This window comes from Acinetobacter sp., assembly GCF_045628685.1.
Taxonomy (GTDB): Bacteria; Pseudomonadota; Gammaproteobacteria; order Pseudomonadales; family Moraxellaceae; genus Acinetobacter.
Map to the genome: position 1 here is coordinate 1 of NZ_JAZQPV010000096.1, position 57,671 is coordinate 57,671.

The following is a 57,671-nucleotide window of genomic DNA, read 5'->3' on the forward strand; positions in this document are numbered from 1 at the left end:
CCAGTGCGGCGCTTCCTGTGATTTTTCATCTGAAAGCAGGAAGAAGGTTTTGTCTTCAGTCACCGGCACATTTAACGGCGCACCCTGTTCTTTCCAGTCCGGGAACAGCTCGTTCATGGCACGCGGTTCAAGCACCGCACCCGACAGAATATGTGCACCGACTTCGGAGCCTTTTTCCACGACACAAACGGACAGATCATTCAGGTTGTTTTCAATTGCAAGTTGACGGATCTTGATCGCTGCAGACAGACCGGCCGGTCCTGCGCCAACGATGACGACGTCAAACTCCATCGATTCACGTTCGATGTGTTCCATGTAGGACTCCTCATGTGATTTGAAGGTGGCAACCGTAGTGATTTCACCCGGTGCTGCCATAAGTGCTCTTAATGCCCAGACACAATTTTATTATCATGTCTTTTATATTGTGGGCTAGTATAGTTTTAAACCTTGATCTAGCCAATTGGCTGAATCATATTATTTTTCCGTCAACAGGGGTATTCGGTATGGCTAATCAAAATAATGCACCAAATCAGACGAAAAATGTCGCGATTCCTGATGATAAAAATTTAATGGGTATTACACAATACTTAAAAGATGCACAGGTTGGTCACAAAAGGTCAATCCCCCCATTGGAGCAATTTCATCCAAAGCATTGCGGTACAATGGATTTGAAGGTAAAAGCCAATGGAGAGTGGTGGCATGAAGGTCAATTGATTAAACGGCAAGCTATGATTGACCTGTTCTCAACCGTACTCTGGAAAGAAGATGGCAAGTTCTATTTAAAGACGCCGGTTGAGCAAATTGAAATAGAAGTTGAAGATGAACCTTTATTGGTCAATCAGGTGGATCAGGTCGAAATTGGGGGTAATAAATATATCCAATTCACCACTACCACACAGGATGTGGTGATTGTGGACCGGGAACATCCAATTTTTATGCGTGAATATTCAGGTGAATTACGCCCTTATGTTCATATCCGTTTTGGCATCAACGCCTTAATTCAACGTTCTGCTTTTTTTCATTTAATTGAAATGGGAGAGCTGCTTGAAAATGACAAAAATGAAACCATTTTAAACTTACAAAGTGGTGATTTTCACTTGCAATTAGGCACCTGAGGTTTAAGCTTTGTGCTTCCAATTTCCTGAACTGCTGAAAGTGAAACTATGACAGCCATTCATCCTATTTATCCTTTAACAAATCCCATGCCCAAGGCGCAACCTGATGCCCCGATTGGGATTTTTGACTCTGGAATAGGTGGATTGTCGATTGCACAGGACATTGCAAATTATTTACCCAAAGAACACATCCTTTATTATGCAGATACTGCAAACGTACCTTATGGTCCACGTGATGATCAAAATATTCGTGAGCTCACCGCTGATGCAATTGAATGGCTGTATCGTCAGGGCTGTAAAGTGGCAGTGGTGGCGTGCAATACCGCTTCTGCTTTTAGTCTGGATTATTTGCGTGATCATTATGGCGCAGACTTTCCGATTATCGGTTTAGTGCCTGCGTTAAAACCTGCTGTACTACAGACAAAATCTAAAACCGTGGCGGTTCTTGCAACCCCCGCAACTTTTCGGGGCAAGCTGATTCAAGATGTGATGCAGCGTTTTGCCCTGCCTGCCCATGTAACTGTCATTCCTGTGACCTGTCTGGATTTGGTGCCCTTTGTGGAAAGGGGTGCACAGATGAGCGTGGAATGTTTAGCGACCTTAAAAGAAATATTACAACCTGTGGTTGACCAAGGAGCCGATTATTTGGTTTTGGGTTGTACGCATTATCCCTTCTTAAAACCTGCGATTGAGTCTATTTTTGGTCAGAAACTGACATTAATTGACTCTGGTGTACCAGTTGCGCGACAAACAGCCCGAATTTTGATTAAAAATGAGTTATTATTTGAACAAGATCAAAAAGACAGCTTAAGAATCGAATGTCATGTCAGTGGCAATAATGCAGAAAATTTAAAAACTGTGTTGCAGTGCCTGATTCAGGAGAATTTAACTTGGGATATTCGCAACATTACTGTTGAATAAGCCAACAAACGCAGCTAGTCTTTTGAAATATAGTAAAAAAAATTAAATTTTAGATTGGGGTAGCCGATTACAGCCGAACTGATCAGCATAGCTACAGTTGGGAATGTAATGTGCAATTGGAAGAGGATAACCAATGCTCGATAAGCGTTATCAGGTTTTTATTTCTACGTCTGGCAGTGAGATGCAGCCCGAACGTATCGTTTTAGCTCAGACTCTGGTGGGAATGGGGTTCTTTTCTTGGGGATTAGAACAACGCACCCCCTTGAGTACGGCATTTGCACGTCGTCAAATTGATGACTGCGACTATGTGGTCATTCTTTTGGGCAGCCAATACGGTGAACAATCTGTGTCAGGTGTCGGGTATATGCACCTCGAATACATTTATGCGGTCACCAAACAGAAACCGATTATTGTTTTTATGCATGAAGACCCGGCATCTAGGGGCTCTGCTTTACAGGATCAAAAACCGGAACTTCGGGAAAAATTCTTGGAATTTCGTAAATTATTACAACAAGAAGCGGATCAGATTTTTACTTACCGTAGTATTCGTGATTTGGAATTGGCAGTACGTTTTAATATGCCACAAATGCTTGAACGTTATCCTGTTTCAGGCTGGGTTAGACCACAGAACACCCAATCCCTGCACGATGAAATTGATCAACTCAAGGCTAAAATCGAGCAACTGGAAACAGAAGTGGGTAAGCGAGAAGTCGATCCTTTTCTGTCTTTACCCAAAGTTTCAATGCATGAATTATTTTCTTTTGAATATCGAATGCATGCCTATCAAGATGGCAATTTCAAGGAACTGAAAATTCAAAAGAAACTGACTTGGGCGCAGTTGCTGAATATTTTGGGCACCATGTTTGTCAATCCGACGCCAGAAGAATATTTTTCTAAATATATGAATGACTATTTAAACGACACGGGCCTAGAAGATGCACGGGTGGAAATGCCGCGTGCACATGCAGTGGCACGTGCACAAATTAATATTCGCGCCTTGCACAGTATTAAAATGCAAATGCGTCAAAATGACTGGATTGTGCAATCTGGACGTGACGACCGTCAACGGATGTTGTGGCAAATTACCTCCAAAGGACAAAAGCTTTTAGAAAGCAATCTGCTGGATAATAATCGTGTTTTTCAATTTAAATCACAATATTAATCTATATAGAGAAAGTGCAGAAAACTGTTAAAGTAAAGCCGTTGATATATGTTGGAAAAGCGTTTGATGTTTTCTGCACCTAAAGCGAAAGTCACCATTATTTTAGCCAATTTGGGTACGCCAGACGAACCCACTGTTCCGGCAGTGCGCCGTTTTCTGAAGCAGTTTTTATCTGATCAGCGGGTTATTGAAATTCCAAAACTGGTTTGGCAAATCATTTTAAGACTGTTTATTTTGCCATTTCGTCCTAAACGGGTGACTCATGCTTATGCAATGGTATGGGGACAAGATTCACCGATGCGTGAAATTGTCTTTCAACAGGTTAAAGCAGTTAAACAACAATTAATTGAGCACTATCCGCAATTTGAATTAAATATTGTCCCTGCCATGAGCTATGGTAATCCGGGCATTCAAGAATTGCTGCAAAAATTAAGTCTAAACCCACAAGATCATATTATTTTACTTCCTTTATTTCCTCAATATTCGGCAACTTCGACAGCTCCCCTCTATGACGCATTGGCAAAGTGGATACTCACCCAGCGCAATTTACCCGGCTTGTCGATTGTTCGTGATTATTATCAGCATCCTTTATATATTCAGGCTTTGGCACAAAGTGTACGGGACTATCAGGCTGAGCATGGCGTTGCAGAAAAACTGTTGATGTCATTCCATGGTATTCCACAGCCTTATGCCGATAAGGGCGATCCCTATGCAGACCGTTGTCGTATTACCGGTCGACTTGTGGCACAGGCTTTGGGTTTGCAGGATGATCAATGGGGAATAAGTTTCCAGTCGCGTTTTGGCAAACAGGAATGGATAAAACCTTATACCGATCAGCTGCTGCAAGAATGGGCAGAGCAAGGGGTAAAATCGGTGCAGATTATGAGTCCGGCATTTTCTGCAGATTGTCTCGAGACTTTAGAGGAACTGGCTTTACAAAATGCTGAAACCTTTAAATCAGCGGGGGGTGAACACTATGCTTATATTCCTGCACTAAATGCTCGCGCAGATCATATTGCATTGCTCACTATGTTGCTTCAAGCTAATCTTGATGCGTTAACGCAAACATTCGCCCACTAATTTCATCGAGGTTTCGTCATCATGTTGCAAGTCAAAATTGTTCCTGTCACGGCATTTCAGCAAAACTGTTCAATTGTTTGGGATTCAGAAAGTAAAGAAGCAGTTCTGATTGATGCGGGTGGTGAACCTGAAAAATTGGCCGCTGAAGTTGAGGCACTCGGTTTGACTGTAAAAGCTTTATGGTTGACCCATGGTCATCTGGATCATGCCGGTGCAGTAGGTGCATTAACCAAACTGTGGAATGTTCCTGTGATTGGTCCGCATAAAGAAGATGCTTTCTGGCTGGATATGATTCAGGAAGTATCAGCGCGTTATGGTTTTCCAATTCCAGAAAAGGTAGATGTTAGTCAATGGCTTGAAGGCGGTGAAGTATTAAAGCTAGGGGCTGAAAAATTTGAAGTGCGCTTTGCCCCAGGGCATACTCCCGGCCATGTGATGTTCTATAACAAAAATTATGGTCTGTTATGGACAGGTGACGTGCTGTTTAAAGGTTCTATTGGGCGTACCGATTTCCCACGGGGTAATCATCAACAGTTGCTAGATTCAATTCAGCATGAATGTTTTAGTCTGCCAGATGAAACTCAATTTATTTCAGGACATGGCCCAATCAGTAGCATTGGTTTTGAAAAACAGCATAATCCTTTTGTTGCGGGTAAAGCGGGTTAAGGTGAGCTTTTCAGAGATTGATGAATCAATTTTATCAATCTCTTCTAAAAGGACTACTCAGCAGCTGCTTTAATTCTAAAACAATAATAATTGCTGTAAGAGTAAATAAGATACCAATTGAAATAACAATGACATCGTAGGCATAAAATCCCAAACCCAGACTCACAGTGCTGAGTAAGGCAAATAGAAAAAATAGAATTTTTAAACACCATAGTCCCATGGGAAGGGTCCTTTTTTATAATTATTAAAATTTATAATTTTGTAGATTTAAGCTATAAAAAGAAATTTTTTATGGGTATTTTTATCCTAGCAGGATGGTTTGAAAATTGAGCAATAATATTTTTTTATCGGAAAATTAAGAATTTTTTGATATCTGATAAAGAATTATTTTTCTTGGTTAATTTTATTTCTCTATTACACAAATAAAAAACAAATTTAATACAAAATACTAGACACAGGCTCTTTTAGTGTATAAAAAGCTTTAATAAGTCACATTATTTTAAATTTATTCTAAATAATTGGGGGGTGGTGTGAAGCTTTGGTTTACACGAGTAGTATTATTCATTTTTAGTCTGAGCGCTTTAGTATGCTTAGGTTTAGGTTTTTACAGTCAAGACCTAATCATTATCGCAATTGGTATCCTTCTTGTTTTGGGTATTATTCTTTTAAGTTTGGAATACAAAAAGATGAATTCTAACCCTTTTGGTTCAGATTGATGAATGACTTTCATCAATCTATTATCCCTTTTTTCTAAAAAAGCATTTTAAAACTCATCTTCTTCACGGCCGTCATCAGCTTGCGGTGCATCTTGAGTTGGCAGTTTATATTCATCATTTGCCCAAGCGCCCAGATCAATCATTTTACAGCGTTCTGAACAAAAAGGACGGAACTCGTTGCCTTCCCAAGTCGAAGGTTTGCCACAACGCGGGCAAGGAAAAGTGCGAGGCATCTTATTACTCCGGATAAAAATGATGATTCGATTAGTCAAACTCAGTTGCTCTTGCTAGACTTGAGCCGATTTTTGTTAGTTTGATCTGATTATGCCAATTCGTCAATTTCAAGCACAGCGTATGCATGCGCCGCGTGATTTTCAAATGATTCAGCCAGAGCCGATTTGTGTGGAAATTGGTGCCGGTAAAGGTAAACATGCTTTGCTTTTTTCGAGTCAGCATCCCGAACATAAATTGATTGCCATTGAACGCACCCGTGAAAAATATGTGGCCATGCAAAAACAGCATGCCTTAGAAGGACAAAAAAATTTACAGGCGATTCATGCCGATGCCATGCCATGGATTGTGCATGCTTTATTGCCTGCACAAGTGCAGCAATTTTTTATTTTATATCCTAATCCTGAACCGCATAATCCGGCACAACGCTGGTTGAATATGCCGTTTTTTGAATTTTTAATATCACGTTTACAGGTCGGTGGAACGGTGACTTTAGCCAGTAATATTCCTGACTATATCGCAGAAGCGCAACAGCAGTTGATTGAGGTGTGGAAATTATCGTTTGTTAAAGAAGTGATTCCCGCTACTTCTGCACGTACCCATTTTGAAATCAAATATTTGCAGCGCGGTGAACTCTGTCAGCAACTGATCATCACCAAGCCAGAAGGCTATACCACCCGTTTTGATGACTTTATGCCGTTACAAGGGCAAAATGTGGTGATCGAAACTGCATCAGAAACTGATCCAAAAGATGCCGAATGAGTGGGTTATGAAAAAGCGTGTCGCAATTATTGGAGCAGGTCCTGCAGGGCTGATGGCTGCGGAAGTGTTAAGCCATTACGATTATGAGGTGCAGGTTTATGAACAGAAACCCTCAGCCGCACGTAAATTTTTAATGGCTGGAAAAACAGGCTTAAATATTTCCCATGCCGAGCCTGTGGCACAGTTTGTTCAGCGCTATGATCAGGCAGACTGGCTTGCAACCTGGATACAACAGTGGGATGCGAAATGGATTCAACAATGGATGAAAGATTTAGGCATCGAATCCTATGTCGGTTCATCCGGTCGGGTATTTCCAGTTGATATGAAAGCTGCGCCATTATTGCGTGCCTGGTTAAAACGCTTAACTGAGCATGGTGTGATTTTTCATTATCGCCATCAATGTCTGGATTTAAATGGTTCCGAATTACAGCTTAAAAACCTGGTCACGGAACAGGTTGAAACCGAGCAGTTTGATGCCATTGTGCTGGCCTGCGGTGCGGTGTCATGGTCACGGCTTGGCAGTGATGGTGCATGGCAACAATGGTTATCTCGGGATGAAATTGAAGCCTTTCAGGCGAGTAATGCCGGCGTAGAACGGTCCTGGTCCAAGTTTATGCAACCGGTATTTGGTCAGCCTTTAAAACGGGTTGAAGCATGGGTGGATGGTCAAGTCAAAACCATGGGTGATATTGTGATTAGTCATTATGGTTTAGAGAGCGGTTTGATCTATAAACAGGGACGTGCATTGCGTCAGCAGCTTAAAAATGGTCAGGCCATGCAACTATATTTGGATTTAATTCCAGATCAGACGGTTGAGCAGCTCGCGCAAAAATTACAACCAAGTAAAAAGCAGTCTTTAAGTAATGTCTGGCGTAAAGCTGGTCTAGACCATGCCAAAGCCAGTTTAGTTCGTGAACTGGTGGCTAAAGATGTATGGAATGATCCCTTGGCTTTAGCACAGCAGATTAAGCATTTGGCTATTCCTTTAGCGGGCTTGCGTCCGATTGAAGAAGCAATTAGCTGTGCGGGTGGTATCAAACGTGATGTCTTGTCTGAACGACTCCAGTTAAAGTCAAATCCGCAGGTGTTTTGTTGTGGCGAGATGCTGGATTGGGATGCACCGACCGGCGGTTATTTATTGACTGCATGTTTTGCCACAGGCCGTGCCGCAGGTGAAGGGGTGCATGACTACCTGGCTGCAAAAATAGAATAAGGACGATTTTGAACTGTGATTTAAAGCATGCTAGGGTGAAAGTTCAACCATTATAAAAAATGCGAGTGTTATGTCTAAAGAAAACCAGTATAGCGGAAGCTGTTTATGTGGCGGTTTACGCTATGAAATTCAGGGCGAAATTGGTGACATCGTGCAGTGTCATTGCCAAAAATGCCGTAAAGCCAATGGTACAGCTTTTGCCAGCAATGCTCCAATTCAAAAAGCAGATTTTAAAATTGTGCAAGGTGAGCATTTGCTGAAAAAGTTCCAATCTAGTGATACGACTCAGCGCTGTTTTTGTGCCGATTGTGGCTCACCAATTATGAGTATTAAAGCCGAAACACCGGATCTGTATCGTTTGAGAATTGGCACACTGGATACACCACTTCAGCAAAAGCCGACCCAACATATCTTTGCTGCCTCCAAGGCAGAGTGGGATAGTATTTGCGATGGCCTGCCTCAATATGATGAGCGAGCATAAGTCACTCCAATCAAGAGACGGGATCAACTGCCCTTCTTTATGAGGCTGATTTTACGGTTTCCGCTTTACTCGCTTCAGGATATTGTGACCGCCAATATTCCAGTTGTTCCTGGGCATGCAAAAACTCGCCGAGCCCTTTGATCTTGTCTGCCGAGTTTTTAACAGGTTCGGTTTTTTTATCTTTGCGCCCCTCATACAGTCTGGCTTGATTTTGCCAATATTCAGCAATCAAGCCTTGAATATAGCGTCCTTGTTCAGTTTTTAAATCCAAATCTTTGAGCATGTTTAAAGCCGAGCGAATGTTGTCACGTTTACGGTTTTGTGCAAATTCATCCGTCAGTGAACCTTCCTCCTCCATTTTGATCAGTTCGTCTTCCATCTCGTCACTCATTTGGCTGAAGCGCTTATCAAAGTCAGTCAGTAAGGCAATATCATGTTGATCATCTGGCGTTTTCTCAAAAGATTTGACCGGTTCAGTAATCAACTCCTGCATGACTTTATCTTCAGGTTGAATTTTATCATTTTGAGTTGCGCTATTTTTGCTGTGATCACACGCACTCAGCAATACACTTGAACACAACAACACCGGCAGCCCAAGTTGTTTCAGTTGAAGTTTTTTCATGATGATTCCTTATTTTTGATCAATTTTTTTAAAATCATAAGCATGGGTCAGATAAGGGAAAGCAATTTCATCGTGTGGATCTTTACCAGTGTAACTGAAGACAATCTGTTCAAATAGGACTTTTAATTGCTGCTGTTCCTGCTCAGGCAGGGCTGCAATAAAACTGGTCGACAGCAAACGTTTCGACACCACATTTTCTACTGTACCGACATGCTGCTGCTGAAAATTCTGGATATGTTCCAGCTGAAATAACGATTGTTGCTGGAACACATCTTTCCACTTTTCACTATGATAACGAGGTGTGTTACCCTCCAAAGGTTTAATCAGGTCTGCCAATGCCTTGACCCAGTCAACGTTTATATCACGCTGATTCCAGATCAGGACCAAATGTCCAGAGGGTTTCAAGACTTGATGAATTTGCTGTAAAGTCTCCAGATTGGCAAACCAGTGGAAGGATTGCGCACAAATCACGGCATCTATGCTATTTGCAGTGACGGGCAAATATTCACTGCTGGCTTGCAGGGTTTGAATTTCTGGATATGCCTGTTGCAGCTGTGCCAGCATTTCCTGAATCGGTTCAATCGCGGTTATATGTGAGGTAATTTGCTGTAAGTAGGGTAAGAATTTGCCAGTACCGGAACCCAGATCGATGACCTGCGATTTTTCACATAGTTGCAGCTGATATTGTAGCCAGTTCACGATGTCCTGTGGATAATTGGGACGGACCTGTTGATAAAGTTCTGCAGCAGAACTAAAGCCTTTTTGAGCAGCTGGATGGAGTGATTGTGTCATATTTTGCGCTTTTTAATATTCTTGGCATCTATAAAATACCATAGTCGCTTTTCGTAAATAGGCAAGGTGTCTATTTGTTCTATTGACTGTAAAAAAACAAGGGCCGATTTGCTTCGGTGTGGAAATGGATAAACACATTATTTTTGAAGACGAACAAATTCGTGCAATATTTTTAAAAGGCTCATCGGATGAGCTGATTTTCTCTTTTGGCGATTTAATTACCCGCGCCAAGGGGCTGTCGATTAATGCTGAAAAATCTTTGCATAAACATGATTTTAATGTGATCGGGATTATGCCGAAGCAGAAATCGTGGTTTCCTGAAAGCTCAATGCGACAGATGTTTGCCGAGATACAGGAGCTGATTGCGCCGTTTAAAACCCGGATTGGCTATGGCGGTTCAATGGGCGGTTATGCTGCCATCAAGTATTCCAATTTACTCGATTTAAAGCGCGTGGTTGCCTTGGTACCGCAGTATTCAATCAATCCTGAAGATGTCGAAGACCCGCGCTATAATATGTTTTTCCATGCGGAATTAAATGCCAATATGCAGGTGCAGCCTCAGGATGTTTCAGCCGAGCGTGAATACATTCTAGTTTATGACCCTTACTATCCTGAAGATCGTGCACATTATTTAAAACTTGAACAGGTTGTGCCGCAAATTCGGACCTTGAATCTGCCTTTTACCGGACACGATGCGATTGCTGTTTTGGCCAGTTCAGAATTGCTGTATGACTTTTTAATGCATGAGTTTGATGAAACTTATTTCTATAAGAAGATTCGTCAGGTGAAAAAGAGCAGTAAGTTCTATTATCGTAAAGTCATTGAAAATTTATTGCCGCGTCACCGCAATGCCTTGGGCTCGATTTTAATTAACAATGATTTACAGCTGGATAACCAGTTTTTTGATGCAAAGTTGAAGCAGAACTTACTGCGAGAATTGCTGAGCAACAAGCAGGTCAGTCAGCAGGATTTACAGAAACTGGGTATTCAGGTGAATTTGCCTCAGGAAAACCGCAGTCATTTACTGGACTGTTTCGGTCATAGTCTGGTATTCAATGTCATCAGCCAGAAAATTGAAAGCTATGCCGCTGGCGCAATTGCCTTAAATCATAAATTTTTGATTCCGATTTTTGCCAAGGGCACTGGTTTGGTACAGATTAATTTGAATGACGAACGCTATGTAGTGGCAATGAATGATCGACAGGTCATGAAGCTGTTTAAGGAACAAGAACCGTTATTAACAGGAATGCATCCGATTGTGATCAAGAAATATAGCGATTTTTACTTGCTCAGTTATAAGCAGTTCAACTTAAGCACGAATGAGTATGGCAGCTATGATTTTATTGAAGACACATCGGAAACTGCTCAATTTATTACTCAACCAGAATTGTCTTAAGCAGGATTGAATAGCCTTTAATTGTTTAAAATAAACTCGACTTTGGTCTGATTTTTGAACGCTTGCTTTATATTTTAATCGGTCTAAGATAGAAAATATAAGGCAAGTTAGATTTGCTAAAAGTTGAACAATAAACAAATAAACCATACAGGGTGCTTAAGGATGAAACATGATTTTATACCGGCTGTGCTTTTAACCATCATCTCTATATTCATACCTTCCTATGCTTTGGCCCAGAGTCCAGATCCGACTTATATCATTATGGGCGGGGGGTTGCTTGTTGTTTTTGCTCTAGCAATCTATGTATTTTATGAAATTCGGAAGTCGATTCAAGTCCATATTAACAAACCCACTAAATAGTGGGTTTTTTCATATCTCATGGCTGAATTTGGTTGAAAAAGCATATAAATCTAGCTTTTAATGTAGGGCAAAATAATTTCAGCCCCTATCTAAACTAGCCAAGGAATGCATGATGAAAGCCGTATTTTTAGATTATGAATCACTCGATCAAAATGATTTGGATTTTAGCGCACTCGAAGCGGCTTTTGATGAATTAACCCTATTTCCAGGCATGAGCCCAGCACAGGTTTTAGAGCACGTACAGCATGCAGATGTCATCATCAGTAATAAAGTGGTGCTGGATGCAGCAACGATTCGGCAATGTCCAAATTTAAAACTAATTTTAATTTCCGCGACAGGTACAAACAATGTTGACCTGATTCAAGCGCGTGAACAAAACGTTGTGGTATGTAATTGTCAGGGCTATGGCACGTCTGCGGTGGCACAACACACCTTGGCTTTAATGCTGGCTTTGGCCACTTCACTGCTTAAATATGACTGCGCGGTGAAGCAGGGTGAATGGAATAAGGCCTCACAGTTTTGTTTGCTGGATTTTCCGATTATTGAACTTGAAGGCAAGCGTTTAGGGGTGATTGGTTATGGTGAATTGGGACAGGCGATTGCAAAACTGGCTGCAGCGTTTGGCATGAAAGTTTTGGTTGGATCATTACCCAATCGTCCAGCTGATGCCAGTCGTATTCCTTTTACAGATTTACTGCCACAAGTTGATTTCCTGACTCTACATTGTCCTTTAACCGAAGATACCCGTAATTTGATAGATACCGAAACCTTCGATGCCATGAAATCTACAGCATTTTTAATTAACTGTGCACGTGGCGGAATTGTCAATGAACAAGCACTTGCCGATGCTTTACGCCAAGGCAAAATTGCCGGAGCTGCAACCGATGTGCTCACCGTTGAACCGCCTAAAAATGGCAATGTGTTATTGGCAGATGATATTCCAAACCTGATTATTACCCCGCATAGCGCGTGGGGCAGTGTCGATGCACGACAACGTATTGTGCAACAGATGCTAGATAATGTTGCAGCGTTTAAAGCCGGGAAGCCGATTCGACAAGTGAATTAATCGGCTTTCACACGAACCTTCTGCCAATAGGGAGAGGGCATATTTCTTATAAGTGTGTGGTTTCATTGTTTTGTACCGGATGTGTTTGAGTAGCGGGTACTTGCTGAACGGGTGCAGAATCAACCCCGGTCGATGACTGGCTCAAAGGATGGGAAACAATAGGCGCAGACTGCTCTTCTGGACTGCCAATAAGACCATCTTTGGTTTCATTTAATTTATTATTCACTTTTACTGCCGCATTTTGAGTTTTTTCTATCGCGATTACTGATTTTTCACTGGCAAAATCTTTGGTTTCTTCCCAGGCATTTTCAACTTTAGGTTTTACTTTCGCAATTCCTTTTTGCGCTGCATGATCAAATTTTTCAGCCGTATTTTGCACCGTTGTTTGCGCCTTTTGAGTAAGTACTTTAAAGATATTCGGGTTATCGCCATAAGATGCAGCCTGACGCTGTGTTGGAGTCACAGTTTCGCTTGTCGTCGTCGTTTGGGCAAAAAGCGGAGTTGAAGCTAAAATTGCGCTAGTAATTAATGCAGCTTTTATCTTTTTCATTGTGGGTTTCATTCCTGTTTTAATACTCATTTGAAGTCATTTCATCTCTATTTAACTTGATTCTAAAGGCTAAGTTTGCTGGAAATATGAAGTTTGATGAAATGGCTACAGATTCATAACATTAAAATAGCTTCTTGATGCACAGCTAAAGGAAAAGCCCATAGAAATGAGCTTTTTTAAATATAGGGCTTAAAGACAAGATTTTAGTTTTCATCAGCAACCCAGACTTCATTGGGCGAGGGTGTATGCGGTCTTCCAGCCAGATTATTCAACTCAGCATGCGTTGTACCGTTGATGTCCATATTACTGGGATGTGAACTTGTCTCATCATTGGTTTGACGTTTTTCATTGGCCGAATGGTCACTATTTCCTGAAGTATTTTTGCCAGCTTGAGTTTTATCGCTACCTTTTTCTCCAGCCTGATCGACTTTTGGAGTACTTGGTTCTACCTTTGCATCCTTCGCTGCCTGTACGGCAGTGTTTGCAAAAATGAAAGAAGAGATTAAAAGAATCGCTGCGGTCAATTTTATTTTCATGCTGTTCATAGCGCGATTTATCCTATATGACAGAACCCGATGAAAGTCGAGTTTTTAGACTGAAATATCATATTAGATTTAATAGATAAATCATTAACTTGAGAATAAATTCAAACGTTTTAACAACCTCGAATGAACAATTTTGATGGATATGTGAACGCAATTTTTAGCTGTCATTTTTTTAGTTTTTGAATTTTAATTATTTTTCAAAAAGAAAAATTGAGCTTGGATACAAAGTATTTATATGTGACATTTTAGAATAAATATCGATAAACGGTATTTGACTGGAAATCAAATAATAGATGGTTTTATATTAAAAAGGGGACAAGAATCACCGAATCAATATTGAGTCAGTGATTCCGAGGGGGATTAGTTACACTGAGCTAAAGCATCTTCATGAAAATGATTACGGAGTGCAAGGAAGTTTTTTTGCACTTCTGGCGCATGCAGATCAAAATTGTTTGCTGTACTTGTACCATCTTTGGCAAATGTTGCCGAGCCACCTGAAATAAGGGTTAAGCCTTTAAATACCCATTGTTCTACCGATTTCCCTGCTTCCAGATTACCGGTAAATTCAATCACGCATTTTCCAGGGAATTTGGTGATTTTGGCTTTATTGTTGGTCGTGTCCGGATAGACTTCCAGGTTTTGAACTTCCTGTAATACACCCGTTTCAAGCTGTGGAATTTTGGGTGCAGATGTACACGCTGAAAGAGCAATACCCGCAAGACCAGTCAAAATAAGAGCTTTAAATTTCATATGATTCTTTCTTGTTGAGTGTTGTTAAGTTGAGTATAGGGAAGTAGGGAATAGTTGGCTATAAATTTAATTAAAGTCTTTATTGTTTTAAAGTGAGTAAAATTAGAATAAAAGAACCACCATAATAGGTGGTTCTTTTATTCCTATACGTAATTAAGGTGTGTATCTTAATTCATAACTTTTTTTACGGAGTTCAAGCTGTGTTTTTCGTTCAGCTTCATTAACGAGTTTTATTCCACTCGGCAATTCATTTTTTAAATCTACCAGTTTTACTAGTTTGAGTAATGCTGTAGGTAAGGCTTGGTTAGGATTGCCTGATAGACCTTGCCAACGTGGATTTAAATAGCCATGGTTTAAGCCATCTGTATCAATCCAGTTATAAATACCAGGGTCTTTTTTGGAAATGACATAGGTATAACTACCATCAGCATTTGCTAAAGATTGTGCATTATTTAAGGTTTGTGTTTTGTGTATATAATTGGTGGTAATAAACCATTGATTATAAACTGGTAAAATAAAGTAATTCGCATCTCCTAATGTTGTTGTGAAAATAAGTGCTTCATCATCTTCAATATGGAATGGGCTATACGTAGCAGCTTGTGTCGAGAGTCTTCCTTCCGTTCCACCTAGTGTGAGTTCGGGTAAAGTATTAACTGATGGAGCATTCGATAGTTTGTAATAATAATTATAGGCGGGTCCCGCACTCGTTAAATTTGATAAGAAACTCTTATATTGATCATCTTTTGTAATAATTGGAATGCGTTTAGAACCCTCCGCACGCTCGATAGAAAGTTTATCGAATTGCTGATTTTTCCAATCGTTAATTGTGTTTCTAATAAAAATAGAGGTTGCCGTATCTTTTAACTGAATATAGTTAGCATATGTTGAGGGAGCTGATTGTTTACTGACGTAAATTTCAAATGAGCCATCCTTATTTCGGACTAAATCACTTGTAGCAAGATTGGATAAAGTTTGGTTATTCTTATCCCATAATGAGAAGTTGACATCTAGTGGTAATTTGCTATTAGCTGTGCCTTTAATCACATAGCTTACATTTGTATCGATTGGAATCGTGCGATAAGTAGTATCTGGATTATCAAACACAGTGCGAGAGCCTAATGCATTTACACCAAACCAAGTATGGGCTGCAGCTAAAATTGAGATGATTTTTTCATTGCTTTTATCATTATTATATAAGCTCAATGCACTTGCGAAAGTCGTTTCTTGGATGGCTTGATCAAGTAAGGTTAGATTGTAATCATCTATTTCTGTTCCATTCGATTTTGCAATTTGAAGCAAGTCTGCTGCTTTTAATTTTAATGCAGCTTGAGATTCAGGAGTATTGATAAATTCGAGTGCTTGCTTTTCAGCATTGATTTGATCTTCACTTGCTAAACCAGTAAGGCTGGATGAAGGGGTAATAACAGGTTGTGTAATCACTTTATTATCTTTATCTGAATTATCATTACAGCCAGTTGCTAAGATGACAGTGCTACTTAATAAAAATGGTAGAACAAACTTTTTATTCATAGAAAAATACTCTTTTATTTGTGGTGGATAGTAGTAAAAGAGGAGATTAAAAAGAAATAAAAAAATGTGAGAAGCTATACCCAAATAGTGCTATTCAATTTGAAATAAAAAACCCGCTCTAAAACGGGTTTTTTATCAGCTAAATTTCTTAGTGCTGTAACACCGAAATGTCCGCAACACTCGTAAACAAGCCACGTAACTGAGCAAGCATACGTAAACGGTTTGCTTTCAGGTCTGCATCATCTGCCATCACCATTACACCGTCAAAGAACGCATCTATAGGCGAACGAAGCGCAGCAAGTGCAGACAGGGCAGCAGTGTAGTCTTTGGCAGCGAATAACGGCTCCACTACTGGTGTAATTTTCGCAAGTTCAGCGAACAAAGCTTTTTCGGCGTCTTCAACCAGATTTGCTTCAACCACAGCGCCTTCAGGTGCAGCTTCTTTTGCAAGAATGTTGGCAACACGTTTGTTTGCAGCAGCCAAAGCAGCAGCTTCAGGAAGTTCACGGAAATGATTTACTGCATTGACACGCTTGTCAAAATCAAGCGGTGATTTTGGAGACAAGGCTTGAACCGCCTGAATCACATCAACCGCAACGCCCTGATCTTCATATTTCGCACGGTAACGACCCTCAAGGAATGCCACTGCATCTTTTAGCGTCTTGTCGTGATCTTTCAATACATCTCCATAAGCAGCAAGTGCAAGTTTGATCAGGTCTTCAATTGAAACATCAAGCTCGTTTTCAGTTACAAGACGCAAAATACCAATCGCAGAACGACGCAGCGCAAACGGGTCTTTAGAACCTGTAGGTGCCTGACCAATACCGAAAATACCTGTGAGCGTATCTAAACGGTCAGCAAGGGCAATGGTTGTGCCTGTTTTAGTTTTCGGTAAAACGTCACCCGCGAACTTAGGTAGGTATTGCTCACCTAAAGACTCAGCGACTTCATCATTTTCGCCTTCAATGCGTGCGTAATAAGTACCTGCAATCCCTTGAAGTTCAGGGAATTCACCCACCAATTCAGAAGTTAAGTCACATTTTGCAAGAAGCGCAGCTTTTTCAGCATCAGAAGGCGCAGCACCTGTAATTGGCGCAAGCGCTACAGCTAGTTTTGCAATACGAGTCGATTTATCCCACAAAGTACCCAATTGTGCCTGGAATACCATATTTGCCAATTTCTCTTTACGAGACGCAAGCGGTTGCTTTTGATCTTGCAAGAAGAAGAATTCAGCATCAGACAAACGTGGACGAACCACTTTCTCGTTACCTTCAATAATTTGAGTCGGATCTTTAGACTCAATGTTTGAAACGGTAATGAAGTAAGGCTGAAGTTTATTGTCACTATTCACCAAGCAGAAGTACTTTTGGTTGTCCTGCATTGTAGTGATCAGTGCTTCTTGAGGAACCGCAAGGAAGCGTTCTTCGAAGCTCGCGCGAAGTGCAACAGGCCATTCAACCAGTGCAGTCACTTCGTCACGAAGATCCGCAGGGACAATCGCAATTGCATTTACTTCATCAGCCAAGGCTTTGACTTGCTGGTCGATGATCGCTTGACGTTCTTCAAAAGAAGCCACAACGTGCGCTGCTTTAAGCTTGCTTAAGTATTCATCAGCATGTGTCAACGTAATCGCTTCAGGTGCATGGAAACGGTGACCAAAAGTCACGTTGCCTGCTTTATGGTCCTGAATGGTTGCATCAATGACAGCATTATCCTTAAGCAATACCACCCATTTTACAGGACGCACGAATTCAGTACGGCTTGCCGCAGAACGCATACGTTTTGCAATTGGAAGGTTGTCTAAAGCGGCTTGCAAAATTTGCGGTAAAAGCACGTCAAGGCTTTGACCTTTTACATCTTTTAAGTAGCACACTTTTTCAACTTTACCAGCTTGGAAAGTTGAAACTTGATCAACTGTAATGCCTTGACCACGCATAAAGCCTTCAAGGGCGCGTGTTGGTTTGCCTTCAGCATCAAATGCAGCTTGTTTTGCAGGACCATCAAAACGTTTTTGAGTGTCTGCTTGAGCGCCATCAACGTTGACAATTTTAAGTGCCAGACGACGTGGTGCTGCATATGCTTCGATCGAATCGAATGCCAGACCTGCATCTTTTAAGCCTTTAACGGTTTCAGCGTGCAACGCATCACGTAATTTTTTTAAGCTTTTTGGTGGAAGTTCTTCACAACCCAATTCGAACAAAACGGTATGTTTAGACATTATTTGCTCTCCTTGTGGGCTTCTTTCGCTTCTGCTTCAACTTGTGCTTTTAACTGTGCCAGAACTTCATCACGTAACTGTGGTTCAGCCATTGGGAAGCCAAGCTTCGCACGTGCTGCTACGTAGCTTTGTGCAATTGAACGTGCCAAAGTACGTACACGTAAAATATAACGCTGACGTTCAGTCACTGAAATCGCACCACGAGCATCAAGCAGGTTGAAGCTATGTGATGCTTTAATGACTTGTTCGTAGGCTGGTAATGGAAGTTCAGCTTCAATTAAACGTGTCGCTTCAGCTTCGTAGAAATCGAACAGTTCAAACATTTTTTCAACGTTGGCATATTCGAAGTTATAGGTCGATTGTTCCACTTCGTTTTGGTGGAATACATCGCCATACGTTACTGTACCGAACTGACCTTTGGTCCAAATCAGATCGTAAACTGAATCCACACCTTGCAGGTACATGGCAAGACGTTCAAGACCGTAGGTGATTTCGCCTGTTACTGGGTAACATTCGACACCACCGACTTGCTGGAAGTAAGTGAACTGCGTCACTTCCATACCGTTGAGCCAAACTTCCCAACCCAAGCCCCAAGCACCTAGTGTTGGAGATTCCCAATTGTCTTCCACGAAACGAATGTCGTGTACCAGCGGGTCAATACCAATCGCTTTTAACGAGTCAAGGTACAACTGCTGGATGTTGTCCGGGTTTGGCTTCAAGACTACCTGGAACTGGTAGTAATGCTGCAGACGGTTCGGGTTTTCACCATAACGGCCATCTTTGGGACGGCGTGATGGCTGAACGTAAGCTGCATTCCAGGTTTCAGGCCCCAGTGCACGAAGGAAAGTCGCAGTGTGGAATGTCCCTGCACCCATTTCCATATCATAAGGTTGCAAAATGACGCAGCCTTGCTCCGCCCAGTAAGTTTGTAAGGCAAGAATTAAGCCTTGGAAGGTATCAATATGCGATATGGCGCGACTCATGGTCATCCACTTAAAATTAGAGAAAAATTGTGCTCAATTATAAGGACTTTGCAGGGGAGTGGCAAAGGGTTAATGTGAGGATCCTTTTTTGAAAAAAACAAAAGAGACTGAAACGATGCGAGCATGGATCGGCATACTGTAATTTTGGCTTTAATAGGTCGATGGCGGCGGGTCTGAAAATCAGGAATAAATCGGATGGATCGCATTCCTCTATTTCAGCAGATAAATGAAATTGTGATAAAGATAAACTGATCTAATACGATTGTTTGCATGAAATTGGTTTAATCTGCATACAGTAAAATAATGCTTAAAAATAAGGAAGTTCATGACCACTTACCAAATTCAATGCCATTTAAAATACAAGATAGTGCAGCCTACAGAATTTATTTTTATGGTTCAGACGGCGCATCATTCCGATCAGAATATTCTCGAAGAACAACTGAGCTTTAACCTGCCGGTGGCATGGCATGAATTTCAGGACTCAAATCATCAAAACCGTCATATTCGTTTGCATGTCGAACCTTGTGATCATTTTGAAGTGAACTATAGCGCGACAGTTGAGCGTCATCCTGCTATCAATGTCGAACTTCAGCAAAACCTTAATGAAGTGGTTGTTTCCGATTTACCAGATGAAGTGCTGCCTTATTTATTGGCCAGTCGCTATTGTAATTCAGACCTGCTGGTCGACATGGCAAACCGCTCATTTGGCTGGATGACATCGGGCTATCCGCGGGTCAAAGCGATTGAACAGTGGATTTATAACAATATTTTTTATGTGTCGGGCAGCTCTGACCAGTTTACTACCGCAACAGACGTACTTATCCATCGGGCGGGAGTCTGCCGTGACTTTGCCCATTTGGGCATTGCACTGTGCCGTGCTTTAGGCATTCCGGCACGCATGGTGGTGGGTTATGTCGAGATAGAAAAATTTTTACCGGATTTTCACGCGATTTTTGAAGCTTATTTAGAGGGTGGATGGGTGTTGTTTGATCCAACCCGCTTGGCGCCTGTAGAAAATTTGATTCGAATTGGAACCGGTATGGATGCAGGAGATGTGGCTTTTTCGACCTTCTATGGTGAAATCGAGCTGATTAAAATTGAACCTGTGATTACTGAGCAGTTGGTTCGTTAGCGATGATTAAAAGACATTAAAATTTTACGTAGTTTAACCCTAGTTACGGATAAGCTAAATTTCTAACGACATGAATTTTTGGCTTATTCTTCTGACAGAGTTGATAGGCACATAGAGAAGAAAATATGCCTGCTAGGAAACCGTAAATAGCCCGATGTTTACTGTTTACTAAATGGTATTTTTCTTTCAATAAGCCAATTAAAGTTTCAATTCTTTTCCGCTGTCTCAAGTGGTATTCATCAGAAAAAGGCAATAGACTTACTCGCATATTCTTTCTAGGATAAGTAATTAAATCGATATCTTGCTCTAATAATTTGGTTTTTATCGATTTTCCAATATAACCTCTATCTCCATAAACAGTTGCCAATAAGCCATCAACTAATTCTTCGATTTTTCTAATGTCTGCAATGTGTCCAGCGGATAAAACTGTATTCACAATTTGTCCTTCACTATTCATGAGAAGGTGTAATTTGCAACCATAAAACCAGTCTATAGAACTTTTGCCACGAGAAGCAATATCGTCCAAAGCATGGTGACCTCTAGGAATTCTTTTGTTTTTACAAACAGGTAAAGGTGTTGAATCAATCCATAGATATTGACATGCTTGTCCTTTGCTTAAAGCACGGTGTAGTGCATGAATCGCAAGCTGATGTTGGTTAATCAGGCTGAGCATATTTTTATAGCAAGGCAAAGACTTAAATAATTTACTCTCAAATTGATAAAGCAATTGAAAAAATGTTTTAAAGTTATTTACTTGCGAGGTTTTATAACAAATTGCAATCGTCACAATTTCAGAGAGGGATAAGGTTGCTAATCGAATTCGTTTACGCTTATTTTCCTGCTTGAGAAATTGCCAATAGATAGGTTCAAATTTCTTAAAAAAATCATCAATGGCACAGAAGATTTCTGTAAAATCAGACATGGTGGTTAGAGTCTTTGGTTTGTGTAGTAACTTTCTAAATGGCTCTAACCATCTTTTTTTCAAGCGGTTTTCTTATCCGTAATTCGGGTTAGTTTAATGATTTTAAATGAATATAGGGCATAAGTTGTTGATCGTGCTTCGGTTTAAAGCGCCAGGCATTAAAAATTTGCAAAATCATCATAAATGCTACCAATGAATGTAGACATTTTTATTTTGGAAATCATCAAAAAATTGATAATAAAAAGATATAAAATAAATACATCTTTATGCAGCATCACTCTATAATTCACAGCTTCAACTCGAAAATAATAAAAGGCGTGCTGTGTTCCATCCTCAACTTGAATGGCTCAATACCTTAAAACCCAATTTCAAAGTCCTGCCGCTCAAAGACCGTCTGCTATGTGGCATAGGCGCATTTTTGGGACTTGCACTTTCCTCACTGATCAGTGGATGGGTGTTGGGCGATATCAATGCTTGGTATATCGCGCCAATGGGTGCATCATCAGTGCTGCTATTTGCCGTACCTGCTAGCCCCCTGGCTCAACCGTGGAATATGGTGGTCGGCAATACTATTGCAGGTATTGTTGGGGTGACCTGTGCGATATATATTCCTAACTTGACCGAAGCTTTTAGTGTTGCGGTGGGTCTTTCAATTATCTTAATGATGACCACAGATTCCTTGCATCCACCCAGCGGGGCAGTGGCGATTACCGCAGTTCTGGGCGGGGAAGCAGTCCAGCAGCTTGGATATAACTTTATTTTCTATCCTGTTTTATTGAATTCATTGTTATTGCTGAGTATTGCAATCGTATTTAATCGCATGCTGGGTAAACAGTATCCGCAAGTCGTACAAATCAACCAGCGTTCCAAAGATCCAACACCCACCCAGAAAGTCACGATTCAACCGCAAGATATTCAAGACACTTTGGATCAACAAACCGAGCTGTTAGATATTAGTGAATATGACCTGCAAAAAATTATTTTAGCAGCGCAAGAAAAAGCCAATGCGAGGGGAGTAAGCCAGTTCAAATGCCAGGATATTATGACCAAAGACGTCATTAGCCTGAATGAAAATGATGATATCCATTCCGCTTTGGATAAATTTAAACGTATGAATTTAATGAGCTTGCCTGTGAGCGATGCTCAGCATCAATTGGTGGGAACATTGGCTTTGTATGAAGTGGTGGAATGGTTTAAGCGAGCGACCGATCTGCGCAGCACTTGGGAGCGTCAGGTGAAACATATTATGGTACGTCAAGTCGTCACAGTGAAACCGGAACAACCGATCCAGGATTTGATACCTTATTTTGTGGAACGTTCTTTTAATTATATTGCTGTGGTGGAAAACCAGAAAATGGTCGGCATTATTAGCCGTGCCGATATGATTGCTGCATTGAATCAACAGTTGAATCTGGCAGCTTAAAGTTAAAAAATGAGCAAAAAAAGACTACGACTCATTGGGGTAGAAGTCGTAGCATAAAACTTTAAAATATCAAAATTTTAACTGTTAACGGTAGGGATTAGAATCCTGATTTACCGTCCGAACTGAATTCTGATAGCCGGAAGCATCTATTTGAAACTGTTGCTTAGGCATAATAAGCCATAAAACCAAATACACTAAAATGCCTGGAAATGCTGCGCTCATCAGAGAAACCATGACAAATATAATGCGGAGTAAGTTTGCATTCCAGCCAAATCGTTCAGCAATACCACCCATCACCCCTGCAATCATATTCTGTCGGTTAGAACGATATAAACCAACATTTGCCATCTAGTTCTCCTGGAAATTAGAAAATATATGAAGTTAAAATAACTTGCCTATAGGTAGAAAATGGTGGTGAAAAAGACTTTTTAAAGGGATCCGGAATAGTAAATCGTTAAGTTATGTAACTGAGTATGCCGTATTAACTCTGCTGCAAGATAAGATGTATTTATATTGAAAAAAAGTTAATTTATATCAATGAAAATCAATCTGCTCTCTGAGTTATTTTATAAGGAAATAGATTCAACCAGATTACTTATCCAATAAATCATTGAATGTACAACTAAAAAAATCTAGCATTTAGGGGTAAGTCAATGTTTCTAAAAGTAGATCATCGTAAATATATGCTGGTGGCGGTTGTATGGGGTCTTGTGGGCTGCAATCAGCCATTCGAAGAGCCTGTAGCTGAACAGACAGAACGACAAAATCAGGTAGCCAACTCGTCTACTATAGATACTCAAGGCAATAAACTGACCGAGGTTGCCGGAAAGATACCTATGCCTGTAGCAGATACAACAACCGAACCTCAGAGAAAAATTGCAGAAAATGCCAAACCTTATGTGGGGCGCTACCAGATTGCAATTAGCTGTACTGATCCTATTGTAAAATGCAAACAGGGGAGTGCAGATTTAGTTATTAATCTATTAGCAGATGGTACGGCATATCGCAGTATTATTCATTTAGGTAAAATCACCTTTGCTTCGAACAGTTATCAACGTCAAGATTATTGGTCTTATGATTCAATACATCATCAAGTGATCGTGCATCGATTGAATGGGGTAGACTTTTTTTATAATATCGATCAAGACCAAAACCTGGTCATGGAGCTGGATAAAATTGCGCATGCATCGGCACTAAACGAACAGTATTTTGCTGAGGGTAATCCATTTCCACGGCAGCCCTATTGTTTAGTCAAAGAAACTACCTCACTGAAAGCCCACGAATCCTAAAATTTAGGCAAAAAAAATACTCCTAATATGGAGTATTTTTTGTTCAATACAATTGAAATTTTATTGTGATCGTTATAGTTGAATTTGGTGGGTTGTGAGGGGTTCGAACCCTCGACCAATAGATTAAGAGTCTACTGCTCTACCAACTGAGCTAACAACCCAGAACGCATCTAAAAACACTGTTTTAAATGAATTGCAAGATGAAGCAAAATTTCGAGAATGGCGAATCTACCGAAGTGGTATGGTTTGTCTTGGTCGGAATATTTGCAAGTTTCATTTCTATTATAGTACAGAAAGAAGCCTTAAGAAAGATATGGTGGGCCGTCCGCGACTCGAACGCGGGACCAATGGATTAAAAGTCCACTGCTCTACCAACTGAGCTAACGGCCCTTAACCAGCATTCAAGCATTGCTTGGATGCACAGTGTAAGAAAATAAAAGAATTTTCTAACACCACTTCGTTTTGATGGGCGTATTGTAGCAAGTTATGAACCGAGCGCAAGTAAAAAATAGCAAACTTGTTGATGTTTGATTATAAATGCAACAAATTTGCTATATCTACTCAAAAAACAGCCGTTTTGGGTTAGAAACGGTATTGATAAGCTTGAATATTGTTGAATATTTCTACTGTTAAATCACAGTATTCCGTGGCATTCGGCAGTAAAACCAGTAAACGTTCGTCTGTTTTATGGGGGTCAAAAGCTTGTTCTTTCAACTTGTTCTTTTGGTATTTAAAAGTACCCGTGGTTTCTACCTGTGCTTGAACACGCAAGAACACGGGAACAGCATAAGCAGGCAAATGTTTTTTAAACTCGGTTGCCATTTGCTTTAAATCTTGCGCTGTTAATTCTGCACCCTCTGCTAGCGTAATTGCTGCCATACCGGCACGGCCATTGGTGTGGGGGATTTCTACCCCGTAAACTACAGCTTCAGCAATTTTTTCATATTCACTGACCACATTTTCAACTTCAGTGGTAGATACATTTTCACCTTTCCAGCGGAACGTATCACCCAAGCGGTCCACAAATTGGGCATGACGAAAGCCAATATCGCGCACCAGATCGCCGGTGTTAAAGAAGGAGTCCCCCTGTTTAAACACATCTTTCATAATGACGGATTTATTCTTTTCCGGATCGGTGTAGCCATCAAAAGGTGAGCGACGAGTAATTTTACCAATCAATAAACCGATTTCACCTTTTTTGACTTTCTTGAACCAGCCTTTGGCATCCTTCACCGGTGCATTACTTTCTTTATCAAACTCGACAATGGCATAGGGTGTAGGGGAAAAGCCGACCGTATTATCAAAGTTAAACACGTTGCTAAAACCGACATTTCCTTCGCTTGAAGCATAAAGTTCAAGAATTTCTTCGACCCCAAAGCGTTCCTTGAATTTGTCCCAGATATTCGGACGCATGCCATTGCCGATCATTTTTTTGACACGGTGACCGCGTTCAAGTTCAGAAACAGGTGCGTCCATGAGGTAACGGCACAATTCACCGACATAGCCAATCGCAGAGGCATCGAATTTTTGTACATCTTTCCAGAAACAAGAGGTGGAGTATTTGCGTCTTAATGCCAGTGTGGCACTGCCGGCAATGACGCCGCACCAACAGACTACGATGCCTGTTGCATGATAGAGCGGCAAGGTCACGTACATGACGTCATCTTTATTCAGGTTTAAAACATGTCCATAAGTACCATAGGCCAAAGTCCAGCGGCCATTCGTGAAAATGACTGCCTTGGGTAAACCGGTCGTACCCGAGGTGTAGATGTAAAATAAGCCGTCTTTACCTTGAACACTGTGCGTAGTAGGTGTATTGAATTTTGGGAAGCTGTCTATTTTACCTGCAAGATTTACCCAGTTTTGGGGTGCGTTACCTGCATCAATTCGAGTTGCTTGATCTGCAAACCAGTAAAAACGATCTTCTGCAAGCACTAAGTCTTGACGGACTTCTTCCACAGCATGACGGCATTCTTCACCGACAATAACTGCAATCGGTTTAACCAGATTAATACTGTGCGTCAGTGCCTTACCGGTTTGTGATGTATTGACCAAAGCTGAAGTCACACCAATTTTCGCCAAAGCGACCACTGTTGCCACCAGTTCAGGGCGGTTTTCTATCATCACCGCAATCACATCGCCTTTACGCGCGCCAAGCGACAGATAAAAGTGTCCGATTTGGTTGGCCCATTCATTCAGCTCTTGATAACTGAATTTCTGATCTTCGAATAATAGCGCTGTACCCTGAGGATTGCGCTTGACGGCCTTTTCAAAGGCAATGCCCAAGCCCGCAGGAGTGTTGGGTGTACGTAAATAGGCTTGTTTCAGACCACTCAATAGATGAGGGACTTTGCTTATAAATTTGGGTAATTTTGCTGCGATATCAGCAAGACCAATAAGATCGCTCGGTGGGGTGTGGTTCATAAGAATCCTATTTATTTTTTCATAATTCAATATGTCTATTTGTTTGCGCTCATTTGTACAGGTGTCTTTTTAATCGTTTAATCCTAGTGCAATCAACCTAATTTGACAAAAGTATCAAAAAAAACCTAGTCACCGAAATGACTAGGTTTTTTTTATTCACTGCATTAGAGCTAATTATGACTCATTTGCAGGAGTAACTTTCTTTGGAGGGCGACCGCGCGGACGACGAGGACGGACAGGTTTGTCAGCATCATCATCGGCATCCGGTGTGTCTGGATCAGCTTTTGGCTCAGCCAGTGCCTGTACGTCTTGAGTGACCTCTACCGGTAATTCAGATTGTACCTGTTTTGGCTGCTTTACCGGCTTTTCAACACGGGCTGCTACATCTTCCTTGATCGGCTTGGCAACCACTTCCGACGCTGCGGCGACTTCAGGCATTTCCGTTACAGGCGCATCTTCAGTTACAGTTTCTGGTTCTGTCACTGGAGCAACTTCAGCAGTTGTGGTTTTAACAACTTCCTTTGCAGCTTCAGGTTCGCTATGGGCTTGCTTGGCTTGCTCTAAAGCCTGTTCCGCAGCAAGTTTGGCCAAACGACGACGTTCACGTGGATCATTGGCAACACGGGTGTCTGAAACAGCAGCAGGCGGTGTTAAGGCCAACACTGGTGCAGGTTCAGCCTCCGGTGCAGCTTTAGCTACCGCAACATCACGGGTTACCGGCTGTGCTGGTGCTTCGGCCTCAGTTGCCTGATGCACGAGAGTTGCCGCATATTGCTCAGTGAATTTCACCAATGCACGGTTGAAGGTTGGGATTAAACCAAATTGCTCGATTAAGACTGAACAATCTTCACCATAAACATGGCGAATGAGGCTACCCACGGTATATTGACCCAAAGTTGGAACCTGAGATGGGTTCAATTTTGGAGCTTGTGCCTGTTTTACCTGCGCTTCACGTTTTTGGCGACGACGCATACGCGGATCGTTGCTGGCACGTGTATCAGCAGAACGTGGTTGATGTTGCTCGCGAGTTTCAGGGGTTGCAGCAGGTTTTTCTTCCTTCGCAACAACGGGTTTCTCAACTACAGACACTTTGGTTTCTGTAACCGTGGCAGGTGCAGCTTGAGCGATCGGTGCTTCAACTACAGCGCCTGATGCACTTAATGCAACAATTTCACTTTGTGCCTGATCCACATTGACCAGCAATGCAGTTGGAATCACATCCTGACGAGGCGTATCAATCACTTCGACTTTAGGCTGTTGTTCGTTAACTGCAGGAGCAGCAATGGCCTGCTGAGGAGCAGCAGCTGGTTCGTTCAATACGCTTTGATCGCGGTGGCGATTTGGGCGATTTGGGCGATTTGGGCTATTGCGGTCACGGCGTGGAACTGCATTTTGCTCTGGTTGAGTTTCAGAAGCCTGTTGTTCAACATGTTGACGTCGAGTCGGGCGCTTGTTGTCACGTTGATCTTGGCGTGGCTCTGGGCGCTGGTCTTGACGTGCTTCTTGGCGCTGCTCATGACGTGGTTCTTGACGCTCATGACGAGGAACTTGAACGATTTCTTCATGCACTTGATTTTGTTGATTGTCGTGCTGAACTGGTTCACGTTGCTCTTTAGGCTTGTTGCGCTTTTTATTGTGACGTTGCGCTTTTTCTTCTCGATCAGAATACTTATCCGCAACTTCACGCTGTTCCTGTTTTGGTGTTACAGGCGTGCTTGGCGTTAAGTAAACATTATTGTTTACGGTTTCTACCGGTACGCTTGCAACAGGTACAGATGTAGCCACCTGACCGAATTGACCACGACTTACAGCACCACCATTCACCATTTGTTCAATGGCAGCAGCAGCATTGTTTGCAGTACGCGCTTGATCTACTGTTTTTGCCTGTTTTTGTACAAACAGGTTTTCTAGCCAAGCACATGGGCTTGCTGAAGCTTGGGCAGCAGGCGCAACTTGAACGGGCTGAGGTTGCTGTACTTCTTGAGCCACTTGTTGTGGACGACGTTGCGGCTTGTTGTTTTGATTTTTAGCCTGTTGCTGAGCAGGTACTTGCGCAGCAGCTTGAGCAGCCTGTTGCTCACCTTCCAAATGCCATTCAGAGGATTCGTAACCCAACTCTTTTTCACTTGAACGGGTTGCTTCGGTACGTTCGTAGCTGGTTGGCGCAAAACCTTCAGCATTATAAGTAATTTCGTAATGTGGGGTTTCCAAGTGCGGATGTGGCAACACGGTTACACGGACATTCGAAGTTTGTTCTAAATACACCAGCGTATGGCGCTTTTCATTCAGCATGAATGCTGCGATTTCAACCGGAACTTCGACCTGAACTTCACCTTGACGTTCACGAAGTGCAATCTCTTCCACTTTACGCATAATTGAAAGTGATAGAGAGCGTAAGTCACGTACCATACCCGTACCGTGACAGCGAGGGCAGACGTAACCAGTTGCTTCTTCAAGTGAAGGACGAAGACGTTGACGGCTCATCTCCATCAGGCCAAAACGTGACAATTGACCAAACTGGATACGGGCACGGTCGCTTTGGGTAGCTTCACGCAGTTTTGCTTCAACCATACGCTGGTTGCGGTCTTTGGTCATGTCGATAAAGTCGATCACTACCAAACCACCGATATCACGTAAACGCAGTTGACGTGCAATTTCTTCCGCAGCTTCTAAGTTGGTATTCAGCGCGGTGTCTTCAACATCATGACCACGGGTTGATTTCGCCGAGTTAATGTCGATTGACACTAAAGCTTCAGTTTGGTCGATCACGATTGAACCGCCAGAAGGCAGTTTTACTTCACGTTCATAAGCCGTTTGAATTTGGCTTTCAATACCAAAATGAGCAAATAACGGCTCATTTAAAGTATAGGTTTTAAGTTTTTCTAACTGGCGCGGCATGACTGCTTTCACGAAGTTATAGGCTTCGGTATAGGCCTGTTCAGAGTCAATTAAAATTTCTGCAACATCGTCACGTAAATAGTCCCGAATGGCACGTGTCACTACGCCTGCTTCTTGGTGCACCAGCATTGGTGACGGACCAGAACTTGCTGTGGTTTGAATTTGTGCCCAAAGATCCATCAGGTGTTGCAAGTCAAGTTGTAATTCTTCTTGTGAACGACCAATACCTGCAGTACGGACAATTACGCTCATGCCACGCGGGATATTCAGTGATGACAACATTTCTTTCAATTCTTCACGAACTGAACCTGAAATTTGACGACTGATACCACCACCTTTAGGGTTATTTGGCATAAGCACCAAATAACGACCGGCAAGCGAGATAAAGGTAGAGAGGGCAGCCCCCTTATTGCCACGTTCTTCTTTTTCCACTTGAACAAGAAGTTCTGTACCTTCCGTGATCAATTCGCGGATGTTTGAAGTTTGACGAGGATCTGCCTTGTAATATGAGTTTGCGATTTCACGCATAGACAGGAAGCCTTGACGACCTGCACCATACTCAACAAATACAGCTTCTAAAGAAGGTTCGACGCGAGTCACGTGACCTTTATAGATATTGGATTTCTTTTGTTCACGGGTACGATTTTCTAAATCAAAATCGTAAAGACGCTGACCAGTGACAAGTGCAACGCGAATCTCTTCGGCATGTGTTGCATTAATCAACATACGTTTCATGGGTGTAACACCTAATAGTGATACACAACAAAACATCGCTATTCACGTAGCGAACATCATACATTACGGATCAATACCCAGATCTCAAATAAACGCTTGTGGTCTGAGCTTTTTTACCGGCCTTTTTTTGGGCTTCGGTGTTTGATTCACGTATTGATGATGGCAATACGGCTTCAATCTTTAAACGATTAAAGTCACCTGAGCGCTTCACTGGCGGACAAACGGTGCATTGGATGTGAGTAACTTTCACTGTCATGCAGCTTGAAGATCATCCCTTCATTAAGATAGAGCGTCTTGATACGGAATTATCATCGTATCTTTGCTTTATGTGCAGATCCAATGCATCAACGTTGTAGCCTGAATGCGACTTCAGGGTGCGACTAATCTGATGTGTATCAGTTTACGTTTAAAAACCAACTTTAAGTTGGCGACATATTTTTTAGGGCAGACTGATTTATGTACATAAGTACAATTAAACGCAACAGTTTGCTTTTTTGCCGATATAATAAGCCTTCGGCGTCGGCATATTCTTTAGGGACCTTTCCGTGTTTAATGTGAATAGTCAAATTTAATATTCAGCTTCAAAAAGATTGAAGTGATTAAATTTTTTCACACTAACGGTGGTATCCGTGAGCTGACTATATCAAACCTTGCATCATCTGCCTATGGGTTAAGCTTATGTTTCTTGTGTAAAGCATAGCCTAAGTGATCAGTTTTTAATCAATTTTAGTATTTTTTTGGGTCATAGTAACTGTATGAATTCTACGCAAGAATGGCAAAGTGTCACTTGGTTTGAAGTTGACGAGCATCAATCAGGCCAACGCATCGATAATTTTTTATTTTCCAGACTCAAAGGCGTGCCTAAAAGTCGTATTTATCGTTTGATGCGTGAAGGACAAGTTCGGGTCAATAAAAAGCGTATTAAGGCGGAAACCAAACTCGCAATCGGTGACCAAATTCGCGTTGCGCCCATTCGTTATGAGCCTAAAGATGAAACGCCGGTCCCGGTATCGGACAAAGTGGCTCAAAGCCTGCTCAGCCGTGTGATTTATGAAGATGAAGGCCTGATGGTGGTGAATAAACCTTCTGGTATTGCCGTGCACGGTGGCAGTGGCGTGGCATATGGTCTAATTGAAGGCTTGCGCGCAGCAACCGGCAAGAAATATCTGGAACTGATTCACCGTATTGACCGTGATACTTCTGGTCTGGTGATGATCAGTAAAAAACGCAGCACCTTAAAAACCCTGCAAGATTTATTGCGTGAACACAAGATCAAAAAAACCTATGCGGCGATTGTAAAAGGCAATGTTGTGATCGATCGTCAACTGATTGATGCACCTTTACACCGTTATGAGCTGGCCAATGGTGAGCGTCGTGTATGTGTGTCACCGAAAGAAGGTAAAGAGTCTAAGACGCAGTGGAATGTGGCTGAGCGCTTTATGCATGCAACGCTTGTATATGCATCACCGCTTTCAGGTCGTACCCATCAGATTCGTGTGCACGGTTTAAGTATTGGTCATCCTTTAGTTGGCGATGAAAAATATGGTCATGAAACTGCATACAAAGGACCTAAAGCACGTCGTTTATGTTTGCATGCAATGCGTCTGGAAATTCCGGGTTATGAGACGATTGAAGCGCCATTGCCTGAAGATATGCAGAGTCTGGTGGCACAGCTCCGTGCACAGAAGAAAGATAAAGAACCGGCTTTAACGGATCGTGACGAAGACTGAACGCTCTTCTCTCAAGCAGCGGGAGTATTGATGAATAGCCCCGTTACTCAAGAATATGGATAAATAACGTTGATCTCTCCCTTGCGCACTCAGAATATATTCTGAGGATGCTCATCTCCTGAAAGGGGAGGAAATGTCAGGATAGTGAAGGAGAGGAATGAATTAAATCTGGTTAAACATATCTCCCGATATTTAGTTCGTTCCTTGAGCTTGAAAAATAATAGCAACTCTCTCTTCTGAGGAGAGAGGCTGAGAGAGGTCAATTTCAAGTGATTATTCACTCTGAATCAAATATTGGATTAATTCATGAACAAAACTTTAGAACTTGTTATTTTCGATTGGGATGGGACTTTATTTGATTCAGTTGGGCAGATTGTTCAAAGCCTACAATTTGCTGCCAAAGAATATCAACAACCCTTAACGGATGACGCTGCAAAAAGCATTATCGGTTTGGGGTTGCCTGAAGTTGCACAAGTCTTGTTTTCAGATGTACCTGAATTGCATGCTGATATTTTGCAATGCTATGCGACGCACTATGTTGAAAATTCGAAAGGTGATGCATGGTTTGAAGGGGTAGCTGAGATGCTGCAAACATTAAAAGCTGAAGGCATCAAACTTGCGGTGGCAACCGGAAAAAGCCGTAAAGGTTTAGACCGGGTATTAAGTCAAACCCAGAGTCATGAGCTTTTTGTCGTAACCCGTGCGGCAAGTGAAACCAAATCCAAACCTGATCCATTGATGCTCGCAGAAATTTTGCGTATTACCGGTGTTAAGGCTGAAAATGCGATTATGGTCGGTGATACTTCCTATGACTTGGAAATGGCACAGAACATTGCCATGCCACGTATTGGGGTGAGTTATGGGGTGCATACACCTGAAACGCTGGCTCAATACAAGCCAATTGCCATTGCTGAGGATGTCGCAAATCTGCATCAGGTCCTCTTAAATCAGGTAAATTTGAAACAGGCAGTTTAAGATCCATCAGATGCTTAAAAGGGTGATTTAAAATCACCCTTTTTTAGACTTATTCAATTCTAAATTGACTTACTGGATTCTAAATTTTTGCAGATCAGGTTTGTGGTTACCCCAACCGGTCCAGTAATTGACCATAGTGACGGTTCCATTTTGCATAATTTTATAAAAATTATTACGTGGTGGTGAAATTTCATTGGGACGAATGACTTCAGTCATCATAAAAATCTCTGGTGTAATCCAGGTAATACGCCACGCATCGGTATTGGAGTCACCACGGCTACAGTCCATTTCATTTTTCCAGGCAGCGGCGGTTGCTTGAGGATTAAATTTCAGTCCGGCACAACTTGCGCTATTTAAAATTAAATATTTGTTTTTAAGTTGATTTTTATAGCTTTGTGCAAAGGTTGTACTACATAAGGTGCTCAGTAAAACCATCAATATCAGGGTTTTAATTTTCATTGCTAATATTTTAAGTCCTTGTTTTTAATTATTTAAAAATATCATGTTGATTGAGCAATGAATATATTGTTTTTACTCAAAATATAATTGTCGTCTCATCTTTTAGTCGTAGGCGTGATTGATTGTTAAAATGAATCGCTTGTATTGCAGAGTTGATTACTCGGATATCATGAAATATCTATGCTAAGTGCTTTGTTTCACTTAAAAAATAGAATGCCATTTATAGCTAATAGCTATTGTAAAAAATAAAATAAGTATTGGCATAAAAACCGCATTTTTTAGATTCTAAATCAGTTTATACATATACACGTTTCTCAAGATGGACAGCACCCATTTGCTGATGGGTTTGATCATTTGCATAGAATTTTTCTGATTGTTCATTCCATTTCCATCGATCACGGTATAAGTCCAATTTTTTTGCAGTTTAAGGAAACATTGATGTCGAATTCTGCTGTTGTTGAATCAGTCGCATTGGCACTTAGAGAAGCTGAGTTGTCACAAACTGCGATTGCACCGGTTCGCCCACAGTTGGGTGGTGAAAGTGCTGATGTAGATATTGCTTACGCAGTTCAAGAATTAAATACCCAACGTGCCTTAAGCGAAGGACGTCGTTTAGTTGGCCGCAAAATCGGTTTGACTTCAAAAGTTGTACAAGCTCAACTCGGTGTAGATCAGCCTGACTTCGGTATGCTGTTTGCAGACATGTCGTATGGTGATGGCGAAGCTATCCCGGCAGGTCTATTGATTCAGCCTAAAGTTGAAGCAGAAATCGCATTAATCATCAATAAAGATCTGACCAAGGAACATCATACCTATGCAGACATTATCAGTGCGACTGAATATGCCTTGCCAGCGGTAGAAGTGGTAGATAGCCGTATCGAAAACTGGAAAATTTCACTGATTGATACCGTTGCCGATAACGCATCTTCTGCGGCTTTTGTGTTGGGTTCACGTCCGGTAAAACTCGAAAACCTAGATTTGGTGAACTGCAAAATGACCATGACCCGTGGTGATGAGGTGGTATCTCAAGGTGTAGGTAAAGCCTGCCTTGCAAACCCGCTCAATGCTGCAGTTTGGTTGGCTGATGAGATGGTTCGTCGTGGTCGTCCGCTTCTTGCCGGTGACATCGTATTGACCGGTGCATTAGGTCCAATGGTTGTTGCACACCCGGGTGATGAATTCAAAGTTGAAATTGAAGGCTTTGGTTCTGTTGTTGCTGCATTCGCTGCTGAATAATCGAGATTCTAAGAGAGTACATTCATGAAAAAGATTAAATGTGCATTAATCGGTCCAGGTAATATCGGTACAGATTTGCTTTACAAACTTCAACGTAGTGAAGTTTTAGAACCTGTATGGATGGTGGGGATTGACCCAACGTCTGAAGGTTTGGCACGTGCAGCGAAAATGGGCTTAAAAACCACTGCTGAGGGTGTAGACGGTTTATTGCCTCACGTTTTGGAAGACAACATTCAAATTGCTTTTGATGCAACGTCTGCATATGTACATGCTGAAAACAGCCGCAAGTTGAATGAACTTGGCGTACAGATGATTGATTTGACGCCTGCAGCGATTGGTCCATTCTGCGTGCCACCAGTTAACCTGGAAACTTTGCTTGAACAGGGCGAATTGCCAAACGTTAACATGGTGACATGTGGCGGCCAGGCAACCATTCCTATGGTGGCAGCGATTTCACGTGTTCAAGCTGTGAACTACGGTGAAATCATCGCAACGGTATCAACTAAGTCTGTTGGTCCAGGTACACGTAAAAACATTGATGAATTTACACGTACCACTGCGGGTGCAATTGAGCAGGTGGGTGGCGCGAAACAAGGTAAAGCCATCATCATTATCAACCCTGCTGAGCCACCACTGATGATGCGTGACACTGTACACTGTCTTGTTGAAGGTACGCCGGATCAGGCTGCAATCACAGCATCTGTGCATGCCATGATCCTCGAGGTTCAAAAATATGTACCAGGTTACAAACTTGTAAATGGTCCGGTATTTGATGGCAACCGTGTTTCGATGTTCCTGGAAGTTGAAGGCCTGGGTGATTACTTGCCTAAATATGCCGGTAACCTGGACATTATGACTGCAGCTGCTGCACGTACTGCAGAAATGTTTGCAGAACGTCTCATCGCTAACCAAGCAGCGCAAGCTGAAGCAGAAGCTTAAGGAGCAGACCATGTCAAAAATTATTATTAATGATATGACGTTACGTGATGGTATGCACCCAATGCGCCATCAAACTACACCAGAGCAAATGGTTGCAATTGCCACTGCACTTGATGATGCTGGTGTGCCGCTAATCGAAGTAACCCATGGTGACGGCTTAGGCGGTAACTCGGTGAACTATGGTTTTGCAGCTGCAACAGACGAAGAATATTTAACCGCAGTGATTCCAAAGCTTAAGCAAGCCAAAGTATCTGCGCTTTTAATTCCGGGTATTGGTACGGTTGACCATTTAAAAATGGCGCACGATGTAGGTGTAGCAACCATTCGTGTTGCAACTCACTCAACTGAAGCGGACGTTTCTGAACAGCATATTACTGCTGCGCGCAAACTGGGCATGGACACTGTGGGCTTCTTGATGATGGCGCACATGGCGACTCCAGAAAAACTTTTGGAAGAAGCGCAAAAAATGGTGTCTTACGGTGCAAACTGTATCTATGTCACTGACTCTGCAGGTTATATGCTGCCGAATGATGTGACTGACCGCGTCGGTATTTTACGTGCCAACTTGGGTTCAGACATCGAAATCGGTTTCCACGGTCACCATAACTTGGGTATGGGCGTTGCTAACTCTGTTTCAGCAGTTCAAGCTGGCGCAACCCGTGTCGATTTGGCTTCTGCCGGTTTAGGTGCAGGCGCAGGTAATACCCCACTTGAATTGTTTGTTGCGGTTGCTAACCGTATGCAAATGGAAACAGGTGTGGACTTGTTCAAAGTTCAGGATATTGCTGAAGAACTGATTGTGCCAATGATGCAGCAACCGATTCGTGCCGACCGTGATGCAGCAACTTTAGGTTATGCCGGTGTTTACTCATCATTCCTGTTGTTTGCTAAACGTGCTGAAGCGAAATATGGTGTTTCTGCGCGTGAAATTCTGATGGAATTGGGTCGCCGTGGTACGGTTGGCGGTCAGGAAGACATGATTGAAGATTTGGCATTGACCATGTCTAAAGCACGTGAGCTACAAGCTTAATTTTAAAAATTTTCTTTTAAATTAAGTGTTAGAAAGCACCCCATTGAGGGTGCTTTTTTATTACTTTTGCTTCCATGCATATTGTTCAAATAGCGGTAGTAAACAGATCCATAAAAAGAGAGTCCCAAAGCCATTCACGCCAAAATACCATGAGGGAAAAAATAAAAAGAGGGTGAAGAAGAGCAAAAGGAAGCGCAATTGGAATACCCAAGCAGTTTTAAAAAATAAAATGAGGGGAACGCAAAGGCTGGTAATAAAAAAAGGAAGAAAATAACGCCATTGTACCCATTCAAAAAAATGTTTCTTTTGCATCCAGTCGATTCCTTGAACTGAGTAGAAATAATATTCCAAGGCCGTGTGAATGTTGTTGATGATTAAGCTGATAAATAAGATAACTACCCAAATTCTAATACTGGGTTTTTGCCGCCATAAATAAAGTGCGAAAATAGGCTGATATTTTAACTCGATATTTTGATTTAATAATTGGGGTTTCATTTTATTGTCTTTATAAGATTGTTTTTAAACATAATAGTAAAAAATAAGTGAATAAAAAAGTACTTTAATACATGCTTTTTTTATGGCTAAATATTTACATTTATAGATAAAAAATATCATGATATATGTAGAATATATTAAAATAATCAATTATTTAAGATACTTTAAAAGCTGTTTAAACCTAAAAACGATTAATAAAAATAATTTAAATCCAAAAAAGTGAAATTTTCTTAAAAATAGGCACTGCAACAAGGGCTTAAAAATAATGCCATAAAATAAAGCGCAAATATCTTATTGTTTAAAGTTCTTAAAAATCGTTGATGGCGAATCTTAAAAAACAAAAAAGCCGGATGCATGCCCTGAATCTTAATACTCTGGTCTGATTTTTTTTGGCTGTATTGTTGAGCATGATGGCGTCATAGCTTAATTTGATTACTGGGAATAGGCCATGCGTCGTCAAACTTTATGGAAAGCCATCTGTGCTGCGACTCTAGCATTAGGTACAACTGCAACGAATGCAGAATTTATTGACGACAGTAATGTCCAATTAAAATTTAAAAACTTTTATTTAGACCGTCAGTATGCGGATCTTCCACAAAATAACTGGGGTTCATGGTCTCAAGGCATTACCCTGGATGCAAAATCGGGTTATCAGGATATCGGCGCTGGCATTCAAGTGGGTGCAGACCTTTTGGTACAGCACGCATTTAAATTGAATGGCCGCGATAAAAATGCCGACTTCGTTTTACCGCATGACGGTAAAGAATCCAAAGACAACTTCGGTAAAGTGGGCGCGACTTTAAAAGCCAAAGTTTCACAAACTGAATTAAAAGTGGGTGAGCTGTTACCGGTATCTCCAGTACTGGTCTTCGATCCATCGCGTCAGTTGCTGACGACTTTTAGCGGTGCGTGGTTAGAATCTAAAGACATTAAAGATACCAAATTGACCTTGGCATATATTGATAAGATCAATAACCGTTATGACAACCAGTTCCGTGACTTAACCTTGTTTGCACCTGCTAAGGGCAAAAAGTATTACGATAATGGTGAAGCTTCTGATGGAATGTGGATTGCCGGAGTAGATCATCAATTCAATAAAGAGATTGGTGCGAGCTACTGGTATGCAAATGTTCAAGATATTTACCAGCAACACTATGTGGGTTTAAATCACAGCACAACATTAGGTGAAAAAACCAAACTCACCAGCCATGCACGTTACTTTGATAACTCAGAATCAGGTAACAAACTATATGGCGACATTGATAACCAAGCTTTATCACTAGGCACTAAACTTAATCATGGTGCGCACACAGTAGGCTTGGGCTATCAGCAAATGTTTGGTGATTCAGCATTCCCTACATTGGGCGGCTGGGTGCCACAGCCTTATCTTGTAAACTGGGGTGTTGCGACTTTCACTGCTGTTGATGAGAAATCAGTAGGTTTAACTTATGGTTATGACTTCTCTGAACTGGGTGCAAAAGGCTTAAATGCTACTGCGGTGTACATGATGGGCTTTGATGCTGAAGCAAATGGTAAGAAAAACCAAGATTCAGATGAGCTTAACTTAATCGTGAACTACACAGTGCCTGAAGGTCAGTTGAAAGGCTTAGGCTTCCAGGCGATGTATATCGATGCTGACTTCGATTATAAATCTGATCTTAAAGAGTATCGTGTAGCAACCACCTATACTTATAAGTTCTAAATCATTGAATCAAAAAAGAGCGGCTGTTGATCAGTCGCTCTTTTTTTTACCTTCAAAATATTTTGGCTTGAAATACCTTCAGCAGATTATAGCTATGATTTTATTTTAATTTAATTAAAAACAAAGACATAAATAATCGTTTTTTTATAGGTTTTGATCGTAATTTTGTATCAGTTTGCTGATGGTGAACGGTTAATATAAAGGTGTAAAAAGTCATTTTAATGAGTCAACTTGACGTCGAATTCTTGTAATAGAGGGACACGCAAGCTAAAGACTGTAAGAGGAATCAATATGAGCACTGTTCAAATCCCTGACTATCAAACAGATCCATTCTTTGGCTTAGAAGACAAATGGATTGAAACTGCTGAAGGCGAGTTGACGCATTACCACGAAATTGGTGAAGGTACACCTATTCTATTCTTACACGGTTCAGGTACAGGCGTATCTGCTGCTGCAAACTGGTGGTTAAACTTGCCACAAATTGGTGAGCAAGCACGTTGTATCGCAATTGATACCATTGGTTATGGTCAAAGTGTAGTTGCACCGGGCACTGCTTATGGTATCCGCGCTTGGGTTGATCATGCAGTTCGTACTTTAGATGCTTTAGGTATCGAAAAAACCTGGTTAGTGGGTAACTCTTTAGGTGGTTGGCTCGCTTTCCAAATGGCACTGGATTACCCTGAACGTGTTTTGGGTATCGTGTCTATGGGTACGGGCGGTGCGAAACAGACTGCTGCACTTAAAGCGCATGCAAATCCAGTGCTTACTGAGGAAGGGATCAAGAAAACCCTATCTATGTTTGTCGTGAACAAAGACTTGATCACAGATGAACTGGTTAAAGTGCGTTTTGATTCTGCGAAAAACGACTATGCTTCTGACCGTCTAATGGACGTTGTGGGCGCACGTGACCGTGACCGTTTTGAATTTCCGCTTGATTTCGAAAAAATGAAAGAAATCAAAATTCCTGTACTTCTAATTCATGGCGTACAAGACGTGGTAATTCCTGTGTCTCGTTCATGGGACATCTTGAACATTGTTCCACATGCTGATGCACATATTTTCAGCCAATGTGGTCACTGGTCTCAAGTTGAAAAATCTGACGAATTCAACACTGTAATTAAAAACTATTTAACAGCTCGTGGTGTTTAATCACACAGTTTGAATCAAAAAAGGATGACAAGAGTCATCCTTTTTTATGCCTTTAATTAGGTATTCATCATTAGATACTCTCATAGTTAAGTACTAATAAAGTTGGCTGTAACATTGATGCTGATGGCTAGAATCGTGGTGTTAAATCCATAGGCCAACAGCAGGTGTAAAGTATTTAATATCCGCATGGATTGATTGGTAGTTGAAACATCTGCCGTTTGCGCTGAAGTTCCTACGACATAGCTGAAATACAAAAAGTCCGAATAAGCCGGTTCAGGAGTTTTTGGAAAATCCAACCCTCCATCTTTATGTCTTTCTAATGCCAGATAAAAGTCATGCGCATAATGAATGGCAAAGATGGTATGCATAAAAAACCAGGCAGAAACCAGAGTCAGGATGGACAAGCTTAAGTGACCTATTAGAATTGAGGAATTAGGGGAGGAATGATTAATTTCAATCACGATAGCAATAAAGCACATGACCAAAGTTAGGATCACTAAAAATAGAATCAGCCATTTACTTGCATCCTGTTGTTGGGCACGCTGCAAAATCTGGGTATGTGGTGTACGCCATAATTTTTCTAGGGTTAAGAATAAATAGCTATAGATCGCTATATTCCAGCCAATTAAAAGACAGGTAGACCAAGCCCATTGTGTTAGAAAATGTAAAAAATAATAGAAAATAGCGATTGCCGGGAAAGTAAAAAAGAAATATGGATGGTATCGAATACCGGTTTTTATACCATGCAGCGGTTGAATTTTCATAATTTTGCCTATAGGTGTTATTATTTTTTACAAATATTTAAAAAAAAATTGTGTTGGGCTTATTAGACTTAAGTTGTAATTTTATGATTATGAGATATTTTTATAAATGAGTAAAACAGAAGTTATACGTTATTTTCCATAATATAGCGCTTTAAAAGGGTATTTTTTTATAAGACTTCCGTCTAATGTGGTGAAAAAATAATCAAAATAGTGCAAAAAAAGACACCATTATTTATCAGGGAAATAATGGTGTACTCAATTTCAAAAGTAAAGTTGTAAAAAACTGATCAATCGCGATTGATATTCAGATAAAACACACGGGTCAGTAATTCAATAAATTTCTGTACTGCCACAGAGCTACTGTTTTTATGGTAACTGACATACAGGTCGAGGTAAGGAAGCTCCACATCCAAAGGGCGAATCACAGTATTATTCATGGTCAAGGGTGCTACATAGCCGGGTAGGATTGTGCAGCCTAAACCCATACCAATCGAGTTGATATTAAACAAGATATTGTCGGCTTTTTGCACAATATTGAATTCAATGCCATTGGCTTTGGCAAAATCCTGAATCGTATTGTGTAGCGTCAGAGACTGTTCAGCAGCCGGAATAATAAAATCGATTCCATTTAATGCCTTTACCGGAATGCGCTCATACTTCGCCAAAGGATGGTTTTCTGGCAAAATGAAGATCAGTGGTTCGCGTAAAACGAATAAACTTTCTATTTCATCACTATTGGAGTTGTGGCGGGTAAAGGTGACATCCAGTTCACCTTTTTTCAACATTTTCATTTGCTCAGTATTGTTTAAGCTAAGCAATTCAATTTTTAAATCAGGGTTTTGTACACGTAAATTTGGTAATACATAAGGGAAAATTTTCATTTCCGCAACGGGTACAAAGCCAATACGCAGCATTTGCTGTTTGGCTTTGGAGACTTGACGCGCCATAGCAATGGCTTTGTCTGCCTGTGCCAGTGTCAAACGGGCTTGTTCGAGAAATACTGCACCTTCTTCCGTGAGTTCAACTTTTCGCTTGGTACGATAAAGCAGTTGTACGCCTACATCTTCTTCAAGGTCTTTAATTTGCTGACTTAAAGATGGTTGGGCGGTATACAGCTTTAACGCAGCTTTACTAAAGTTCAGTTCTTCTGCAACGGTGATAAAATATCGAAGATGTCGTAATTCCATATAACCAGTCCAGTGAGTAATCCAAAAAATGTCTTACTATAATTTATGAAGAGTATAATCTATAAACAACTATGGCGTGAAGTTGATTCTGCCATTTAGAAAATAAATGGTCTTGAATTTTTCATGATCGTTTTAATATAAGAAAAATGTCTGCTACTAATCTCTAAAATATCTTAATTGAAACAAAAAAAATATTTCACTAAAAGCCACTATAAAACCATTATCCACTAAAAGTTGAGTCTATTTACTTTGTGACAGAGTACGTCACAGGAGAGCTTCTCATGAGTGGAAAAATTGATGTGCGCGAAATCGATGCTTTGGTCGATGCACAAAATGGTCGTATCTCGCCATATATCTACACAGATCCAGATTTATATGAATTAGAGCTTGAACGCGTTTTTGGTCGTACTTGGTTATTCCTTTGTCATGAAAGCCAAATTCCTAAAGCGGGCGATTTCTTCAATACCTATATGGGTGAAGATCCGATTATTGTAGCCCGTCAAAAAGATGGCTCAATCAAAGCATTTTTAAATCAGTGCCGTCACCGCTCTATGCGTGTGAGCTTCGCAGACTGTGGTAATACGCGTGCATTCACTTGCCCATACCATGGCTGGTCTTACGGTATTGACGGTTCACTCAAAGACATTCCATTAGAAGAGCGTGCCTTCCCGCAAGGCGCATGCAAAGAGAAATGGGGTTTGGTTGAAGTAAACCGTGTTGAATCTTACAAGGGCTTAATCTTTGCTTGTTGGGATGAAACCACACCAGATTTAATCGAGTACATGGGTGATATTGCTTGGTATCTTGATGGCGTTTTAGACCGCCGTCCAGGTGGCACTGAAATCATCGGTGGTGTGCACAAGTGGGAAATCGATTGTAACTGGAAATTTGCAGCTGAACAGTTTGCATCTGACCAATATCATGCATTGTTCTCTCACGCATCTGCAATTCAGGTGTTGGGTGCAAAACCAGATGACGAATCATCGAAAAAATTAGGTGCTGCACAAACGGCCCGTCCAGTTTGGGAAACCGCTAAAGACGCGATCCAGTACGGTTCACGTGGTCATGGTTCAGGCTTCTTCTTTACTGAAAAACCAGACGCTAACGTTTGGGTCGATGGTGAAGTTGCCAATTACTTCCGTGAAACGTATGAAGAAGTAAAAGAACGTCTGGGCGAAACGCGTGCACTTCGTCTTGCCGGTCACAACAACATGTTCCCGACCATGTCTTGGTTAAACGGTACTGCAACACTTCGTGTATGGCACCCGCGTGGTCCAAACAAAACTGAAGTGTGGGCATTCTGTATTGCCGATGCTGAAGCTTCGCAAGAAGTGAAAGAAGCGTTCGAACGTTCTGCAACGCGTGCCTTTGGTCCTGCCGGTTTCCTAGAGCAAGACGACTCTGAGAATTGGATTGAGATTCAAAAAGTATTACGTGGTTATAAAGCACGTAACAACAAACTCATTATGGAAATGGGCTTGGGTAACGAGAAAAAACGTGAAGATGGTATCCCTGGGATTACCAACTACATTTTCTCTGAAACTGCAGCACGTGGTTTATACCGCCGTTGGGCAGATTTGTTGATCCATGAAAAATGGGAAGACGTAGAGAAAGCAGCTGACGAATACGAGAAGGAGCTAATGAAATGAGTCAGATCAGTTTAGAACTTCATCATCAAATTAGTCAGTTTCTCTATCGTGAAGGCAAAGCACTAGACGACTGGAAATTCCGCGATTGGCTGGACATGTTGGCAGAAGACATTTCTTACACGCTACGTACCACGCCAAATGCACAAACCCGTGACCGTCGCCGTTCGGTTGAACCACCGACGACTTGGGTGTTTAACGATACCAAAGACTTGCTCGAACGCCGTGTTGCGCGTCTTGAAACCGGTATGGCATGGGCTGAAGAGCCTCCATCACGCACCACTCACATGGTGAGCAACGTGATTGTAGAGCCGACTGAAGTTGAAGGCGAATACGATGTGTACGTAACGTATTTATTATACCGTACGCAAAAAGAGAAAGACGTAACGATTTACTGTGGTAAGCGTCACGACAAGATCCGTAAAGTTGAAAGTGATCTGGGCTTCCAGATCTTCAACCGTAAAATTACGTTAGATCAAGTGACCTATAACTCACATAACCTGAGTGTATTTTTCTAATGAATAAGATTTTTGTTTGCCAAGTTGACGAATTGGACGAAGGCGAAGCGCTAAAAGTAGATTGCGGTGTAAACGGTATTGAGGCACTTGCAGTGTTCAACAATGGCGGAGAGTTCTTCGCCATGAATGACCGCTGTTCACATGGTAATGCTTCTATGTCTGAAGGTTATCTTGAAGATGACGGTACGGTTGAATGCCCATTGCATTCAGCACGTTTCTGCTTGAAAACAGGTGAAGCTTTATGTCTACCTGCAACTGATCCAATCAAGACTTTCCCTGTGATTGTTGAAGATGGTCAATTGTTCGTAGAAATGGCAGGAGAGTAATCATGGGTTGGCTACAAGGCGAAGTTGCACTTATTACCGGGGGCGGTTCAGGCTTAGGCTGGGCTTTGGTTGAACGTTTTCTTGAAGAAGGGGCACAAGTTGCGGTTCTTCAGCGTTCACAATCGAAAGTCGATGCTTTAAATGAACACTTTGGTGGTCGAGTTCTTGCGATCGCTGGTGATGTTGCCAACTATGAAGACAATGTCCGTGCTGTTCAGGCCACCGTTGAGCGTTTTGGTAAGCTTGACTGTTTCGTGGGTAATGCCGGTATCTGGGATCATTACGCTGATATCGTGAATACCTCTGGCGAGCAGCTGGAAAAAGCCTTTGATGAAATCATGGGCATTAACACCAAGTCCCTCATTCTTGGTGCCAAAGCTGCGCTGGACGAGTTAGTGAAATCTGAAGGTTCAATCATCTTCACATTGTCAAACTCTGCGCTGTATTCAGCCGGTGGTGGTCCAGTTTACACCGCATCTAAACATGCCGGTGTGGGCATCATGAAAGAGCTTGCTTACGAGCTTGCACCTAAAGTACGCGTTAATGCAGTTGCCCCATCAGGCATGAACGTGAATATCAAAGGTGCGGCATCGCTCGGTCAGGAAAATCTTGGTCTGCTGGATGCGCGTGATCCCGAGAAAATTGCCCGTGGCATGCCGTTGAATTTCTTACCAGAACCTGAAGATATGACGGGTTCTTATGTATTGCTGGCGTCTCGTGCCAATAACCGTCCATTGACCGGTGTTTTAATTAATGCTGAATGTGGTTTAGGTATTCGTGGTTTGCGTCAACCGCGTGCAGGCTTCTTTGAAGACTAAGTCTTTAAAAGATTAAATCGTTTAAATACAAAGAACTATACTCGGCAGCCTTTTGGCTGCCTTCCGTTTAGGAGTCCCCCATGGCCGTTAAACTTATTTGTGCTTCACACAGCCCATTAATGGAATTTGCTTCGCCACAACGTGCAGAGCAGGAAACTAATGTTCGTGCCGCGTTTGATAAAATGGCAGCTGAAGTCAAAGCCTTTGATCCAACTTTAATTATTACTTTTGGACCCGACCATTTTAACGGTTTCTTTTACGACTTAATGCCAAGTTTCTGCGTGGGTATTCGTGCCACAGCCGCAGGGGATTGGAATTATGGTGCAGAGAATAACAAGATTAACGTGCCTGAAGATACTGCACTTGACCTTGTGCGCCGCGTATTGGATGAAGGTGTAGATGTTGCTTATTCTTACCGCATGCAGGCCGACCATGGCGTGACTCAACCTTTGCATTTCCTATGCGGTGGTCAACTCGATCGTTATCCAACGATTCCGGTGTTTATTAATGGTGCAGCAGCACCTATGCCAACCACCAAGCGTACCGTAGCTTTAGGTCGTGCGATTGGCCAGTTTATCAAATCTTTAAATCTTGAAAATGAACGTGTTCTTATTTTAGGAACTGGTGGTCTTTCACATGATCCACCGACACCACAAATGGGCTCAGTTCCACCTGCAGTGGAAGAATTCCTGATTTGTGGTCGTAATCCTAGTCCTGAAGCACGTACAGCACGTCAGGAAAAAATTATTGCAGTCGGTCAAAAGCTGGCAGCAGGGGATACCTCTGTAGCCGTGCCTTTAAATGCTGAATGGGATATTGCATTGCTTGAAACTTTCAAGAATGCCAATTTCGCAGCGATTGAAGCCATGACTGAAGCAGAAATTCGCCGTGAAGGTGGCCGTGGTGGTCAGGAAGTTCGTTCATGGATTGCGGCATTTGCAGCACTTTCTGAATTAGGCGAATACGAAATGACCACGCAGGTCTATGAAGCAATCAGTGAATGGATTGCGGGCTTCGGCATTGTATCTGCAGAATTAAAAGGGTAAAGCACATGAGTAACATCGAAACCATCGTTATTGTAGGTGCAGGTCAAGCCGGTGCCAGCGCTATTTTAGAACTTCGTGGCAACAAGTATGAAGGTAAAATTATTCTTGTAGGCGATGAAACCCATCTGCCTTATGAACGTCCACCTTTGTCTAAAGATGTAATTCTTAAACCTGAAGACACCAAAATAGAAATCCTGTCAGAACAAAAACTGGCAGATTTGAATGTGCAAACTATCCGTGGCAATGGCGTTAAAAAAATTGACGCGACTGCGAAAACGGTTGAACTGCAAAACGGTGATGTGGTTGCATACGACAAGCTGCTTCTTGCAACTGGTGGTGCAGCACGTCGTTTACCAACCTTCGATGCTTTGGGCAAACACGTTTATACCTTGCGTAACCTTGAAGATTCTCAAGCGCTGGTTCCTGTACTTCAAGCCGGTCGTCGTTTAATTTTGATCGGCGGTGGTGTGATCGGTCTTGAACTTGCATCATCTGCACGTTTCAAAGATTGCGATGTGACTGTGATTGAAATGGGTCCAATGGTGATGGGGCGTTGTTCACCACGTATCCTCAGTGAATTCTTGCTTGAACAACACCGCGCTAAAGGGGTAGATGTTCGTCTTTCAACCCAGATTACCGGTTGCCGACTTGATGGCGAAGAAGTGGTGGTAACTTTGGCTGATGGCGAAGAACTTCGTGCTGATGCTGTGGTTTACGGTATTGGTATCGTGCCAAATGCCCAGCTTGCAGTCGATGCTGGCTTGGATGTTGACGTTGCGATTAAAGTCAACGAGAACTGCCAGACTTCAAATGCTGACATTTATGCAGCGGGTGATGTAGCCACTCAAATTCGTGACTGTGGTAATCACCGCCGTGTCGAAACTTGGGAAAATGCCAACCTGCAAGCTGGTATTTTTGCGCGTCACGTGATGGGTGTTGAACATCCAAAAGCCAATCCAGCCTGGTTCTGGACGGATCAACTGGACATTAACTTCCAGTTCGTGGGTGATATGGCAGCAGAGCAATGGCTGGTTCGCGGTGAAATGGATGTAGCCAAAGGCGCAGACAATTCATTTGTGATGTACGGTGTGACGGATGGTCAAATCGTTGCCGGTATTACGGTTAATGCTGCGAAAGAAATGCGTCATTTGAAAAAAATGATCAGCAAAAATACTGCTTTTGAAGCTGAAAAACATTTAGATTTGGCACAAGATTTACGCAAAATTGCTTAAGTTTTATTAAGATATCTTTGGACAGACCTATGTTTTGCATAGGTCTGTTTTTTTACGTCTTTTGCTTCCTTGTTATGACTATCCTTGGCTTGGTGATTTAGAAATGTGTTTGTGCAGATATATTTGGCTTTTAAAAGATGAGCCATATATGGCGCAAGGTAACAAAAATCTTCTGATTGTTTGAGGGTGTGTCCATATACCCCAGATCAGCGGGTAACCTCCTTGTCACTTTTGACCTCCTGTCGATAATGGGAAATAAGCGATTGGCAGTCTTATCTATTATTGCAAAATCAAATTGAGCCATTTATGAATTCAAATTCATCTCCCATGCTGGTGACGGCAAGTATTTATGCCTTACTAGTCTTGATTTGGGCAACTACACCTCTGGCGATTGTCTGGAGTGTGCAGGAAGTCCACCCAATGTGGGTGTTGCTGATCCGTTACTTCGGGGCATCCGTCATTGCGCTGTTTCTATTGAAGCTGATGCATGATCCCTTGCCATTTGACCAGACTTCCATGAAAAGTTACCTCGCAGGGAGCTTGAATTTAATTGGCGCTCAGCTATTTATCTATCTTGCAGCCAATTACCTGACCTCGGGTTTAATGGCACTGATTTTTGGTTTTTCACCGCTGATTGCAGGTTTGATTGGACATGTGATTTTAAAAACCCATAAGCTGGTCTGGTTGCAATGGCTGGGTATGGCGATTGCCGTTTCCGGTTTAAGCTTTGTTTTTGCCGATTCAGCAGACAGCAAGATCAATCCGATTGGTGTGGTCTTAATGCTGATCAGTATGGTGTCCTATATCAGCTCGATCTTTTGGGTAAAGCAGATCAATGCACCTTTAAGTCCAATGTCCCAAGCCACCGGCTCTTTGATCATTTCAGCCCTCGGTTCCTTGTGTTTGTTGCCCTTTATCTGGCAACACATGCCGACTCAAATGCCGGGTATGCAAACCATCATCAGTTTTGTGTTTACCATGATCATGTCATCCATTGTGGCGATGCTGTGTTACTTCTGGCTGATTCGCCGTTTGGCTGCTTCTACCGTGTCGCTGAGTAATGTGATGACACCCATCATTGCTTTGGTGCTGGGTGCAACCTTAAATCTTGAGCATATCAGCGCGAATGCTTTCATCGGCATTGCAGTGGTAATGTTTGGGATTGTGATGTATTTCTGGAAAGAATGGCGCGAGCAGTATTTTTCCAAACTTTAAATCGAGAATTTGAACATTGAAAAAGCAAGCTCAGATTTTCTTTTTTCACTCTTAAATTTGAAATGCAAAATCGGTTAGAGATGCTTATCAGTATCAGCTTTACAGTGGTTCTTCGTCTTAAAAATTGAATGGCTAAATCTGATGTCATTACCGGGATGTGCTGATGGGTCTTGCCTAACGATTCGCCGTTTAAAGCATGCAACAACAAAATGTAAAGAATTTATCAGTGCAGTTTGGTTAATATGAAAATTGGATATAGAGAAAAATCAAATAAAGCTATTTGATAAGAATAAATTTAGGACAAATTTGAATGTCTGATTCAAATAAAGTGGTGGTCTATGCTGCACTGGCAGGCAATTTGGCGATTGCCTTGGTCAAATTCGTCGCAGCATATATTACCAATAGTTCGGCCATGCTCAGTGAAGCGATTCACTCGGTCGTCGATACGCTAAATGAAATTTTACTACTTTACGGCATGAAAAAATCGCAACAGCCCGCCAACTCCAGACATCCTTTTGGCTATGGGCGTGAACTATATTTCTGGGCGTTTATTGTTGCATTGATGGTGTTTGCACTAGGTGCAATTGTATCTATTTATCAGGGCATACAACATGTGCGCCATCCTGAAGAAATGCTCAATCCCACCATTAATTATGTAATCCTAATTGTCGCAATTCTTTGTGAAGGGGCCTCCTGGTTGGTCGCCTTAAAAGCTTTCCGTAAAATTAAAGGCAAGGAAAGTTATTTTCAGGCTTTTAGACGCAGTAAAGACCCGACCACTTTTACCGTATTGTTTGAAGATACCGCAGCTTTATGTGGTCTGTTCATTGCCTTAATCGGGATTTATCTGGCACATAGGTTAAATATTCCCGAGTTGGATGGGGTCGCTTCTATCCTGATTGGGATTGTATTGGCGGTCTCGGCTATTTTACTGGGACGAGAAACCAAGGGCTTGTTACTGGGTGAAACAGCAGCTCCCGAGTTGCGTAATAATATCTTGCTGATTGCCCAGGAAGATATCGCTGTACTCTCTGCCAATGGCGTATTGACTGAACAGATGGGTGCTCATCAGGTACTTGCATCACTCAGTCTGGAATTTGAAGACAATTTAAGTTCAGATGACATCGAAGCCTGCGTCAACAGAATTGAAGCGAAAATTAAACAGATTCATCCTGAAATTGTGGCATTGTTTATTAAACCGCAAACTAAAAAAGTGTGGTTGGAACGTATGAAAGGACGTTTGGAATAAAAAACATGATATATATGTCGCAACATTCAAAATATCGGATTTTGAATGTTTACGTCACACTAAGAAATTGAATGTACATGATGCAAAAGCCCGAGCAATTACACTTTCGACTCCCGACTAAAGAATGCTGGTCCCATACCTGGCGTCAGCCTTCATTTCAATTTATGCATTCGAATCATTATGATGGTGAAAGATTCTTTAATGCCTTACCCCGGCCTTCGGGGCGTGGTCGTACAGCCTTGATAAAATGGTTACTCACCCGCAAGTCATCGACCTGGGATGTGGATATTGATAAAGAATATGCTGAATTGCATGCCACGAAACGGGCGATTCCGCAAGATCGTCCCGAGGCAAGTATTGATGACTGGCAAGTGTGGTTTGTTGGACATGCCACGGTCCTGTTACAGATTGGTCCGTATAACCTGCTCACCGATCCGGTGTGGTGTGAATATGTCAGTCCCAAGCAGGGCAAAGGTCCGAAACGGGTCATGCCTGCAGGGATTGCCTTAGAAGAGTTACCCACCATCCATGCGGTGCTGCTCAGTCATAATCATTATGACCATATGGATCTGGCTACTTTACACTGGCTGCATGACAAATTTGCCATGCCGATTTATACCGGGCTGGGTAACTCATGGTATTTGCCAAAAAGTTTCCATGTGCTGGAAATGGACTGGTGGCAGTCCTCCTTATTGCATGATTTAAAAATCATTTATACTCCGGCACAACATTTTTCCGGTCGAGGCTTGCGCGATAATAATCGGGCACTTTGGGGTGGTTTTTCAGTGCTTGCTGGAGCAGATCACTGCTTCTTTGCTGGAGATACCGGCTATGCACCGCATTTTAAAGAAATTCAAAGCCGTCTGGGGCGTCCTCGGGTGTCGCTATTACCGATCGGGGCTTATGAACCGCGCGAGTTGATGAGTTATATGCATATGAATCCGCAAGAGGCTTTTCAGGCGCATCAGGATTTACATTCAAAATGTTCGCTTGCGATTCATTATCGGACCTTTCAATTGACCGATGAAAGTCGCGAGCAACCTGAAATCGATTTAAAAGTGGCGATGAAAAATACTTCCAAATTGATGACGCCGTTTTATTGTGTGCGAGAAGGCCGGCGTTTGGTGGTTTGATCTTTTCAGATTGCTGTGCGGAGCTTTAGAAGTTGAATGGCCAGCATTGAAATGACAATCATGGCAGTATTCATCACCACTGGATTAAATGCAGTGCTGAGCTGTATCGGATCTGTGAGCATAATCAGCAGTAATAATCCACTCAAGCCGACAATGTTCAGCTGATGGATGAAGACTGCTCTTTGCCAAACCAGAAAAGTACAGCCAAACATGATTTCAATCAGGCCAGATATCGCAACACACATTTTTGCCAGAGGCAGCTCTAGGCCCATGTTCTGCCAAATGGCGATTTCCGCAGTCGACTGAAACAGTATTTTGGGTAGCAATCCCTGATAAATCCAAAGTCCAGCCAGCGTGATTTGAATCAGTCGAAGGGGTTGATCTAACTGAAGCTTATGATTCACGAATGGCGTGCTCCAGAAAATGACTTTTATTTTCAGCGGATGGAAGCAGGCAATTATCGGTGGTTCCAAAAAGTTGATAGCGATTCAATGCCACACGTCTGTAAAGAAAATCCCGGATAAAACGCGGTATCAGATAGCCTGAATTCATCAGGGAAAATGGCAGCCCGAGATGCTGCATGACTTTAAGCAGTGCAGTGGATTCGGTATAAAGTTGCCCATCTTTAATCACCAGCATGGTGCTGTAATGCTCGGTCGACATCGCATAATATTTTAGAATTGCCTCACCTAAAAGCGATTGTGCAGAAACCAGTTTAAATTTTGCATGTTTATCGTGTCGGATTAAAAACTTGGCCCAGCCATTACAAATCACGCAAATGGCATCAAATAAAATGATGTCATATTGCTGAATGATATCTTCAATTTTATGCTCCATTTTTAATACTTCTTTTTCGAGTTCTGTTTAATATATCTTTTTAAATGAATAAAAAAACCACCCGAAGGCGGTTTCTTTATGAGCTTAAATTAAAGAATTAAAGCCAGCCCGGATTGTTTTGACCTGGATCAGTTGCGCGTGCAGCTTGAGCATCAGCTACAGTCATGCCCAAAGCTTTTGCTACGCCTTCGCCATAGGCAGGGTCACAGGCATAACAGTTGCGGATATGACGGTATTTGATGAAATCTAGCGCATCGCCCATCGCACCCGCGGTGTTGTTAAACAATGCCTGTTGTTGTTCAGGGGTCATTAAATTAAACAGGGCACGTGGCTGGCTGAAATAATCCGCATCATCTGCGCGGAAGTCCCAATGTGCTGCATCGCCGGAAATTTTCAAAGGCGGTTCTTTGTATTCAGCCTGTTCCTGCCATTGGCTAAAGCTGTTTGGTTCGTAGTGCGGCAAACCGCCATAGTTGGCATCGACACGGCCCTGACCATCACGATGGTTGGAATGAACCGGGCAACGCGCGGCATTGACTGGAATCTGCTGATAATTCACACCCAAACGGTAACGCTGCGCATCGGCATAGTTAAACAAGCGAGCCTGCAACATACGGTCTGGAGAAGCACTGATTCCTGGAACCAGGTTACTTGGTGCAAATGCCGACTGTTCAACATCCAGGAAGAAGTTTTCCGGATTGCGGTTTAATTCAAACTCACCGACATCAATCAGCGGATAATCCCCATGTGGCCAGACTTTGGTTAAATCAAAAGGATGATACGGTACTTTTTCAGCATCGGTTTCCGGCATGATTTGAACTTGCAGTTTCCATTTCGGGAAATCGCTCTTTTCAATGGCATCAAACAAATCATGCTGATTGCTTTCACGATCTGCTGCAACGACGGCTGCAGCTTCAGCATCGCTTAGGTTCTGAATGCCTTGTTGAGTACGGAAATGGAATTTAACCCAGAAACGCTCATTATTGGCATTGATGAAACTGTAAGTATGGCTACCGAAACCATGCATATAACGGTAAGACTTTGGAATACCGCGGTCTGACATCACAATGGTCACTTGATGCAAGGCTTCTGGAAGCAAGGTCCAGAAATCCCAGTTATTGGTGGCACTGCGTAAATTGGTTTTTGGATCGCGTTTCACCGCTTTGTTTAAGTCGGGAAATTTACGCGGATCACGCAAGAAGAACACCGGGGTATTGTTGCCGACCAAGTCCCAGTTGCCTTCTTCAGTATAGAATTTTAAAGCAAAACCACGGATGTCACGTTCAGCATCGGCTGCACCACGTTCGCCTGCAACGGTGGTGAAACGGGCGAACATTTCGGTTTTTTTACCGATTTCAGAGAAAATTTTCGCGCGGGTATATTGGGTAATGTCATGCGTTACGGTAAAAGTACCAAATGCACCTGAACCTTTGGCATGCATACGGCGCTCTGGAATCACTTCACGGACAAAGTTCGCCAATTTTTCATTGAGCCATAAATCTTGGGCAAGTAGCGGACCACGTGCACCTGCCGTCAAACTATTTTGGTTGTCCGTAACCGGTGCACCAAAAGCAGTCGTGAGGTGGGAGACGGGACATTTTTTAGGGTCTTGGCTCATTGTGTTTCTCCAGGAGGAGCAGCAAGGGGGGAACCGTTCGCGTTATGGAACTTCAACGCTGCGGTTTCAAAGCTGCGATTAACCGTTTTATTTATCCAGACTTACAGCATAGCCATTTCAGTCCATCTGTCATTTGCCAATAGATTCAATTTTCTATGAAAATTAAAAACTTAAAGAGGAAATGAGTAGAGATAAACAACGTTCTTGATCGTTAAAGACTGTAAAGCGGAGCCTCAATAAAAACAAATGGATTAATCTGCTGTTGGTAAAAGGAATATTCGATCATTCAAATATCTGATTTTTTGCTCATCTTATGAGAAATCACAGCCGGATTCAGATTGCCGATAAAAGATTGTGCAGCGGCTAAAATATCTTGGGTTAAATCATCCCAGTCTTTGAAATCAATATTGACAAGCAGGGTTTGAGAAATGAATCCATAACTGATGCGATGCAGGTTTAATGCACTGCGTTGTCGGAGCTGTTCTGGTTGAATAAAAGGTTTCAGAATGTCATTCCAGAGTTCTGTCATTAATTGATAATGTTTTTGATAGGCATCCTGACTCGACACTTGTCGTTCCAGTAAAAAAGTTTGCGCCCATAAGAACTGCTGAGCCTGAATCTGCTGAATCTGATAATGAATAATCTGCTTTAAATAATTTTCTAAAGCCATATCTGCGGATAACTTGATCAGATTTTGTGCATAATTTTTTAAGTTCTCGGCATTGTGTTTTACCTGCCTGTGAATGGTCAGCGCGATCAAGTCTTCCTTTTTTGAAAAGTATTCATAGAACGTGCCTAAGCCGACACCGGCCAGATCGGTAATTTCCCGAATGGTAATCTCGGGTGCAGCACGTTCATGCAAAAGCCGAACAAAACTTTCCTGCAAGGCTTCCTGAGTCAGCTTGGCTCTGGACTGACGTGGTTTTCGACGCGCTTGGACTGCTGAAATTTTCATCTAAGAAAGCCGAACATCCTGTGTTTGGTTTTTCTCTATACTGAAGTGAAATGCCCAGAACAACAAGCAGGAAATATAGATGATGAATACATGCATGACCCATCGGATCAGTAACCAGTTTGATGAACTGCAAGCCTACAACCTGTTTGAAACAGATCTGGTGTTGCAGGAAATTTTGTCCCGTTATGGCAGTCAGGATCAGGCCACCTTGTCACAGATGGGTAAAGTGGTCGGTTCGTCTGAATATTATCAATATGCCGGTTTAGCCAATACCCACACCCCCATTTTGCATGCCTTTGATGCCCGGGGTCGCCGTAAAGATATAGTAGAATTTCATCCTGCATGGCATCAATGGATGGCTTTAAACCGCAAGTTCGACAGTCATGCTCATCCATTTAATCATGCGGAATCACCTACTAAATGGGTGGAGTGGGCAGCACGTTTTTACTTAAGCGGGCAGGTTGAATGTGGCAGTTTATGCCCGACTTCCATGACACTAGGCAGTATTCCTCTCATTCAACGTGAACCTGAACTTTGGAGCAAAACTGGCCAAAAATTATTATCCACCGAATACGATGAACGTGACTTGCCAATTGCTCAAAAGAAATCGATCTGGCTCGGGATGGGAATGACTGAAAAGCAGGGTGGCTCAGATGTCCGTGCCAATGAAACCATTGCCATTCCAGTTACCGAGTCAGGTCGTGGTAAAGCTTATTTATTGACAGGACATAAATGGTTTTTCTCGGCACCGATGTGCGATGCGCATTTAGTCGTCGCTAAAACCGAGCAGGATGGTTTGGCCTGTTTCTTTGTGCCGCGCTGGCTGGAAGATGGTACGAAAAACAAGATTTACATTCAGCGACTCAAAAATAAAGTCGGAAACCGCAGCAACTCGAGTTCAGAAGTGGAATTTCAGGAAGCCTGCGGTATTATGATTGGGGAAGCAGGGCGCGGGATTCCAACCATCATTGAAATGGCCAATTACACCCGTCTGACCTGTTCCGTGGGTAGTACAGCCATGCTGCGTCAGGCACTGGTGCAGTGTATTGCCTATACCCGTCAGCGTAAGGCTTTTGGTAAACATTTGGCCGAGCAGCCATTAATGCGTGCTGTGCTGGCCGATTTAGCCTTGGAAACTGAAGCGGCAATGCAATTAAGTTTTCATTTAGCTCATTGTTATGAATCTGATGATGCGTTGGCTCTGGCATGGAAACGCATCATGACACCGGCCTCCAAGTTCTGGATTTGTAAGCGTGCAGTCGAATTGACTGGTGAAATGATGGAAGTTTTTGGCGGTAATGGCTATGTCGACGACGGTATTATGGCGCGTATTTTTAAAGAAGCGCCGGTCAATACCATCTGGGAAGGGTCGGGCAATGTGATGTGTCTGGATGTATTACGTGCCATTCAGCGTGAATCTGAATCTATCGAGCTACTGTTTCAAGATTTGGCTTCTACGGCCATGCAAGATGAAACCTTGCAAAATGAACTAACGAACCTGTTTAAGTTGTTCCATCAATCACCTGATGATTTACAGTTTATGGGGCGTGGTTTGGTGAGCCGCCTGGTGATTTTGACCCAAGCGGTTTTATTGAAACGTCACGCTCCCGATTTTGTTGTCAATGGATTTATCCAGTCTCGTTATAGTGGTTTTCATGGGCAAGTGGTGGGTATGTTGAATCCTGAATATGTGGATGTGGAGCAATTGTTGGAAAGGGTATTAGCATCTTAATTTAACTCTCACACGTTCTCTGGCGTGGCAATGCTGTCACTCTGCTGAAAAAGGAGAAGGAGTTTTCCATTTATAATTTCTTTCTTAGTCTTGATTTAAAAATAAAATGTTCCATCCAAGGGAGGGTATTTATAAGCTTGGGTTTAATGAGTCTTTGCCTTGAGGAATCAAAATATATTTTGAGATTCTTCATCTCCTCATAGAAGAAAATATTAAGTTATAAAATCAAGGATTGAATTAGTAATGGAGTCTTCTTTCTGCGAGAGTTGAGCAGTCTACTATGCAAGGGAGAGGATTTTTAATTAACCTTTAAAATCTCTAAACCCATCCCCATAAATATGCTTGTAAACTGTTCTAAAAGGTATATGATCGCTTTCCCACGTAATTGGTGGAAAAGAGTACAAAAAATCTTGACTTAAAAGGTGAATAAAATGGCGAAACAACATAAACAGCCAGAGCTTGTGATCAACAACTTTGTGGCAAAACACATGCACGAGGTCAACAAAAGCCAGGTGTTTGTAGATCGAAAGAAAAATGCAAAACGGGGTTATAGCAAACATAAACAAGGGCGATATTCTGATGATTATCGCCCTTGTTGTTTCTATGCGTTAAATTTTATTTAAGCCTGCATTTAAGCACCGACAATGCGTGTAGCAGATTTCACCATGTCCGCCAGACCATGGGTCTTAAAGTAATATTCCATCCAGCTTTTCACGATCAATGGATTATCCATTTTCAAGACATGTTCCAGCTGTTGTAATGCCTCGGTCATCGGAACATGACAAATCGCCTTACGTACCCGCAAAATATTACTCGAACTCATCGACAGCGTATTGAAGCCCATCGCCATCAATAATATTGCAGCCAATGGATCACCGGCCATTTCACCACAAATGCTGACCGGTTTATTGTACTTGTGACATTCTTTAACCAGCCGGGTTAAAGCACGTAATACCGCCGGATGGAAATGTGAATAGACATTGGCAACACGTGGATTATTGCGGTCGACCGCCAGTAAATATTGGGTTAAGTCATTCGAACCCACCGAGAAAAAATCGACTAATTCGGAAAATTCTTCAATTTGTAAAAGTACGCTCGGTACTTCGACCATAATGCCAATTTTCGGCTTGGTGATTTTAACCTGTTCTTCTTCTTGAACCGCTGTCCAATCGCGTTCAAGCAAATACAGCGCTTCTTCAACTTCACTGACACTGGTCACCATAGGCAACAAAATGTGCAAGTTGTTCAGCCCGATACTGGCCTTGAGCATGGCACGAATTTGCGAAGAGAAAATTTCAGGATGATCCAGGGTAAAGCGGATACCACGCCAGCCGAGCGCCGAGTTTTCCTCTTCTATGGAAAAATAAGGCAGGTCTTTATCTGCACCAATATCTAAAGTACGCATCACCACCGGTTTATTAGCAAAGTGACTCAGCTGTTGACGGTAAATGGCACGTTGCTCTTCTTCGCCCGGGAAGCGGTCACGCAGCATAAATGGAATTTCAGAGCGGTATAATCCGACACCTTTGGCACCCCGTTGTACCCCCCGCACCACATCAATCATTAAACCGGTATTGACGAACAGTCTAACCGCAACCCCATCAGGAGTAATGGCATCTTTGGTTTCGTACTGTTTTAAATCTTTGGCCAGTTGTTCTTCTTCTTTTTGAATTTCTTTATAGCGGGTACGCAAGCGAC

The 57,671-nt window shown here is 42.1% G+C and carries 54 protein-coding genes, 2 tRNA genes and 1 pseudogene (1 of these 57 running past the window's edge); 32 read left to right on the forward strand and 25 right to left on the reverse strand.

From position 1 onward, the window contains the following. Positions 1-315, reverse strand: a 315-nt coding sequence (locus ACKI4H_RS12555; RefSeq protein ID WP_407306400.1) for an NAD(P)-binding protein, incomplete at its 3' end; no start/stop codon positions are given. A 188-nt stretch (positions 316-503) separates the two neighbouring features. Here ACKI4H_RS12555 and ACKI4H_RS12560 point away from each other — a divergent pair. The 5 genes from ACKI4H_RS12560 to ACKI4H_RS12580 all read left to right on the forward strand — a co-directional run bounded on the left by ACKI4H_RS12560 (position 504) and on the right by ACKI4H_RS12580 (position 4,944). After that, positions 504-1,115: a DUF1285 domain-containing protein gene (locus tag ACKI4H_RS12560; RefSeq protein ID WP_407306235.1), complete on the forward strand. Its 612-nt coding sequence runs from the start codon at positions 504-506 to the stop codon at positions 1,113-1,115. A gap of 48 nt (positions 1,116-1,163) precedes the next feature. After that, complete coding sequence (murI, locus tag ACKI4H_RS12565) at positions 1,164-2,036, forward strand: glutamate racemase (protein WP_407306237.1); 873 nt, start codon at positions 1,164-1,166, stop codon at positions 2,034-2,036. 133 nt (positions 2,037-2,169) lie between these two features. Further along, positions 2,170-3,198 carry a DUF4062 domain-containing protein gene (locus tag ACKI4H_RS12570; RefSeq protein ID WP_407306239.1) on the forward strand — a complete coding sequence of 343 codons (1,029 nt, stop codon included), beginning with the start codon at positions 2,170-2,172 and terminating at the stop codon, positions 3,196-3,198. 66 nt (positions 3,199-3,264) lie between these two features. Then, on the forward strand, positions 3,265-4,278 hold the full coding sequence (hemH, locus tag ACKI4H_RS12575; protein WP_407306402.1) for a ferrochelatase: 1,014 nt from the start codon (positions 3,265-3,267) through the stop codon (positions 4,276-4,278). A gap of 21 nt (positions 4,279-4,299) precedes the next feature. Next, positions 4,300-4,944 (forward strand): MBL fold metallo-hydrolase, encoded by a 645-nt coding sequence (locus tag ACKI4H_RS12580; protein ID WP_407306240.1) that lies wholly within the window; start codon positions 4,300-4,302, stop codon positions 4,942-4,944. Positions 4,945-5,707: 763 nt separating this feature from the next. On the opposite strand, the gene ACKI4H_RS12585 is transcribed toward ACKI4H_RS12580, so the two are convergent. After that, positions 5,708-5,893: a DNA gyrase inhibitor YacG gene (locus ACKI4H_RS12585; protein WP_370982693.1), complete on the reverse strand. Its 186-nt coding sequence runs from the start codon at positions 5,891-5,893 to the stop codon at positions 5,708-5,710. 85 nt (positions 5,894-5,978) lie between these two features. Here ACKI4H_RS12585 and ACKI4H_RS12590 point away from each other — a divergent pair, with 85 nt between their 5' ends. From ACKI4H_RS12590 to ACKI4H_RS12600, 3 genes are all read left to right on the forward strand, one after another. Next, positions 5,979-6,653, forward strand: a complete 675-nt coding sequence (locus ACKI4H_RS12590) for an SAM-dependent methyltransferase (protein ID WP_407306404.1) — start codon at positions 5,979-5,981, stop codon at positions 6,651-6,653. Between the two features lie 7 nt (positions 6,654-6,660). Beyond that, positions 6,661-7,866: a TIGR03862 family flavoprotein gene (locus tag ACKI4H_RS12595; protein ID WP_407306242.1), complete on the forward strand. Its 1,206-nt coding sequence runs from the start codon at positions 6,661-6,663 to the stop codon at positions 7,864-7,866. A 70-nt stretch (positions 7,867-7,936) separates the two neighbouring features. Further along, positions 7,937-8,347 (forward strand): GFA family protein, encoded by a 411-nt coding sequence (locus tag ACKI4H_RS12600; RefSeq protein ID WP_407306244.1) that lies wholly within the window; start codon positions 7,937-7,939, stop codon positions 8,345-8,347. A 37-nt stretch (positions 8,348-8,384) separates the two neighbouring features. Here ACKI4H_RS12600 and ACKI4H_RS12605 read toward each other — a convergent pair whose 3' ends face one another. Then, positions 8,385-8,969 (reverse strand): hypothetical protein, encoded by a 585-nt coding sequence (locus tag ACKI4H_RS12605; protein WP_407306246.1) that lies wholly within the window; start codon positions 8,967-8,969, stop codon positions 8,385-8,387. Between the two features lie 9 nt (positions 8,970-8,978). Further along, complete coding sequence (locus ACKI4H_RS12610; protein ID WP_407306248.1) at positions 8,979-9,761, reverse strand: class I SAM-dependent methyltransferase; 783 nt, start codon at positions 9,759-9,761, stop codon at positions 8,979-8,981. A 124-nt stretch (positions 9,762-9,885) separates the two neighbouring features. Between ACKI4H_RS12610 and ACKI4H_RS12615 the strand changes: the two genes are divergently transcribed. Both ACKI4H_RS12615 and ACKI4H_RS12620 read left to right on the forward strand, forming a co-directional pair. After that, entirely contained in the window at positions 9,886-11,157 is a 1,272-nt protein-coding gene (locus tag ACKI4H_RS12615) for a hypothetical protein (RefSeq protein WP_407306250.1), read from the forward strand. Between the two features lie 472 nt (positions 11,158-11,629). After that, complete coding sequence (locus tag ACKI4H_RS12620; protein ID WP_407306406.1) at positions 11,630-12,583, forward strand: 2-hydroxyacid dehydrogenase; 954 nt, start codon at positions 11,630-11,632, stop codon at positions 12,581-12,583. 46 nt (positions 12,584-12,629) lie between these two features. Here the strand turns inward: ACKI4H_RS12620 and ACKI4H_RS12625 are convergent, their stop codons facing one another. The 6 genes from ACKI4H_RS12625 to glyQ form a co-directional block, all read right to left on the reverse strand. Next, entirely contained in the window at positions 12,630-13,133 is a 504-nt protein-coding gene (locus ACKI4H_RS12625; protein ID WP_407306252.1) for a hypothetical protein, read from the reverse strand. 203 nt (positions 13,134-13,336) lie between these two features. Beyond that, on the reverse strand, positions 13,337-13,669 hold the full coding sequence (locus ACKI4H_RS12630) for a hypothetical protein (protein WP_407306254.1): 333 nt from the start codon (positions 13,667-13,669) through the stop codon (positions 13,337-13,339). Positions 13,670-14,038: 369 nt separating this feature from the next. Then, positions 14,039-14,428 carry a hypothetical protein gene (locus ACKI4H_RS12635; protein WP_407306256.1) on the reverse strand — a complete coding sequence of 130 codons (390 nt, stop codon included), beginning with the start codon at positions 14,426-14,428 and terminating at the stop codon, positions 14,039-14,041. Positions 14,429-14,581: 153 nt separating this feature from the next. Beyond that, complete coding sequence (locus tag ACKI4H_RS12640) at positions 14,582-15,958, reverse strand: DUF1214 domain-containing protein (RefSeq protein ID WP_407306258.1); 1,377 nt, start codon at positions 15,956-15,958, stop codon at positions 14,582-14,584. Positions 15,959-16,106: 148 nt separating this feature from the next. Then, positions 16,107-18,176 carry a glycine--tRNA ligase subunit beta gene (glyS, locus tag ACKI4H_RS12645; RefSeq protein ID WP_407306259.1) on the reverse strand — a complete coding sequence of 690 codons (2,070 nt, stop codon included), beginning with the start codon at positions 18,174-18,176 and terminating at the stop codon, positions 16,107-16,109. Continuing rightward, positions 18,176-19,159, reverse strand: a complete 984-nt coding sequence (glyQ, locus tag ACKI4H_RS12650; RefSeq protein WP_407306261.1) for a glycine--tRNA ligase subunit alpha — start codon at positions 19,157-19,159, stop codon at positions 18,176-18,178. Before glyQ ends, glyS begins: the two co-directional genes overlap by 1 nt. 325 nt (positions 19,160-19,484) lie before the next feature. On the opposite strand from glyQ, the gene ACKI4H_RS12655 reads away from it, so the two are divergent. Beyond that, the gene (locus tag ACKI4H_RS12655; RefSeq protein WP_407306263.1) at positions 19,485-20,291 is read left to right on the forward strand and encodes a transglutaminase family protein; all 807 of its coding nucleotides are present in this window, start codon (positions 19,485-19,487) and stop codon (positions 20,289-20,291) included. A gap of 43 nt (positions 20,292-20,334) precedes the next feature. Here ACKI4H_RS12655 and ACKI4H_RS12660 read toward each other — a convergent pair whose 3' ends face one another. Further along, the gene (locus tag ACKI4H_RS12660; protein ID WP_407306264.1) at positions 20,335-21,213 is read right to left on the reverse strand and encodes an IS982 family transposase; all 879 of its coding nucleotides are present in this window, start codon (positions 21,211-21,213) and stop codon (positions 20,335-20,337) included. A gap of 322 nt (positions 21,214-21,535) precedes the next feature. Between ACKI4H_RS12660 and ACKI4H_RS12665 the strand changes: the two genes are divergently transcribed. Then, the gene (locus tag ACKI4H_RS12665; protein WP_407306266.1) at positions 21,536-22,636 is read left to right on the forward strand and encodes an HPP family protein; all 1,101 of its coding nucleotides are present in this window, start codon (positions 21,536-21,538) and stop codon (positions 22,634-22,636) included. Positions 22,637-22,720: 84 nt separating this feature from the next. On the opposite strand, the gene ACKI4H_RS12670 is transcribed toward ACKI4H_RS12665, so the two are convergent. Further along, positions 22,721-22,984: a PspC domain-containing protein gene (locus ACKI4H_RS12670; RefSeq protein WP_407306268.1), complete on the reverse strand. Its 264-nt coding sequence runs from the start codon at positions 22,982-22,984 to the stop codon at positions 22,721-22,723. 305 nt (positions 22,985-23,289) lie between these two features. On the opposite strand from ACKI4H_RS12670, the gene ACKI4H_RS12675 reads away from it, so the two are divergent. Beyond that, positions 23,290-23,925, forward strand: coding sequence for a hypothetical protein (locus tag ACKI4H_RS12675; RefSeq protein ID WP_407306270.1), 636 nt, complete (start codon positions 23,290-23,292; stop codon positions 23,923-23,925). Between the two features lie 85 nt (positions 23,926-24,010). On the opposite strand, the gene ACKI4H_RS12680 is transcribed toward ACKI4H_RS12675, so the two are convergent. The 4 genes from ACKI4H_RS12680 to ACKI4H_RS12695 all read right to left on the reverse strand — a co-directional run bounded on the left by ACKI4H_RS12680 (position 24,011) and on the right by ACKI4H_RS12695 (position 29,982). Further along, positions 24,011-24,086 (reverse strand) — tRNA-Lys (locus ACKI4H_RS12680). Between the two features lie 153 nt (positions 24,087-24,239). Continuing rightward, positions 24,240-24,315, reverse strand: a tRNA-Lys gene (locus ACKI4H_RS12685). A gap of 192 nt (positions 24,316-24,507) precedes the next feature. After that, positions 24,508-26,349, reverse strand: coding sequence for a long-chain-acyl-CoA synthetase (locus ACKI4H_RS12690; protein ID WP_407306272.1), 1,842 nt, complete (start codon positions 26,347-26,349; stop codon positions 24,508-24,510). A gap of 174 nt (positions 26,350-26,523) precedes the next feature. Next, positions 26,524-29,982, reverse strand: coding sequence for an Rne/Rng family ribonuclease (locus ACKI4H_RS12695; protein ID WP_407306274.1), 3,459 nt, complete (start codon positions 29,980-29,982; stop codon positions 26,524-26,526). Positions 29,983-30,343: 361 nt separating this feature from the next. Here ACKI4H_RS12695 and ACKI4H_RS12700 point away from each other — a divergent pair. From ACKI4H_RS12700 to ACKI4H_RS12710, 3 genes and pseudogenes are all read left to right on the forward strand, one after another. Beyond that, positions 30,344-30,682, forward strand: a pseudogene (locus ACKI4H_RS12700) (hypothetical protein). A 55-nt stretch (positions 30,683-30,737) separates the two neighbouring features. Beyond that, complete coding sequence (locus ACKI4H_RS12705; protein ID WP_407306276.1) at positions 30,738-31,712, forward strand: RluA family pseudouridine synthase; 975 nt, start codon at positions 30,738-30,740, stop codon at positions 31,710-31,712. A gap of 306 nt (positions 31,713-32,018) precedes the next feature. Continuing rightward, positions 32,019-32,687 carry an HAD family hydrolase gene (locus ACKI4H_RS12710; RefSeq protein WP_407306278.1) on the forward strand — a complete coding sequence of 223 codons (669 nt, stop codon included), beginning with the start codon at positions 32,019-32,021 and terminating at the stop codon, positions 32,685-32,687. Between the two features lie 69 nt (positions 32,688-32,756). On the opposite strand, the gene ACKI4H_RS12715 is transcribed toward ACKI4H_RS12710, so the two are convergent. Beyond that, positions 32,757-33,146, reverse strand: a complete 390-nt coding sequence (locus tag ACKI4H_RS12715; RefSeq protein ID WP_407306280.1) for a hypothetical protein — start codon at positions 33,144-33,146, stop codon at positions 32,757-32,759. A gap of 438 nt (positions 33,147-33,584) precedes the next feature. On the opposite strand from ACKI4H_RS12715, the gene ACKI4H_RS12720 reads away from it, so the two are divergent. The 3 genes from ACKI4H_RS12720 to dmpG are packed head-to-tail and all read left to right on the forward strand — an operon-like array spanning position 33,585 to position 36,351. Then, a complete protein-coding gene (locus ACKI4H_RS12720; protein ID WP_407306281.1) occupies positions 33,585-34,382 on the forward strand; it encodes a fumarylacetoacetate hydrolase family protein in 798 nt (265 codons plus the stop codon). A 24-nt stretch (positions 34,383-34,406) separates the two neighbouring features. Beyond that, positions 34,407-35,321: an acetaldehyde dehydrogenase (acetylating) gene (locus tag ACKI4H_RS12725; RefSeq protein ID WP_407306283.1), complete on the forward strand. Its 915-nt coding sequence runs from the start codon at positions 34,407-34,409 to the stop codon at positions 35,319-35,321. Positions 35,322-35,331: 10 nt separating this feature from the next. Continuing rightward, the gene (dmpG, locus tag ACKI4H_RS12730; protein ID WP_407306285.1) at positions 35,332-36,351 is read left to right on the forward strand and encodes a 4-hydroxy-2-oxovalerate aldolase; all 1,020 of its coding nucleotides are present in this window, start codon (positions 35,332-35,334) and stop codon (positions 36,349-36,351) included. A 60-nt stretch (positions 36,352-36,411) separates the two neighbouring features. On the opposite strand, the gene ACKI4H_RS12735 is transcribed toward dmpG, so the two are convergent. Then, positions 36,412-36,846, reverse strand: coding sequence for a hypothetical protein (locus ACKI4H_RS12735; RefSeq protein ID WP_407306287.1), 435 nt, complete (start codon positions 36,844-36,846; stop codon positions 36,412-36,414). A 448-nt stretch (positions 36,847-37,294) separates the two neighbouring features. Between ACKI4H_RS12735 and ACKI4H_RS12740 the strand changes: the two genes are divergently transcribed. Both ACKI4H_RS12740 and ACKI4H_RS12745 read left to right on the forward strand, forming a co-directional pair. Beyond that, positions 37,295-38,548 (forward strand): OprD family outer membrane porin, encoded by a 1,254-nt coding sequence (locus ACKI4H_RS12740; RefSeq protein ID WP_407306289.1) that lies wholly within the window; start codon positions 37,295-37,297, stop codon positions 38,546-38,548. A gap of 291 nt (positions 38,549-38,839) precedes the next feature. Further along, positions 38,840-39,697, forward strand: a complete 858-nt coding sequence (locus tag ACKI4H_RS12745) for an alpha/beta fold hydrolase (protein ID WP_407306291.1) — start codon at positions 38,840-38,842, stop codon at positions 39,695-39,697. Positions 39,698-39,783: 86 nt separating this feature from the next. Here the strand turns inward: ACKI4H_RS12745 and ACKI4H_RS12750 are convergent, their stop codons facing one another. Next, on the reverse strand, positions 39,784-40,461 hold the full coding sequence (locus tag ACKI4H_RS12750; RefSeq protein ID WP_407306293.1) for a DUF1345 domain-containing protein: 678 nt from the start codon (positions 40,459-40,461) through the stop codon (positions 39,784-39,786). Between the two features lie 287 nt (positions 40,462-40,748). Beyond that, positions 40,749-41,648, reverse strand: coding sequence for a DNA-binding transcriptional regulator HcaR (hcaR, locus tag ACKI4H_RS12755; RefSeq protein ID WP_407306294.1), 900 nt, complete (start codon positions 41,646-41,648; stop codon positions 40,749-40,751). A gap of 281 nt (positions 41,649-41,929) precedes the next feature. On the opposite strand from hcaR, the gene hcaE reads away from it, so the two are divergent. The 9 genes from hcaE (at position 41,930) to ACKI4H_RS12800 (ending at position 50,831) form a co-directional block, all read left to right on the forward strand. Then, complete coding sequence (gene hcaE / locus ACKI4H_RS12760) at positions 41,930-43,297, forward strand: 3-phenylpropionate/cinnamic acid dioxygenase subunit alpha (protein ID WP_407306296.1); 1,368 nt, start codon at positions 41,930-41,932, stop codon at positions 43,295-43,297. Beyond that, positions 43,294-43,812, forward strand: coding sequence for a 3-phenylpropionate/cinnamic acid dioxygenase subunit beta (gene hcaF / locus ACKI4H_RS12765; protein WP_067722174.1), 519 nt, complete (start codon positions 43,294-43,296; stop codon positions 43,810-43,812). The genes hcaE and hcaF overlap by 4 nt, the downstream gene beginning before the upstream one ends. Further along, positions 43,812-44,138 (forward strand): 3-phenylpropionate/cinnamic acid dioxygenase ferredoxin subunit, encoded by a 327-nt coding sequence (gene hcaC, locus ACKI4H_RS12770; RefSeq protein ID WP_067722172.1) that lies wholly within the window; start codon positions 43,812-43,814, stop codon positions 44,136-44,138. Before hcaF ends, hcaC begins: the two co-directional genes overlap by 1 nt. Before the next feature lie 2 nt (positions 44,139-44,140). Further along, positions 44,141-44,956, forward strand: coding sequence for a 3-phenylpropionate-dihydrodiol/cinnamic acid-dihydrodiol dehydrogenase (gene hcaB / locus ACKI4H_RS12775; RefSeq protein WP_131316083.1), 816 nt, complete (start codon positions 44,141-44,143; stop codon positions 44,954-44,956). 80 nt (positions 44,957-45,036) lie between these two features. Further along, positions 45,037-46,002 (forward strand): 3-carboxyethylcatechol 2,3-dioxygenase, encoded by a 966-nt coding sequence (locus tag ACKI4H_RS12780; protein ID WP_407306299.1) that lies wholly within the window; start codon positions 45,037-45,039, stop codon positions 46,000-46,002. Positions 46,003-46,007: 5 nt separating this feature from the next. Continuing rightward, on the forward strand, positions 46,008-47,234 hold the full coding sequence (gene hcaD / locus ACKI4H_RS12785; RefSeq protein WP_407306301.1) for a 3-phenylpropionate/cinnamic acid dioxygenase ferredoxin--NAD(+) reductase subunit: 1,227 nt from the start codon (positions 46,008-46,010) through the stop codon (positions 47,232-47,234). Positions 47,235-47,540: 306 nt separating this feature from the next. Next, complete coding sequence (locus ACKI4H_RS12790; RefSeq protein WP_407306303.1) at positions 47,541-48,449, forward strand: DMT family transporter; 909 nt, start codon at positions 47,541-47,543, stop codon at positions 48,447-48,449. 310 nt (positions 48,450-48,759) lie between these two features. Beyond that, positions 48,760-49,698 carry a cation diffusion facilitator family transporter gene (locus ACKI4H_RS12795; RefSeq protein WP_407306305.1) on the forward strand — a complete coding sequence of 313 codons (939 nt, stop codon included), beginning with the start codon at positions 48,760-48,762 and terminating at the stop codon, positions 49,696-49,698. 80 nt (positions 49,699-49,778) lie between these two features. Next, positions 49,779-50,831 carry an MBL fold metallo-hydrolase gene (locus ACKI4H_RS12800; RefSeq protein ID WP_407306408.1) on the forward strand — a complete coding sequence of 351 codons (1,053 nt, stop codon included), beginning with the start codon at positions 49,779-49,781 and terminating at the stop codon, positions 50,829-50,831. A 5-nt stretch (positions 50,832-50,836) separates the two neighbouring features. Here ACKI4H_RS12800 and ACKI4H_RS12805 read toward each other — a convergent pair whose 3' ends face one another. The 4 genes from ACKI4H_RS12805 to ACKI4H_RS12820 all read right to left on the reverse strand — a co-directional run bounded on the left by ACKI4H_RS12805 (position 50,837) and on the right by ACKI4H_RS12820 (position 54,241). Further along, complete coding sequence (locus tag ACKI4H_RS12805) at positions 50,837-51,235, reverse strand: DoxX-like family protein (protein WP_407306307.1); 399 nt, start codon at positions 51,233-51,235, stop codon at positions 50,837-50,839. Beyond that, entirely contained in the window at positions 51,225-51,668 is a 444-nt protein-coding gene (locus ACKI4H_RS12810) for a thiol-disulfide oxidoreductase DCC family protein (RefSeq protein WP_407306309.1), read from the reverse strand. The genes ACKI4H_RS12805 and ACKI4H_RS12810 overlap by 11 nt, the downstream gene beginning before the upstream one ends. 97 nt (positions 51,669-51,765) lie before the next feature. Then, positions 51,766-53,286 carry a catalase gene (locus ACKI4H_RS12815; RefSeq protein ID WP_407306311.1) on the reverse strand — a complete coding sequence of 507 codons (1,521 nt, stop codon included), beginning with the start codon at positions 53,284-53,286 and terminating at the stop codon, positions 51,766-51,768. Positions 53,287-53,572: 286 nt separating this feature from the next. Continuing rightward, positions 53,573-54,241 carry a TetR/AcrR family transcriptional regulator gene (locus tag ACKI4H_RS12820; RefSeq protein ID WP_407306313.1) on the reverse strand — a complete coding sequence of 223 codons (669 nt, stop codon included), beginning with the start codon at positions 54,239-54,241 and terminating at the stop codon, positions 53,573-53,575. An 82-nt stretch (positions 54,242-54,323) separates the two neighbouring features. On the opposite strand from ACKI4H_RS12820, the gene ACKI4H_RS12825 reads away from it, so the two are divergent. Both ACKI4H_RS12825 and ACKI4H_RS12830 read left to right on the forward strand, forming a co-directional pair. Beyond that, the gene (locus ACKI4H_RS12825) at positions 54,324-55,973 is read left to right on the forward strand and encodes an acyl-CoA dehydrogenase family protein (RefSeq protein WP_407306409.1); all 1,650 of its coding nucleotides are present in this window, start codon (positions 54,324-54,326) and stop codon (positions 55,971-55,973) included. Between the two features lie 431 nt (positions 55,974-56,404). Then, the gene (locus ACKI4H_RS12830) at positions 56,405-56,596 is read left to right on the forward strand and encodes a hypothetical protein (protein WP_407306315.1); all 192 of its coding nucleotides are present in this window, start codon (positions 56,405-56,407) and stop codon (positions 56,594-56,596) included. A gap of 8 nt (positions 56,597-56,604) precedes the next feature. Here the strand turns inward: ACKI4H_RS12830 and ptsP are convergent, their stop codons facing one another. Further along, a protein-coding gene (ptsP, locus tag ACKI4H_RS12835) for a phosphoenolpyruvate--protein phosphotransferase (RefSeq protein ID WP_407306317.1) crosses the window boundary here: on the reverse strand, positions 56,605-57,671 show its end. The gene runs 1,231 nt beyond the window's last position; 1,067 of the gene's 2,298 nt are visible here — the last part of the coding sequence; its start codon lies off the right edge, out of view; it ends in the stop codon at positions 56,605-56,607.

Coding starts and splice junctions, on each gene's coding strand:
- ACKI4H_RS12560 (WP_407306235.1), top strand. CDS start 504: ATGGCTAATCAAAATAATGCACCAAATCAGACGAAAAATGTCGCGATT.
- murI (WP_407306237.1), top strand. CDS start 1,164: ATGACAGCCATTCATCCTATTTATCCTTTAACAAATCCCATGCCCAAG.
- ACKI4H_RS12570 (WP_407306239.1), top strand. CDS start 2,170: ATGCTCGATAAGCGTTATCAGGTTTTTATTTCTACGTCTGGCAGTGAG.
- hemH (WP_407306402.1), top strand. CDS start 3,265: ATGTTTTCTGCACCTAAAGCGAAAGTCACCATTATTTTAGCCAATTTG.
- ACKI4H_RS12580 (WP_407306240.1), top strand. CDS start 4,300: ATGTTGCAAGTCAAAATTGTTCCTGTCACGGCATTTCAGCAAAACTGT.
- ACKI4H_RS12585 (WP_370982693.1), bottom strand. CDS start 5,893: ATGCCTCGCACTTTTCCTTGCCCGCGTTGTGGCAAACCTTCGACTTGG.
- ACKI4H_RS12595 (WP_407306242.1), top strand. CDS start 6,661: ATGAAAAAGCGTGTCGCAATTATTGGAGCAGGTCCTGCAGGGCTGATG.
- ACKI4H_RS12600 (WP_407306244.1), top strand. CDS start 7,937: ATGTCTAAAGAAAACCAGTATAGCGGAAGCTGTTTATGTGGCGGTTTA.
- ACKI4H_RS12605 (WP_407306246.1), bottom strand. CDS start 8,969: ATGAAAAAACTTCAACTGAAACAACTTGGGCTGCCGGTGTTGTTGTGT.
- ACKI4H_RS12610 (WP_407306248.1), bottom strand. CDS start 9,761: ATGACACAATCACTCCATCCAGCTGCTCAAAAAGGCTTTAGTTCTGCT.
- ACKI4H_RS12615 (WP_407306250.1), top strand. CDS start 9,886: ATGGATAAACACATTATTTTTGAAGACGAACAAATTCGTGCAATATTT.
- ACKI4H_RS12620 (WP_407306406.1), top strand. CDS start 11,630: ATGAAAGCCGTATTTTTAGATTATGAATCACTCGATCAAAATGATTTG.
- ACKI4H_RS12625 (WP_407306252.1), bottom strand. CDS start 13,133: ATGAAAAAGATAAAAGCTGCATTAATTACTAGCGCAATTTTAGCTTCA.
- ACKI4H_RS12630 (WP_407306254.1), bottom strand. CDS start 13,669: ATGAAAATAAAATTGACCGCAGCGATTCTTTTAATCTCTTCTTTCATT.
- ACKI4H_RS12635 (WP_407306256.1), bottom strand. CDS start 14,428: ATGAAATTTAAAGCTCTTATTTTGACTGGTCTTGCGGGTATTGCTCTT.
- ACKI4H_RS12640 (WP_407306258.1), bottom strand. CDS start 15,958: ATGAATAAAAAGTTTGTTCTACCATTTTTATTAAGTAGCACTGTCATC.
- glyS (WP_407306259.1), bottom strand. CDS start 18,176: ATGTCTAAACATACCGTTTTGTTCGAATTGGGTTGTGAAGAACTTCCA.
- glyQ (WP_407306261.1), bottom strand. CDS start 19,159: ATGAGTCGCGCCATATCGCATATTGATACCTTCCAAGGCTTAATTCTT.
- ACKI4H_RS12655 (WP_407306263.1), top strand. CDS start 19,485: ATGACCACTTACCAAATTCAATGCCATTTAAAATACAAGATAGTGCAG.
- ACKI4H_RS12660 (WP_407306264.1), bottom strand. CDS start 21,213: ATGTCTGATTTTACAGAAATCTTCTGTGCCATTGATGATTTTTTTAAG.
- ACKI4H_RS12670 (WP_407306268.1), bottom strand. CDS start 22,984: ATGGCAAATGTTGGTTTATATCGTTCTAACCGACAGAATATGATTGCA.
- ACKI4H_RS12675 (WP_407306270.1), top strand. CDS start 23,290: ATGTTTCTAAAAGTAGATCATCGTAAATATATGCTGGTGGCGGTTGTA.
- ACKI4H_RS12690 (WP_407306272.1), bottom strand. CDS start 26,349: ATGAACCACACCCCACCGAGCGATCTTATTGGTCTTGCTGATATCGCA.
- ACKI4H_RS12695 (WP_407306274.1), bottom strand. CDS start 29,982: ATGAAACGTATGTTGATTAATGCAACACATGCCGAAGAGATTCGCGTT.
- ACKI4H_RS12705 (WP_407306276.1), top strand. CDS start 30,738: ATGAATTCTACGCAAGAATGGCAAAGTGTCACTTGGTTTGAAGTTGAC.
- ACKI4H_RS12710 (WP_407306278.1), top strand. CDS start 32,019: ATGAACAAAACTTTAGAACTTGTTATTTTCGATTGGGATGGGACTTTA.
- ACKI4H_RS12715 (WP_407306280.1), bottom strand. CDS start 33,146: ATGAAAATTAAAACCCTGATATTGATGGTTTTACTGAGCACCTTATGT.
- ACKI4H_RS12720 (WP_407306281.1), top strand. CDS start 33,585: ATGTCGAATTCTGCTGTTGTTGAATCAGTCGCATTGGCACTTAGAGAA.
- ACKI4H_RS12725 (WP_407306283.1), top strand. CDS start 34,407: ATGAAAAAGATTAAATGTGCATTAATCGGTCCAGGTAATATCGGTACA.
- dmpG (WP_407306285.1), top strand. CDS start 35,332: ATGTCAAAAATTATTATTAATGATATGACGTTACGTGATGGTATGCAC.
- ACKI4H_RS12735 (WP_407306287.1), bottom strand. CDS start 36,846: ATGAAACCCCAATTATTAAATCAAAATATCGAGTTAAAATATCAGCCT.
- ACKI4H_RS12740 (WP_407306289.1), top strand. CDS start 37,295: ATGCGTCGTCAAACTTTATGGAAAGCCATCTGTGCTGCGACTCTAGCA.
- ACKI4H_RS12745 (WP_407306291.1), top strand. CDS start 38,840: ATGAGCACTGTTCAAATCCCTGACTATCAAACAGATCCATTCTTTGGC.
- ACKI4H_RS12750 (WP_407306293.1), bottom strand. CDS start 40,461: ATGAAAATTCAACCGCTGCATGGTATAAAAACCGGTATTCGATACCAT.
- hcaR (WP_407306294.1), bottom strand. CDS start 41,648: ATGGAATTACGACATCTTCGATATTTTATCACCGTTGCAGAAGAACTG.
- hcaE (WP_407306296.1), top strand. CDS start 41,930: ATGAGTGGAAAAATTGATGTGCGCGAAATCGATGCTTTGGTCGATGCA.
- hcaF (WP_067722174.1), top strand. CDS start 43,294: ATGAGTCAGATCAGTTTAGAACTTCATCATCAAATTAGTCAGTTTCTC.
- hcaC (WP_067722172.1), top strand. CDS start 43,812: ATGAATAAGATTTTTGTTTGCCAAGTTGACGAATTGGACGAAGGCGAA.
- hcaB (WP_131316083.1), top strand. CDS start 44,141: ATGGGTTGGCTACAAGGCGAAGTTGCACTTATTACCGGGGGCGGTTCA.
- ACKI4H_RS12780 (WP_407306299.1), top strand. CDS start 45,037: ATGGCCGTTAAACTTATTTGTGCTTCACACAGCCCATTAATGGAATTT.
- hcaD (WP_407306301.1), top strand. CDS start 46,008: ATGAGTAACATCGAAACCATCGTTATTGTAGGTGCAGGTCAAGCCGGT.
- ACKI4H_RS12790 (WP_407306303.1), top strand. CDS start 47,541: ATGAATTCAAATTCATCTCCCATGCTGGTGACGGCAAGTATTTATGCC.
- ACKI4H_RS12795 (WP_407306305.1), top strand. CDS start 48,760: ATGTCTGATTCAAATAAAGTGGTGGTCTATGCTGCACTGGCAGGCAAT.
- ACKI4H_RS12800 (WP_407306408.1), top strand. CDS start 49,779: ATGCAAAAGCCCGAGCAATTACACTTTCGACTCCCGACTAAAGAATGC.
- ACKI4H_RS12810 (WP_407306309.1), bottom strand. CDS start 51,668: ATGGAGCATAAAATTGAAGATATCATTCAGCAATATGACATCATTTTA.
- ACKI4H_RS12815 (WP_407306311.1), bottom strand. CDS start 53,286: ATGAGCCAAGACCCTAAAAAATGTCCCGTCTCCCACCTCACGACTGCT.
- ACKI4H_RS12820 (WP_407306313.1), bottom strand. CDS start 54,241: ATGAAAATTTCAGCAGTCCAAGCGCGTCGAAAACCACGTCAGTCCAGA.
- ACKI4H_RS12825 (WP_407306409.1), top strand. CDS start 54,324: ATGAATACATGCATGACCCATCGGATCAGTAACCAGTTTGATGAACTG.
- ACKI4H_RS12830 (WP_407306315.1), top strand. CDS start 56,405: ATGGCGAAACAACATAAACAGCCAGAGCTTGTGATCAACAACTTTGTG.